56 protein-coding genes and 1 pseudogene (2 of these 57 cut by a window edge) are annotated in these 56634 nt (G+C 69.6%); 46 read left to right on the top strand and 11 right to left on the bottom strand.

What is annotated here, in order from left to right:
* The 4 genes from AAFO60_RS01610 to AAFO60_RS01595 form a co-directional block, all read left to right on the top strand.
* Positions 1 to 374 carry the 3' end of a DHH family phosphoesterase gene (locus tag AAFO60_RS01610; protein ID WP_347954393.1) on the top strand. The gene continues 589 nt to the left of window position 1, outside the view, so 374 of the gene's 963 nt are visible here — the last part of the coding sequence; its start codon lies off the left edge, out of view; the stop codon is at positions 372 to 374.
* Positions 375 to 388: 14 nt separating this feature from the next.
* On the top strand, positions 389 to 1663 hold the full coding sequence (locus tag AAFO60_RS01605; RefSeq protein ID WP_347954392.1) for an MATE family efflux transporter: 1275 nt from the start codon (positions 389 to 391) through the stop codon (positions 1661 to 1663).
* Positions 1664 to 1745: 82 nt separating this feature from the next.
* On the top strand, positions 1746 to 2663 hold the full coding sequence (locus AAFO60_RS01600) for a hypothetical protein (RefSeq protein WP_347954391.1): 918 nt from the start codon (positions 1746 to 1748) through the stop codon (positions 2661 to 2663).
* A gap of 105 nt (positions 2664 to 2768) precedes the next feature.
* Positions 2769 to 3296 (top strand): hypothetical protein, encoded by a 528-nt coding sequence (locus AAFO60_RS01595; RefSeq protein WP_347954390.1) that lies wholly within the window; start codon positions 2769 to 2771, stop codon positions 3294 to 3296.
* A 76-nt stretch (positions 3297 to 3372) separates the two neighbouring features.
* Here AAFO60_RS01595 and AAFO60_RS01590 read toward each other — a convergent pair whose 3' ends face one another.
* Positions 3373 to 3705, bottom strand: coding sequence for a GNAT family N-acetyltransferase (locus AAFO60_RS01590; protein WP_347954389.1), 333 nt, complete (start codon positions 3703 to 3705; stop codon positions 3373 to 3375).
* An 87-nt stretch (positions 3706 to 3792) separates the two neighbouring features.
* On the opposite strand from AAFO60_RS01590, the gene AAFO60_RS01585 reads away from it, so the two are divergent.
* The 5 genes from AAFO60_RS01585 to truB all read left to right on the top strand — a co-directional run bounded on the left by AAFO60_RS01585 (position 3793) and on the right by truB (position 7395).
* On the top strand, positions 3793 to 4392 hold the full coding sequence (locus tag AAFO60_RS01585; RefSeq protein WP_347954388.1) for a TetR/AcrR family transcriptional regulator: 600 nt from the start codon (positions 3793 to 3795) through the stop codon (positions 4390 to 4392).
* A 1-nt stretch (position 4393) separates the two neighbouring features.
* Positions 4394 to 4756, top strand: coding sequence for a DoxX family protein (locus AAFO60_RS01580; protein WP_347954387.1), 363 nt, complete (start codon positions 4394 to 4396; stop codon positions 4754 to 4756).
* Between the two features lie 68 nt (positions 4757 to 4824).
* Positions 4825 to 5823 (top strand): metallophosphoesterase family protein, encoded by a 999-nt coding sequence (locus AAFO60_RS01575; RefSeq protein ID WP_347954386.1) that lies wholly within the window; start codon positions 4825 to 4827, stop codon positions 5821 to 5823.
* Positions 5820 to 6494 (top strand): 4'-phosphopantetheinyl transferase family protein, encoded by a 675-nt coding sequence (locus tag AAFO60_RS01570; RefSeq protein ID WP_347954385.1) that lies wholly within the window; start codon positions 5820 to 5822, stop codon positions 6492 to 6494. The genes AAFO60_RS01575 and AAFO60_RS01570 overlap by 4 nt, the downstream gene beginning before the upstream one ends.
* A 1-nt stretch (position 6495) precedes the next feature.
* A complete protein-coding gene (truB, locus tag AAFO60_RS01565) occupies positions 6496 to 7395 on the top strand; it encodes a tRNA pseudouridine(55) synthase TruB (protein WP_347954384.1) in 900 nt (299 codons plus the stop codon).
* Positions 7396 to 7457: 62 nt separating this feature from the next.
* Here the strand turns inward: truB and AAFO60_RS01560 are convergent, their stop codons facing one another.
* Entirely contained in the window at positions 7458 to 8138 is a 681-nt protein-coding gene (locus AAFO60_RS01560) for a metal-dependent transcriptional regulator (protein WP_347954383.1), read from the bottom strand.
* 125 nt (positions 8139 to 8263) lie between these two features.
* Here AAFO60_RS01560 and AAFO60_RS01555 point away from each other — a divergent pair, with 125 nt between their 5' ends.
* From AAFO60_RS01555 to AAFO60_RS01535, 5 genes and pseudogenes are all read left to right on the top strand, one after another.
* Positions 8264 to 9226 (top strand): bifunctional riboflavin kinase/FAD synthetase, encoded by a 963-nt coding sequence (locus AAFO60_RS01555; protein WP_347954382.1) that lies wholly within the window; start codon positions 8264 to 8266, stop codon positions 9224 to 9226.
* Positions 9227 to 9400: 174 nt separating this feature from the next.
* On the top strand, positions 9401 to 9670 hold the full coding sequence (rpsO, locus tag AAFO60_RS01550; RefSeq protein ID WP_347954381.1) for a 30S ribosomal protein S15: 270 nt from the start codon (positions 9401 to 9403) through the stop codon (positions 9668 to 9670).
* Positions 9671 to 10111: 441 nt separating this feature from the next.
* Positions 10112 to 12361 carry a polyribonucleotide nucleotidyltransferase gene (locus tag AAFO60_RS01545; RefSeq protein WP_347954380.1) on the top strand — a complete coding sequence of 750 codons (2250 nt, stop codon included), beginning with the start codon at positions 10112 to 10114 and terminating at the stop codon, positions 12359 to 12361.
* Between the two features lie 224 nt (positions 12362 to 12585).
* The gene (locus tag AAFO60_RS01540; protein ID WP_347954379.1) at positions 12586 to 13854 is read left to right on the top strand and encodes a sensor histidine kinase; all 1269 of its coding nucleotides are present in this window, start codon (positions 12586 to 12588) and stop codon (positions 13852 to 13854) included.
* A 28-nt stretch (positions 13855 to 13882) separates the two neighbouring features.
* A pseudogene (locus tag AAFO60_RS01535) lies at positions 13883 to 14509 on the top strand (response regulator); the annotation flags it as partial.
* Between the two features lie 26 nt (positions 14510 to 14535).
* Here AAFO60_RS01535 and AAFO60_RS01530 read toward each other — a convergent pair.
* The gene (locus AAFO60_RS01530) at positions 14536 to 16581 is read right to left on the bottom strand and encodes a neutral/alkaline non-lysosomal ceramidase N-terminal domain-containing protein (RefSeq protein ID WP_347954378.1); all 2046 of its coding nucleotides are present in this window, start codon (positions 16579 to 16581) and stop codon (positions 14536 to 14538) included.
* Between the two features lie 135 nt (positions 16582 to 16716).
* Between AAFO60_RS01530 and AAFO60_RS01525 the strand changes: the two genes are divergently transcribed.
* From AAFO60_RS01525 to AAFO60_RS01465, 13 genes are all read left to right on the top strand, one after another.
* The gene (locus tag AAFO60_RS01525) at positions 16717 to 18198 is read left to right on the top strand and encodes an amidase (protein ID WP_347954377.1); all 1482 of its coding nucleotides are present in this window, start codon (positions 16717 to 16719) and stop codon (positions 18196 to 18198) included.
* A 109-nt stretch (positions 18199 to 18307) separates the two neighbouring features.
* The gene (dapB, locus tag AAFO60_RS01520; protein WP_347954648.1) at positions 18308 to 19060 is read left to right on the top strand and encodes a 4-hydroxy-tetrahydrodipicolinate reductase; all 753 of its coding nucleotides are present in this window, start codon (positions 18308 to 18310) and stop codon (positions 19058 to 19060) included.
* A 6-nt stretch (positions 19061 to 19066) separates the two neighbouring features.
* Positions 19067 to 19552, top strand: a complete 486-nt coding sequence (locus tag AAFO60_RS01515; protein WP_347954376.1) for a hypothetical protein — start codon at positions 19067 to 19069, stop codon at positions 19550 to 19552.
* A gap of 7 nt (positions 19553 to 19559) precedes the next feature.
* A complete protein-coding gene (locus AAFO60_RS01510) occupies positions 19560 to 20015 on the top strand; it encodes a flavodoxin family protein (RefSeq protein WP_347954375.1) in 456 nt (151 codons plus the stop codon).
* Positions 20016 to 20200: 185 nt separating this feature from the next.
* Positions 20201 to 21025: a LuxR C-terminal-related transcriptional regulator gene (locus AAFO60_RS01505; protein WP_347954374.1), complete on the top strand. Its 825-nt coding sequence runs from the start codon at positions 20201 to 20203 to the stop codon at positions 21023 to 21025.
* Between the two features lie 229 nt (positions 21026 to 21254).
* Positions 21255 to 22607, top strand: a complete 1353-nt coding sequence (locus tag AAFO60_RS01500; protein WP_347954647.1) for an MFS transporter — start codon at positions 21255 to 21257, stop codon at positions 22605 to 22607.
* 106 nt (positions 22608 to 22713) lie between these two features.
* Positions 22714 to 23520 (top strand): thymidylate synthase, encoded by an 807-nt coding sequence (locus AAFO60_RS01495; RefSeq protein ID WP_347954373.1) that lies wholly within the window; start codon positions 22714 to 22716, stop codon positions 23518 to 23520.
* Positions 23521 to 23548: 28 nt separating this feature from the next.
* A complete protein-coding gene (locus AAFO60_RS01490; RefSeq protein WP_347954372.1) occupies positions 23549 to 24034 on the top strand; it encodes a dihydrofolate reductase in 486 nt (161 codons plus the stop codon).
* Between the two features lie 127 nt (positions 24035 to 24161).
* Positions 24162 to 24923: a class I SAM-dependent methyltransferase gene (locus AAFO60_RS01485; RefSeq protein WP_347954371.1), complete on the top strand. Its 762-nt coding sequence runs from the start codon at positions 24162 to 24164 to the stop codon at positions 24921 to 24923.
* Between the two features lie 10 nt (positions 24924 to 24933).
* A complete protein-coding gene (locus AAFO60_RS01480; RefSeq protein WP_347954370.1) occupies positions 24934 to 26169 on the top strand; it encodes a winged helix-turn-helix domain-containing protein in 1236 nt (411 codons plus the stop codon).
* Positions 26166 to 27365, top strand: coding sequence for a CaiB/BaiF CoA transferase family protein (locus tag AAFO60_RS01475; protein ID WP_424327225.1), 1200 nt, complete (start codon positions 26166 to 26168; stop codon positions 27363 to 27365). The genes AAFO60_RS01480 and AAFO60_RS01475 overlap by 4 nt, the downstream gene beginning before the upstream one ends.
* Positions 27362 to 28291 carry a hydroxymethylglutaryl-CoA lyase gene (locus tag AAFO60_RS01470; RefSeq protein ID WP_347954369.1) on the top strand — a complete coding sequence of 310 codons (930 nt, stop codon included), beginning with the start codon at positions 27362 to 27364 and terminating at the stop codon, positions 28289 to 28291. The genes AAFO60_RS01475 and AAFO60_RS01470 overlap by 4 nt, the downstream gene beginning before the upstream one ends.
* Before the next feature lie 142 nt (positions 28292 to 28433).
* Positions 28434 to 29198, top strand: a complete 765-nt coding sequence (locus AAFO60_RS01465) for an HAD-IIB family hydrolase (protein ID WP_347954368.1) — start codon at positions 28434 to 28436, stop codon at positions 29196 to 29198.
* Positions 29199 to 29242: 44 nt separating this feature from the next.
* Here the strand turns inward: AAFO60_RS01465 and AAFO60_RS01460 are convergent, their stop codons facing one another.
* Entirely contained in the window at positions 29243 to 30916 is a 1674-nt protein-coding gene (locus AAFO60_RS01460) for a serine hydrolase domain-containing protein (RefSeq protein WP_347954367.1), read from the bottom strand.
* A 168-nt stretch (positions 30917 to 31084) separates the two neighbouring features.
* Here AAFO60_RS01460 and thyX point away from each other — a divergent pair, with 168 nt between their 5' ends.
* The 6 genes from thyX (at position 31085) to AAFO60_RS01430 (ending at position 39757) form a co-directional block, all read left to right on the top strand.
* A complete protein-coding gene (gene thyX / locus AAFO60_RS01455; protein ID WP_347954366.1) occupies positions 31085 to 31834 on the top strand; it encodes an FAD-dependent thymidylate synthase in 750 nt (249 codons plus the stop codon).
* A 38-nt stretch (positions 31835 to 31872) separates the two neighbouring features.
* Entirely contained in the window at positions 31873 to 32778 is a 906-nt protein-coding gene (gene dapA / locus AAFO60_RS01450) for a 4-hydroxy-tetrahydrodipicolinate synthase (protein WP_347954365.1), read from the top strand.
* The gene (locus AAFO60_RS01445) at positions 32778 to 34820 is read left to right on the top strand and encodes a ribonuclease J (protein ID WP_347954364.1); all 2043 of its coding nucleotides are present in this window, start codon (positions 32778 to 32780) and stop codon (positions 34818 to 34820) included. The genes dapA and AAFO60_RS01445 overlap by 1 nt, the downstream gene beginning before the upstream one ends.
* Positions 34817 to 35446 (top strand): TIGR03085 family metal-binding protein, encoded by a 630-nt coding sequence (locus AAFO60_RS01440; RefSeq protein WP_347954363.1) that lies wholly within the window; start codon positions 34817 to 34819, stop codon positions 35444 to 35446. The genes AAFO60_RS01445 and AAFO60_RS01440 overlap by 4 nt, the downstream gene beginning before the upstream one ends.
* Positions 35447 to 35823: 377 nt before the next feature.
* Entirely contained in the window at positions 35824 to 38571 is a 2748-nt protein-coding gene (locus tag AAFO60_RS01435; RefSeq protein ID WP_424327223.1) for a DNA translocase FtsK, read from the top strand.
* A gap of 193 nt (positions 38572 to 38764) precedes the next feature.
* Positions 38765 to 39757 (top strand): TerC family protein, encoded by a 993-nt coding sequence (locus tag AAFO60_RS01430; protein ID WP_347954362.1) that lies wholly within the window; start codon positions 38765 to 38767, stop codon positions 39755 to 39757.
* A gap of 13 nt (positions 39758 to 39770) precedes the next feature.
* Here the strand turns inward: AAFO60_RS01430 and AAFO60_RS01425 are convergent, their stop codons facing one another.
* The gene (locus tag AAFO60_RS01425; protein WP_347954361.1) at positions 39771 to 40049 is read right to left on the bottom strand and encodes a YciI family protein; all 279 of its coding nucleotides are present in this window, start codon (positions 40047 to 40049) and stop codon (positions 39771 to 39773) included.
* A gap of 57 nt (positions 40050 to 40106) precedes the next feature.
* On the bottom strand, positions 40107 to 40640 hold the full coding sequence (locus tag AAFO60_RS01420; protein ID WP_347954360.1) for an amino-acid N-acetyltransferase: 534 nt from the start codon (positions 40638 to 40640) through the stop codon (positions 40107 to 40109).
* Positions 40641 to 40714: 74 nt separating this feature from the next.
* On the opposite strand from AAFO60_RS01420, the gene pgsA reads away from it, so the two are divergent.
* From pgsA to AAFO60_RS01385, 7 genes are all read left to right on the top strand, one after another.
* A complete protein-coding gene (pgsA, locus tag AAFO60_RS01415; protein ID WP_347954359.1) occupies positions 40715 to 41308 on the top strand; it encodes a CDP-diacylglycerol--glycerol-3-phosphate 3-phosphatidyltransferase in 594 nt (197 codons plus the stop codon).
* A gap of 128 nt (positions 41309 to 41436) precedes the next feature.
* Positions 41437 to 41808, top strand: coding sequence for a helix-turn-helix domain-containing protein (locus AAFO60_RS01410; protein ID WP_347954358.1), 372 nt, complete (start codon positions 41437 to 41439; stop codon positions 41806 to 41808).
* A gap of 49 nt (positions 41809 to 41857) precedes the next feature.
* Positions 41858 to 42670 (top strand): PspA/IM30 family protein, encoded by an 813-nt coding sequence (locus tag AAFO60_RS01405; protein WP_347954357.1) that lies wholly within the window; start codon positions 41858 to 41860, stop codon positions 42668 to 42670.
* Positions 42671 to 42681: 11 nt separating this feature from the next.
* A complete protein-coding gene (locus tag AAFO60_RS01400; RefSeq protein ID WP_347954644.1) occupies positions 42682 to 43884 on the top strand; it encodes a glycosyltransferase in 1203 nt (400 codons plus the stop codon).
* Positions 43875 to 44069, top strand: a complete 195-nt coding sequence (locus AAFO60_RS01395; protein WP_347954356.1) for a DUF3046 domain-containing protein — start codon at positions 43875 to 43877, stop codon at positions 44067 to 44069. Before AAFO60_RS01400 ends, AAFO60_RS01395 begins: the two co-directional genes overlap by 10 nt.
* Positions 44070 to 44317: 248 nt before the next feature.
* On the top strand, positions 44318 to 45361 hold the full coding sequence (recA, locus tag AAFO60_RS01390; RefSeq protein ID WP_347954355.1) for a recombinase RecA: 1044 nt from the start codon (positions 44318 to 44320) through the stop codon (positions 45359 to 45361).
* 14 nt (positions 45362 to 45375) lie between these two features.
* Positions 45376 to 45927 (top strand): regulatory protein RecX, encoded by a 552-nt coding sequence (locus AAFO60_RS01385; protein WP_347954354.1) that lies wholly within the window; start codon positions 45376 to 45378, stop codon positions 45925 to 45927.
* Positions 45928 to 45968: 41 nt separating this feature from the next.
* Here AAFO60_RS01385 and AAFO60_RS01380 read toward each other — a convergent pair whose 3' ends face one another.
* From AAFO60_RS01380 to AAFO60_RS01365, 4 genes are read right to left on the bottom strand one after another with little or no spacing between them, the layout of a single operon-like run.
* On the bottom strand, positions 45969 to 46868 hold the full coding sequence (locus tag AAFO60_RS01380; protein WP_347954353.1) for an amino acid ABC transporter permease: 900 nt from the start codon (positions 46866 to 46868) through the stop codon (positions 45969 to 45971).
* Positions 46865 to 47548, bottom strand: a complete 684-nt coding sequence (locus AAFO60_RS01375) for an amino acid ABC transporter permease (protein WP_347954352.1) — start codon at positions 47546 to 47548, stop codon at positions 46865 to 46867. Before AAFO60_RS01375 ends, AAFO60_RS01380 begins: the two co-directional genes overlap by 4 nt.
* The gene (locus AAFO60_RS01370; protein WP_347954643.1) at positions 47549 to 48514 is read right to left on the bottom strand and encodes a glutamate ABC transporter substrate-binding protein; all 966 of its coding nucleotides are present in this window, start codon (positions 48512 to 48514) and stop codon (positions 47549 to 47551) included.
* A 53-nt stretch (positions 48515 to 48567) separates the two neighbouring features.
* Positions 48568 to 49296, bottom strand: a complete 729-nt coding sequence (locus AAFO60_RS01365) for an amino acid ABC transporter ATP-binding protein (protein ID WP_347954642.1) — start codon at positions 49294 to 49296, stop codon at positions 48568 to 48570.
* Positions 49297 to 49434: 138 nt separating this feature from the next.
* Here AAFO60_RS01365 and miaB point away from each other — a divergent pair, with 138 nt between their 5' ends.
* Positions 49435 to 50937 carry a tRNA (N6-isopentenyl adenosine(37)-C2)-methylthiotransferase MiaB gene (miaB, locus tag AAFO60_RS01360; protein WP_347954351.1) on the top strand — a complete coding sequence of 501 codons (1503 nt, stop codon included), beginning with the start codon at positions 49435 to 49437 and terminating at the stop codon, positions 50935 to 50937.
* A gap of 93 nt (positions 50938 to 51030) precedes the next feature.
* Positions 51031 to 51672, top strand: coding sequence for an Rv2732c family membrane protein (locus AAFO60_RS01355; protein ID WP_347954350.1), 642 nt, complete (start codon positions 51031 to 51033; stop codon positions 51670 to 51672).
* 126 nt (positions 51673 to 51798) lie between these two features.
* Here the strand turns inward: AAFO60_RS01355 and AAFO60_RS01350 are convergent, their stop codons facing one another.
* Entirely contained in the window at positions 51799 to 53157 is a 1359-nt protein-coding gene (locus tag AAFO60_RS01350) for a DUF349 domain-containing protein (RefSeq protein WP_347954349.1), read from the bottom strand.
* Between the two features lie 164 nt (positions 53158 to 53321).
* Here AAFO60_RS01350 and AAFO60_RS01345 point away from each other — a divergent pair, with 164 nt between their 5' ends.
* The 4 genes from AAFO60_RS01345 to hflX form a co-directional block, all read left to right on the top strand.
* On the top strand, positions 53322 to 54095 hold the full coding sequence (locus tag AAFO60_RS01345) for a hypothetical protein (RefSeq protein WP_347954348.1): 774 nt from the start codon (positions 53322 to 53324) through the stop codon (positions 54093 to 54095).
* Complete coding sequence (gene miaA / locus AAFO60_RS01340; RefSeq protein ID WP_347954641.1) at positions 54092 to 54997, top strand: tRNA (adenosine(37)-N6)-dimethylallyltransferase MiaA; 906 nt, start codon at positions 54092 to 54094, stop codon at positions 54995 to 54997. Before AAFO60_RS01345 ends, miaA begins: the two co-directional genes overlap by 4 nt.
* 42 nt (positions 54998 to 55039) lie before the next feature.
* Entirely contained in the window at positions 55040 to 55933 is an 894-nt protein-coding gene (dapF, locus tag AAFO60_RS01335; protein ID WP_347954640.1) for a diaminopimelate epimerase, read from the top strand.
* Between the two features lie 73 nt (positions 55934 to 56006).
* Positions 56007 to 56634 carry the 5' end (the start) of a GTPase HflX gene (gene hflX, locus AAFO60_RS01330; protein ID WP_347954347.1) on the top strand. The gene runs 800 nt beyond the window's last position, so the window shows 628 of its 1428 coding nt (coding positions 1-628); it begins with the start codon at positions 56007 to 56009; the stop codon falls past the right edge of the window.

The raw sequence follows: 56634 nt of genomic DNA, 5'->3' as shown, positions 1-56634 counted from the left end.
ACTCCCACCCGTACTCGTGGCTGCAGATGGTCTCGGCCGTGCTCGCCGACTCGGTCCTGGACACCGAAGCGCTCGGCGGGCGCGGACTCGTTTACGGGATCGTCACCCACGAGCAGATGTCCGGCATGAACTGGGACGAGTCCGAGAGCGTGATCGACATCGTGCGCACCGCGCGCGAAGCCGAGCTGGCGGCGGTCTTCAAGGAGGTCGGCCCGGGCTCGTGGACGGTGTCGTTGCGCAGTAAGACCGACGTCGACGTGGTCCCGATCGCGCGTGCGCTCGGCGGCGGCGGACACGTCCGCGCGGCGGGCTACAGCGATGCGGGCGAAGCGGACGAGGTCGTCGGTCGGCTGCTCGCGGCTCTGCCGGACTGAGGTCGAGCACAGCAGTGTTTAAGCTGGCGGGTTCGGCGCTCGTCGTACTGGTGGCGCCGCCCTTGTATCTGATGCTCGACCTCGCGGTGGTCGGGCGGCTGGGGCCCACCGAACTCGCCGCTCTCACCGTCGCGACCCTGGTGCTGGCGGTGGTGAGCACGCAGCTGACCTTCCTCTCGTACGGCACGACCGCCCGGTCGGCGCGCGCCTTCGGCGCCGGAGACCGTCCCCGCGCGGTCGCCGAGGGAGTGCAGGCGTCGTGGATCGCGTTGGGGGTGGGGGCAGTGATCGTCGCCGCCGTCTTCGGCGCCGCGCCGTGGATCACCGGCGCCCTGGTTCCCGATGCGCAGGTCGCCGCAGACGCCGCCGGATGGTTGCGGATCGCGGTGTTCGGCGTGCCCGCCATCCTGCTGTCGATGGCGGGCAACGGATGGCTGCGCGGCGTTCAGGACACCCGTCGGCCGGTGTACTTCGTGATCGCGGGCCTGGTGCCGGCCGCGCTGCTGTGCGTGGGTCTCGTACACGGGGTCGGCGGCCTGCCGCGGCTGGGACTGCACGGCAGCGCGTGGGCCAATCTCGCCGGCCAGAGCCTGACCGGAGGATTGTTCGCCGCTCGGCTGGTCCGCGAGAACCGGGGCCGCCTCGGACCTGACTGGCCGGTGATCCGCGCCCAACTGACGATGGCGCGCGATCTGGTGTTGCGCAGCCTGTCGTTCCAGGTGTGCTTCGTGTCGGCCGCGGCCGTCGCCGCCCGGTTCGGCGTCGCGCAGGTGGCAGCGCACCAGGTGGTCCTGCAGTTGTGGGAGTTCACCTCGTTGCTGCTGGACTCCCTGGCGATCGCTGCCCAGCAACTGGTCGGTGCGGCGCTGGGCGCCCGGGCCTTCGGCCTCGCCAAGGACGCCGCCAGACGTGCGACCGTCGTGTCGCTGGCGGTGGCGGTGCTGCTGGCGGCGGTGCTCGCCGTCGGCGTCGGCGTGATCCCGCGCATCTTCACCGACGATCCGACGATCCTCGAGGCGATGCGTACGCCGTGGTGGTTCTTCGTCGCCATGCTCCCCATCGCGGGGGTCGTCTTCGCGCTCGACGGCGTGCTGCTCGGCAGCGGCGACGCCGCCTTCCTGCGCACCGCGACGCTGGCCGGCGCACTGGGGGCGTTCCTGCCGCTGATCTGGTTGTCCTGGGCGTTCGACTGGGGTCTGGCCGGCATCTGGACCGGACTCCTGGCGTTCATGTGCGCCCGGCTGGGCGCGGTCGTGTGGCGTGTCCGCAGCGGGGCGTGGGTGAGGTAGCCGGTCGGACGACGCAGTCTCGATTCGGCCGTCGTTCGGCGTGTCGGGGAACCGGACCGCCGCGGTGTGCGTCCCAACGGGCATGGGGAAAGCGCGTGCGGGGGATGCGACGGAAGCTGACTGCCGGGCCGCGGTCGCGGCTCATCTGGCCGATCACGACGGCGTCATCACGAGTGCGGAGGCGCTGCGACTGGGGCTGAGTCGACGGCAGATCAAGGGCAGGCTAGATCGGGGCGACTGGGCGTCGATCGTGACGGGTGTTCATCGGTCGGCTGCCCATCCGCTGACCGAGTCGGTGCTCGTTCGCGCGGCGGTCGCGGCTCATCGCGGTGTCGCTGACCGAACGACCGCGGCGTGGTGGCACGGACTGCTCGACGACCTCCCGTTTCCGATGACGATCAGCGCGCTCGACCGCACTCGTCCGGACCGATGGCCGTTGGGGCCGGTCGATCTGATCCGACGTCGCCACCTGCCCGACGACGTGACGCAGGTGCGGGGCCTGCCGATCACGCGGTTGCCGGCGACGGCCCTGTTCACGTCGATCACCGTCGACCACGGAAGCCGCTTCCTGGACCGAGTGCTGCAGACCGGCGCGGTGACGGTCGACGAACTGGCTGCTGTCGTCGAACGCAACAGCGGCTGCAAGGGCATGGGCGCCGCACGCCGGCTGCTGGCCGTCGCCTCCGACGACTCGGAGTCGGAGGCGGAGCGGATCTTCGCGCGGCTGTTGCGGGAGGCGGGCATCACCGGCTGGGTTCAGCAGTACCGGTTCGGTCCGTGGCGCCTGGACTTCGCGTGGCCGGAACGCGAGTTCGCCGTCGAGATCGACGGTTGGGCGTTTCATCATCAGCATGATCGCTTCCGGTCGGACCGAGCCAAGCTCAACGCGCTCGATGACGCGCTCTGGCGCAAGAAGGTCTGCACCTGGCACGAGATCACCGACGAGGCGGCGACCTGCATCGCCGAGGTGCTCGGCGTGCTCAACGCCGCCCCTCAGTAACCGCCCGATTCCGTGACACCCGGTACCCCGGAGGTATCGGATGCCACGAGATCGCGGGCCAGTTGTCAATCAGCGGCGAGCGCCGACTGGTGATGGAGCATCGGCATGGCTGGGTGCGGAGCCGATGAGACCGATTCGATCAAGGCCGAACCGGCGGTGGCGTCTGCGACCGCTCCCACCGGGGCGGCTGTAGGTGATCAGCCGATTCAGAAGAAGGTTGGCGAGCGGGCCGGGTTGGGGTGCTCGCGGAGAGGGGCCGACGAACCGTGTTCGGTCAACTTCACTGTGACTGGATTGGAGTTGATCAACTGTGCCCGCAATAGTGACCTCAAGGCGAACCAGAAGGTGGTACGGATCTCCATTGATGCGGATGTGCGTGCGCCCCTTCCGGGCACGAGTCACCCTGGATTGTTCTTGATCAGCGACAACTGGCGAAGCAAGACTGCCGACGGGTACGTCAGCAAGGTGAAACCTGTTTGGTGCGGTGAAGACGTCGAGCATGGCCCGCTCAACGATGTTCTGCAGGTTGGCGACACGGGACGCGGTAGCGACAACTTCGCGGTTCCTCAAGACGCGACCGTTCTCATTCTTCGCGATTCGGGGTTCGCGGGTTGGGAATGGATGTTGCCGTAGCAGGGACGACCCGCCCGATTCCGTGACACCCGGTACCCGGGCGGTACCGGATGTCACGGGATCGCGGGCCGGTCGGTCAGTCCGCGGCGAGGGCCGACTGATACTGCGGGAACCGCTCCAGGAACGTCTGGACATAGGTGCAGACCGGGACGATCTTGGTTCCCTCGGCCATCAGTTCATCGAGAACCGAGGAGACCAGCAGTCGGGCGAAACCGGCCCGCCCGTACTTCTCGGTGACGACGGTGTGCAGCAGAACCAGGGTCCCGTCGGCGCGGCGCTCGTAGCCCTCGACACCGACGAGCTCGTCGCCGGACCAGAGCTCGTAGCGATCCCGATCGGGGAAGTGGCGCAGCTTCGGCGTCGGTGAGAGGGCGACCGTCGGCGGCGGAACAGGCACTGGCGTGGTCATGCCTTCGAACCTACTACCGCGCAGGGGCTTCGGCTCGTTCGTCGAGGAGCGTTGCCGATCCGATCGACCGGGACTAGGGTTATGAACATGTTCAGTGAACAGGTTCAATCGGGTCGGACCGAGCAACGCGAGCGGACCCGCGAGCGAGTCATCGCGTCTGCGCAGCGGCTCTTCCGCGCCGACGGCTTCCGTGCGACCACGGTGCGGGCGATCGCCGCCGACGCGGACGTCAGCGTGGGCACGGTCATGGGAGTGGGAGACAAGGAGGCGCTGCTGCTCGCCTGCTTCGACCGGTGGATCGGCGACATCCAGCGAGGCTCGGGTGCCGGCGAGGCGCTCGTGACCGAGTCGGCGGCACAGCGGATCCAGGGGTTGGTGGCGCCGTTCCTCCACCTGTTCGAGAGCGACCTCGGGCTCGCCCGCGAGTACGGTGCGGTGCTCGCCCGGGGAAGCCATGAGACGGAGGTCTTCGCCGGACTGGCGATCGTGCTGACCGACTCGTTCGAGACCGTGTTCCGTGACGCCGGCCTGGCCGGACGATCGTCGGCGGCGGCCCGAACCACCTATCTGTCGTACCTCGGGCTGCTGCTCGCGAGCGCCGCGACGGGTGCGGACATGAGCGTCGTCAGCACGCAACTGGGAGAAGTGGCCGAGGTCCTGCTCGGCGACTCGAGAAGGGAGTCCTGACATGTCTGCTCTGCCTGCTCCGGCGTGGCCGACGATCGTGCTCGCCGCAGTCCTGCTCGGCGACGCGATCATCTCGGTGCGCCCGGTCCGGTTCGTCCGCGAGTGCGTCGAGGGCGTCGGCTTCCCCATCTCCGAGTGGGGTTGGGTGCTGGTCTACGTCAAACTGCTCGCGGTCGGTGGCCTCCTCGTCGGCCTCTGGCAGCCCGGAATCGGGGCGGCGGCCACCGTCGGCGTCATCGCGTACTTCCTGGCTGCGGCGGCAGCGCACGTGCGGGCACGGGCCCTCGGCGTCACCTTCTGGGTCAACTGCCTGGGAATGCTGGTCGCTTCGGCCGCCGTCCTGGTCTATTCATTCGTGCTGTAGCCGCCCGCCCGCGCGGCCGCGGCGATCGGCGTGTCACCGCCTTTCGGTGCCGTGGCACGATGGTCGGCATGGCAACGCTCTGGGCGATCAGCGATCTTCACGTCTCGCATCGAGGCAACGAGCCGATCCTCGACCAGATCAAGCCCTCGGATCCGGGGGACTGGCTGATCGTCGCCGGCGACGTCGCCGAACGCACCGACGACATCATCGACACCCTCCGGCGCCTGAAGAACCGCTTCCACACGGTGATCTGGGTGCCCGGCAACCACGAGCTCTACACCACGTCCAAGGACCCGCTCCAGGTGTTCGGCGTCGCCCGCTACGACTACCTCGTGCAGGCCTGTCGTGACCTCGGGGTGGTGACGCCCGAAGACCGGTACCCGCTGTTCGACCCGGGTGACGGAACGCCCCCGGTGCGGGTGGTGCCGATGTTCCTGCTCTACGACTACACCTTCCGTCCAGAGGGGACGAGCACGGCCCTGCAGGCCCTCGCGGTGGCGCGTGAGGCGAACGTCGTCGCGACCGACGAATTCCTGCTCTCACCCGAGCCCTACGGCACCCGCGACGCCTGGGGACGAGCGCGGATCGAGGCGACGCGCGCCCGGCTGGAGGCCATCGATCCGGCCGAGAAGACGATCCTCATCAACCACTGGCCGCTGCGCCGAGAACCCTGCGACGCCCTGATGTACCCGGAATTCGCCCTGTGGTGCGGATCGGAGCTGACCGACGACTGGCACACGCGCTTCAACGCTGCCTGCTGCGTGTACGGGCACCTGCACATCCCGCGCACCACCTGGTACGACGACATCCGCTTCGAAGAGGTCTCGGTGGGCTACCCGCGCGAGTGGAGCCGTCGAGGTCTGCCGAAGCCGCTGCTGCGCAAGATCGCCCCCGACGACGGGTTGAGGCCCGACGACCTGCACGAGTTCGGCGCCCGCTTCGACCTGCCGCCGGACTACGCCGAACGCGCCGCCGAGTTCCGGGCGCGGGTGGAGCGGACCCGGGCCCGTCGAGCCGAAGCCAGACAGAAGCGAGCCGACGCGGCCGGAAAGGACGATGACCGTTGATCGAGGACCTGATGCCCGCCGGTGTCGGCACCGCCGAGTCGTTCGGCGACCCGGACGGAATCACCGTCCTGCCCGCCGAGGAGAGCCTGATCGCGAAGGCGGTCGAGAAGCGTCGGCGCGAGTTCACCACCGCGCGACACTGCGCCCGACAGGCCCTGGGGCAATTGGGGATCGACCCGGTGCCGATCCTGCGCGGCGAGCGCGGCATGCCGCTGTGGCCGCGGCAGGTGGTCGGCAGCATGACGCACTGCGACGGCTACCGCGCCGCCGTCGTCGGCTACTCGATGCAGGTCCGCTCCCTCGGCATCGACGCCGAACCGCACGAGGCGCTGCCCGAGGGCGTGCTCGACCACACCAGCGTGGCCGCCGAACGCGAGGTCCTCGCCACCCGCGACACCGACCTGCACTGGGATCGTCTGCTGTTCTGCGCCAAAGAAGCGACCTACAAGGCGTGGTTCCCGATCACCCAGCGATGGCTGGGCTTCGAGGACGCGCACATCGTCTTCACGCGAGACGACACGATTGGCACCGCGGGTGAGCCTGCCGGTACCTTCACTTCGACCATCCTGATCGACGGCGCGGCGATCGACGGCGGACCGCCGCTGCTCACGCTGCCCGGCCGCTGGCAGATCTCCCGCGGACTGATCCTGACCACGATTGCACTCACCTGACATGGCAGACGCGTCCATCGAGAACGCCGGACTCCTCGTCGTCGACAAGGACGCCGGCATGACCAGCCACGACGTGGTCGCCAAGTGCCGCAAGGCCTTCAACACCCGCCGGGTCGGTCATGCGGGCACCCTCGACCCGATGGCGACCGGCGTGTTGGTGCTGGGCGTGGAACGGGCCACGAAACTGCTCGGGCTCCTCTCGCTCACCACCAAGGCCTACACGGCCACCATCCGGCTCGGACAGTCGACGACCACCGACGACGCCGAGGGCGAGGTCGTCTCGACCACCGACGCCGCCGGCGTGACCGACGACGAGATCGCGGCCGTCGTAGCCTCGCTCACCGGCGAGATCCAGCAGATCCCGGCCAAGGTCAGTGCGATCAAGGTCGACGGCCGCCGCGCCCACGCGCTGGTGCGGACCGGCGAGGAGTTCGAGCTCAAGCCGCGGTCGGTGACCGTGCACCGCTTCGAGGTGACCGGCACCCGCCGGGCGGACGGCTTCGTCGACCTCGACGTGGAGGTCGACTGCTCGTCGGGCACCTACATCCGTTCGCTGGCCCGCGATCTCGGCGGCGCACTCGGGGTGGGGGGGCATCTGACGGTCCTGCGCCGCACCGCGGTCGGACCGTTCACGCTCGAGCATTCGCGCCGCATCGACGACGTCTCGGCGGCGCCGGGCCTGAGCCTCGGCATCGACGACGCCGCCAAGCTCTGCTTCCCGCACCGATCGATCAGCGACGACGAAGCCGAGTCGATCAGTCAGGGCCGATGGCTGACGCCGATCGGCATGAAGGAGATCTACACCGTCGTCGACCCGTCCGGTCAGGCGATCGCGCTGATTCAGGAGAAGGGCCGCCGCGCGAGTTCGGTGATGGTGGTCCGGCCGGCGACCCTGCGCTGAGTGCTCGCGTCCCGGGGGCAGGCGTCCCCGGGACGGACATACCGGACCGAGCGGTCCCGAAGTCAGCCGTCCAGGAAGATCGCCCGGGCCGCGATGTCACCCAGGTGAATCGGCTCGGAGTCGTCGACGCACACCGTGATGGTGCCCGCGAAGGCGCGCTTCTGCATCACCCGGATTCGGCAGTCCAGGTTGACGCCGATCTCCTCGAAGTAGCGCAGCATCTCCGGGTCGGCGTCGGAGATCCGGGTGATCACGCCGACCTCGTCCACGTCGAGGTCGGCGAGCTGCCGCGAGCCAGACTCGGGCACGGTGCCGTCGGGCCGCGGGATCGGATCGCCGTGCGGATCACGTTTCGGATGACCGAGTTTGGCGTCGATGTGGGCGAGCAGCTGTTCGGACACCGCGTGCTCGAGGACCTCGGCCTCGTCGTGGACCTCGTCCCAGCGGTAGCCGAGTTCGCAGACCAGGAAGGTCTCCAGCAGCCGGTGGCGGCGAACCATGCCGACTGCGGCCACCCGGCCGGCTTCGGTGAGCGTCACCCCGCCGTAGGGCTCGTGGTCGACCAGACCCTGGTCGGACAGTTTGCGGATGCCCTCGGAGACCGTCGACGGCGAGACGCCGAGCTTCTCTGCCAGGACTTTCGTGGATACCTTCGCGTCCGACCACTCCTGGGAGGTCCAGATAACTTTCAGATAATCCTGGGTGACCGAGGTCAGTTCGTTCACCGGGCGAGCATCGGGCATGACCACGACCTTACCCATTGGGGCACGGTTCGCTGAACGCCGCGCGCTCGCCGCGCGTGCGACGACGGGCGACGGCGGCCGCGGGTCGAATGCGCGTTGGCGGCCGCAGGTCGTACGCTTGTCGTGTGTTGCGTTGGCGAGGTTTGGACGATGTCCCCGCGGGCTGGGGGCGATGCGTGGTCACCATCGGCGTGTTCGACGGAGTGCATCGCGGGCACGCGCAGTTGATCGCGGCCGCCACCAAGGCGGCCGCCGAGCGCGGCGTCCCCGCGGTCCTGATGACCTTCGATCCGCACCCGATGGAGGTGGTGCGCCCCGGCACCCACCCGCCGCAGCTGTCGTCGTTGCGTCGGCGCGCCGATCTCGCCGAGGAACTCGGCATCGACGTCTTCTGCGTGCTGCCCTTCAACCCGACGATGGCGGCGCAGTCGCCGGAGGAGTTCGCGCACTCGGTGCTGGTGGAACAGTTGCACGCCGCCGAAGTGGTGGTCGGCGACAACTTCACCTTCGGGCACAAGGCCGCGGGCGACGTCCCCAAGCTCAAAGACCTCGGCGAGCGGTTCGGCTTCGAGGTCACCGGCGTGTCGCTGTTCGGTGAGCACACCGTCACCTACTCGTCCACCTACATCCGATCGTGCATCGCCTCGGGCGATGTGGAGCTGGCGGCCGAGGCCCTCGGTCGCCCGCACCGCGTCGAAGGCGTGGTGGTGCACGGGGAGCGACGCGGCCGCGACCTCGGTTTCCCGACCGCGAACGTGGCCCCGCCCGAGCACGCCGCAGTGCCCGGCGACGGCGTGTACGCGGCGTGGTTCACCGTGCTCGACAGCGCCACCGAACCTCGCGGCATCGTGCTCGGCGAACGGTATCCGGCCGCCGTCTCGGTCGGCACCAACCCGACCTTCTCCGGTCGCATCCGCACGGTGGAGGCCTATGTGCTCGACGTCGACGCCGACTTCTACGGTCAGCACGTCGCCGTCGACTTCGTCTCGCGCCTGCGCGGGATGGAGCCCTTCGACAGCGTGGAGTCGTTGATCGCCGCCATGACCAACGACGTCGAGCGCACCCGCACGCTGCTCGCCGCACAGTAGCGACGACGTTCCCCGGCCGATTCTCACCGTCGCCCGATTTTCACCGTCGCCCGATTTTCACCGTCGCCGCGCCCCTGGTAGCCTTGACCGCTGGTGTCAGCTGCGGTCCGTGGTGGCGCACCCCCTGCAGGTGCAGGGTCTGGAGCACGGAACTGAAAATCGAGGAGAACTCTCATGGCACTTTCCGCCGACGAGAAGAAGGCCGTGCTGGCCGAGTACGGCCTGCACGAGACCGACACCGGTTCGCCGGAGGCGCAGATCGCGCTGCTGACCAAGCGCATCACCGACCTGACCGAGCACCTGAAGTTCCACAAGCACGATCACCACAGCCGTCGTGGTCTGCTGCTGCTCGTCGGCCGTCGCCGTCGTCTGCTCAAGTACATCGCCAGCGTTGACATCAACCGTTACCGCTCGCTGATCGAGCGTCTGGGCCTGCGTCGCTGACGCAGCATCTCCAGATTTGCCGCTGCGGCCGCCGTTCCCGATTCCGGGGACGGCGGCCGCAGCGGTGTCCGGGCCGTGATTTCGGGGCCGGGACGTCGGGGCGCGCCCGAGGTTCGGCCGACGGCCACGTCACCAGCAGCGAGAATGTTACGCTGGTGGGCGGACGATCGATGCCAGATGTCGGATCGATGAGATCGTCGGATCGGTCCTCGGTAGTGGCCGCCGGAACGTGTACAGAAGAACCAACGTGTACTGAAGAAGTTCCGGCCGCTTCGATCGAAGGCCGTCTGCTCACAGCGCGGGTGCGCTGTTCTCATCTGCCGTGAATCTCGCGCCAATCGCCCGTCGGCTCGCTGCGTCTTGCGCGAGTCGACTGCGCCATACCCGGTCGCAGCCCGCACCTTCGGGTGGCACTGCGGCCGCAACGAAAGGGAATACCTCTTGACTGATGTCAACGCCGACTTCGATGATTCGGTCACCGAAGTCTCCGCCGTCATCGACAACGGATCGTTCGGTACGCGGACGATCACCTTCGAGACCGGCCGCCTCGCTCTGCAGGCCGCAGGCTCGGTCGTCGCCTACCTCGACGAGGGCACCATGCTGCTGTCGACGACCACCGCGTCCAAGTCGCCGAAGGAGCACTTCGACTTCTTCCCGCTGACCGTCGACGTCGAGGAGCGCATGTACGCCGCGGGCCGCATCCCCGGCTCGTTCTTCCGCCGCGAGGGTCGCCCGTCGACCGACGCGATCCTGACCTGCCGCCTGATCGACCGTCCGCTGCGTCCGTCGTTCGTCGACGGTCTGCGCAACGAGATCCAGATCGTCGAGACGGTCCTGTCGCTGGATCCGAAGGACCTCTACGACGTCCTCGCGATCAACGCCGCCTCGGCGTCCACGCAGATCTCCGGCCTGCCCTTCTCGGGCCCGGTCGGCGGCGTGCGCGTGGCGCTCATTCCCACCGAGGAGAACAAGGCCGGCCAGTGGGTCGCCTTCCCGACCGTCGAGCAGCTCGAGGGCGCCGTCTTCAACATGGTCGTCGCCGGTCGCGTGACCGACGACGGCGAGGTCGCGATCATGATGGTCGAGGCCGAGGCCACCGACAACGTGCTCGCCCTGATCGCCGACGGTGCGCAGGCCCCGAACGAGGCGGTCGTCGCCGAGGGCCTGGAGGCGGCCAAGCCGTTCATCGCCACCCTGTGCGAGGCGCAGAAGCAGCTCGCCGCGGCCGCGGCCAAGGAGACCCGCGAGTTCCCGCTGTTCCCGCCGTACGCCGACGACGCCTTCGAGGCCGTCGCCGAGTTCGCGACCGACCGTCTCGGCGAGGCCATGTCGATCGCCGACAAGCAGGAGCGCGACAACGCCACCGACGCACTCAAGGGCGATGTGCTCGAGGCGCTCGGTGAGCGTTTCGTCGGCCGCGAGGGCGAACTGGGCGCGGCCTACCGCTCGCTCACCAAGAAGGTCGTGCGCCAGCGCATCCTGACCGATCACTTCCGGATCGACGGCCGCGGCATCACCGACATCCGCGCGCTCTCGGCCGAGGTGGGCCTGATCCCGCGCGCCCACGGCAGCGCCCTGTTCGAGCGCGGCGAGACCCAGATCATGGGCGTCACCACCCTCGACATGGTCAAGATGGCTCAGCAGATCGACTCGCTCGGCCCCGAGACCAGCAAGCGCTACATGCATCACTACAACTTCCCGCCGTACTCGACCGGTGAGACCGGCCGCGTCGGCTCGCCGAAGCGCCGTGAGATCGGCCACGGCGCGCTCGCCGAGCGCGCACTGGTGCCGGTGCTGCCGAGCGTCGAGGAGTTCCCCTACGCGATCCGTCAGGTGTCCGAGGCCCTCGGCTCCAACGGCTCGACCTCGATGGGTTCGGTGTGCGCGTCGACCATCTCGCTGTACAACGCGGGCGTGCCGCTGAAGGCGCCGGTCGCGGGCATCGCGATGGGTCTGGTGTCTGACGAGGTCACCATCGACGGCAAGACCGAGACCCGCTACGTCGCGCTGACCGACATCCTCGGCGCCGAGGACGCGTTCGGCGACATGGACTTCAAGGTCGCGGGCACCAAGGACTTCGTGACCGCCCTGCAGCTCGACACCAAGCTCGACGGCATCCCGTCGAAGGTGCTGGCCGGAGCCCTGAGCCAGGCCAAGCAGGCGCGTCTGACCATCCTCGACGTGCTGGCCGAGGCCATCGACGAGCCCGACGAGATGAGCCCCTACGCGCCGCGGATCACCACCGTCAAGATCCCGATGGACAAGATCGGCGAGCTGATCGGTCCCAAGGGCAAGACGATCAACGGCATCACCGAGGAGACCGGCGCCAACATCTCGATCGAGGACGACGGCACCGTGTTCATCGGCGCCGCCGACGGCCCGTCGGCGCAGGCGGCGATCGATCGGGTCAACGCCATCGCCAACCCGCAGCTGCCCAAGGTCGGCGAGCGCTTCCTGGGCACCGTCGTGAAGACGGCCGCCTTCGGCGCGTTCGTCTCGCTGCTGCCGGGCCGCGACGGCCTGGTCCACATCAGCAAGCTGGGCAACGGCAAGCGGATCGGCAAGGTCGAGGACGTCGTCAAGGTGGGCGACAAGCTCCAGGTCGAGATCGCCGACATCGACGAGCGCGGCAAGATCAGCCTCGTCCCCGTCCGCGATGAGGCGAAGGAAGAGGCCACGGCCGACGCCTGAGTCGAATCCGACCAGTGACGCGCACCCGCACCCCGCGATCAGCGGGGTGCGGGTGCCGTCGTCTGGGCCGGGTGCCGTCGTCTGGGCCGGGTGCCGTCGTCTGGGCCGGGCGGCGCCGTGGGCAGCGGCGCAGGGGCAGCGCCGCGGGGGTAGTGCGGGCGCTACCCTGAAGTCTCGGGCTCGGGCCAGTGTGCGCGGCCGGGCGCAACCGTAGCGTTTCCGTCATGACGATCAACGAGGTACCCCGCTCCGTGTCACCCGACTCATCACCGGTCCGTACGAGATCGCCGTGGGAGGCGGTGGCGCAGTCGCCGGTGCGCTTCCTGCTGTCCGCCGACCCCTGGCGCTCGCTGGCCTACACATTCATCAGCCTGGTGCTGGGCTGGCTCCTGTTCTTCACGTACGCGTTCATCATCCTGCTCCCGTTCGCGGCATTCTGGTCCCAGCCGCTGGCCCGCCTGGAACGGCAGCGCGTGCGGCTGCTGCGGTTGGCGCCCATCGACGATCCGCACCGACCACTCGGCGGCGCACCGTCGAGCGGTCTGCGCCTGCGCGATCCGGCGACGCGGCGCGAGGTCGGATACTCGCTGATCCTGGCGCTGCTGGCGGTGCCGGCCACGATCGCGGTGACCGTCGCAGTCGTCCTGCTCGTCGTCTGCGCCCTGGCGCCTCTGCTCACCGGCCTCGGAGCGCGGCTGACCATCGGCTCGTGGCGCGTCGACTCGGCCGCCACCGCATGGCCGATGGTGCCCGTCGCGCTTCCGCTGCTGATCGTCACCCTGTACCTGTGCGCCGTGCTCGCGGCCGTCGTCGCCTCGACGGCCCAGGCGCTCCTGGGCCCGCGCGAGTCCGATCTCGCAGCGCAGGTCGCGGCACTGCAGTCCTCGCGCGGAGTCCTCGTCGACTCGTTCGAGGCCCAGCGTCACCAGATCGAGCGGGACCTGCACGACGGGCCGCAGCAGGAGCTGGTGGGCGCGGCCATGCAACTCGGCGAGCTCGCCCAGTTCACCGCCGACCCGGCCGTTCGCGCCGACGCCGAAGCCGCGCAGCAGCGGGTCGAACGGGCGCTGGCGAGCCTGCGCGACACCGTCCGGGGCGTTCATCCCCGCGTGCTCGAGGACCACGGGATCGAAGCCGCCTGCGCCGAGCTCGGCGGACCGATCGCGGTGCGCGTGATCGCCGGAACCGGGTGGGTGCGGGGCCGGCGCCTGCCGAGCGAGGTGGAGCGCGGGCTCTACTACACCGCCAGTGAAGCCGTCACGAACGCGGTCAAGCACGCCGGTGCCTCAACCGTGTCCATCGCGCTGTCGGCGGTCGCCGACACCGTCACGATGACCGTCACCGACGACGGCCGCGGCGGCGCCGACGTGTCCGCCGGACGCGGCCTGGCCGGTCTCGTCGAGCGGGCCGACGCACTCGGGGCGAGCCTGACCGTCGTCAGCCCGCAGGGCGGTCCGACCACCGTGCGCTGGTCCGGCGTCGTCGCAGGCTGACGGGTCGGGCAGACTCGGGGGAGTGGGCGTGCGCATCGTATTGGCGGAGGACTCGGTTCTGCTGGCCGAGGGGCTGGTTCGGATTCTGGAACGGGCCGGGCACGAGGTGGTGGCCGCGGTGTCCGACGCGGTCGCACTGCGCGGCGTCGACCTGACCGGGATCGACCTGGTGATCACCGATGTGCGGATGCCGCCCGGCGACGGCGACGACGGACTGCGCGCGGCCCTGGATCTGCGGGGCCGGCGGCCCGGGCTGCCGGTGCTCGTCCTGTCCCAGTACGTCGCCGCGGCCTATGCGCGCCGGCTGCTGACCGCCGAGCAGGGCGGCTCGGTCGGCTACCTGCTCAAAGAGCGAGTGGGTCGGGTCGCGGACTTCCTGCGGGCGGTGGAGACCGTCGTCGCCGGCGGCGTGGTCGTCGACCCGGAGGTGATCTCCACGATGTTCTCCACCGCCGTCGTCGATCGGCTCACTCCGCGCTAGTCGGAGGTGCTGGCGCTGATGGCCCGCGGCGCCAGCAACTCCGAGATCGCGGCGTCCCTGGTGGTCTCCGATGCCGCGGTCGCCAAGCGCATCGCCAACATCTTCCTCAAGCTCGACCTGCCGCCGGAGACCGAGAACCGCCGGGTGCGCGCGATCCTGCTGTACCTGGCGCAGACGTGGGGGCCGTCTGCGGCCGGCCGTCAGCCGACCTTGATGCGGCCCGTCGTGCCGCTGATCGGGCGCAGCTTCCCGTTCGGCGCCTTGGCGTCGCCGTAGTAGCGGATGCGGTAGTCGCCCGCGGCGTCGCGGGGGATGCGCCAGGTGACGGTGATCTTCGACGCCGAGGCGCTGCCGCCGGGGCGTTCCCATTTCAGCTCGGTGGCGGCGTGATCGTCGTCGAAGGCCACCGTCCAGCCGGTGCCGGTGAACTTCTCGACGGCGAAGTAGCCCGCCGTCTGTGCGCCCCGGCGGATCCTGTTGGTCGGGTAGGCGCCGCAGAACGACACGCGCAGGGTGGTGCCGGCCCGCACCGAGGCGGGCACGGTCGAGACGACGTCGCCGAACCGGCGGCCGGGCATCGGCGTGTCGGCGGGCTGGGCGGGCAGCAGATCCGGTTGCAGCCCGGAGGTGTCGGCCGGACGGCGGCCGGCGGGCAACCGGGAGCCGCGGACCATCGCGCGCGCCATCCGGTCGAGTTCCTGCATGTAGGCGCACAGCGTCCAGCGTCCGAACAGCGTCTCGCCGCCCTCGTACTGCTGCGAGAGGTACTCCTCGGGCGTCACCGTGTACTGGCTGTACCCGTTCGAGTACCCCTGCAGCAGCACGTTCTCCAGCGGCACCCCGAGCGCGTCGGCGACGGTGCGCCGGATCCGCAGACCGGCGACGATCGTCGACTCGGTCGGCAGCGCGGCCAGGACGAGGTCGCCGATGCGGATCAGCTGAACCGGGAGCGTCTGCTCGATCCACGGGCTCGGCGGCAGGATGCCGAGCGGAAACAGGATCGCCTTGGGAGCCTGGTTGTCGACGATCCACGGATCCGGGGTGGCCGTGGCGCCGGCGCCGAGCAGCATCGCGAACTCATTGCGGACCCCCTCGTTGAGGAATCCCAGCTGACTGCGGGTGTTGTCCTCCTGGCTGGTGGCCGCGGCGGCGGCGCCCATCATGGCCGGGGAGGTGCGGGCGGCCTTGCCGTGGGGGGTGTAGTGACCGCTGATCGAGACGTTCGCCATGTCGACGTAGCGAGTCGCGGAGTCGATCCGCACCGCGCTCATCGGCCGGGCCGCCGCGAGCGCCGCCTGCCCGGCCCGATCCTGCCGCTGCCCGATGAGCAGGCGGTTGGTCCGGTTGTCGGACGTCGGACCGCCGGGATGCATCTTGCGCAGCCACAGGTTGGGCGTCATGTCGCCGGCATTGGTCTGCGCATGGGCGGCGACGATCCCCGGGTCGCGCTGCTCGCCGAGATAGGACGCGTACCCCTTGTTGTCCGGGCCGATCAGGAAGTTCGCGTCGGTCAGCGAGGTGCCGTGGGTGGCGAACCAGGTGATCTCGCCGATCGTCCGACCGCCCTGCCGCAACCGGATCGCCGTCACCTGCGGGTCGATGGCGTTCGGGAAGTGCCTGCGCTCGTCGGCGGGGTTGAGCTCGAACGCGGCCATCGAACGGTTGGCGCTCGCATCGTGGAGTTCGGCGTGCCCGAGCTCCAAGGTGCCGGGCGCCAGTGAGGCGTGGGCGGCGGCGACGGCGTCGAGCAGGCCGTCGAGCTCGGCTCGGAAGGAGTTGTGCCGGTGCCCCTGCGCGGCGAGGACATAGGCGTAGTCCCAGGCGGTGCCGCCGCACGAGTTGTGATTGTGGGTGGCGTTGATGTTGACGTTGTGCGCGGTGTAGGTGTCGCCGTACCGCTTCGCCAGCTCGGTCAGCAGCGTCCGGTGGTGGGAGGTGAACACGCAGGCGATGTCGGCGGTGATGAACAGGACGCGCTTGCCGGTCGCGGCGTCGGCGATGACGTACGCGCGCGCCCACGTGCGCTGCAGGAGCCCCTCGGCGACCTGCTCCATGTCGGAGTAGCCCATCATGCCCTGGCCGGCGATCGCGCCGGTCATGTCGCCCTTTCCCGCGCCCACCAGATAGCCGGTGCCACGAGGTTCCGCGGCGGCGGTTCCCGCGGTGCCGAGAACCCCGAGCGCACCGACCCCGACGGCGGAGGCGGCGGTGGCCTGCAGGAGGCTTCGGCGAGAGATTGACGTCACTGGAACTCCCAAAACTGAAACGTGTTCTACCGATCGGTAGATTAGCTCAGCCCTCGGCCACCCGACCCGGGGAAGGCTAGGGTGTGGCACAACCGGCCGTGCCGGAACATCGTCATCGCGCAGAGAAGGTCGGACATGAACATCGACGAGTACATGAGCTACGACGCGACCGGGCTGGCCCAGCTGGTCGCAGACAAGCAGGTCACGCCCGCCGAGCTGCTCGACCTGGCGCGTCGTCGCCTCGCGGAGGTCAACCCGAAGCTCAACGCAGTGGTGATCGAGACCGCCGACGCCGCCGACCGGCAGGTCGCAGGCGAGTTGACCGGCCCCTTCGCCGGTGTCCCGTTTTTGCTCAAGGATCTGGCACAGGAGTACCGCGGCTACCCGACCACCAGCGGTTGTCGTGCGCTGCGGAACCTGCCCGAGCCGCGCAACGCGTTGGTGACCGATCGCTTCCTGGCGGCGGGTCTGGTGGTCGTCGGCAAGACCAATACGCCCGAGCTCGGGGCGAAGGGGGTCACCGAACCCGACCTGTGGGGGCCGGCCCGCAATCCGTGGGACACCTCACGCACGCCGGGCGGCTCGTCGGGCGGCTCGGCGTCGGCGGTGGCCGCGGGCGTGGTCCCGGCGGCCGGCGCCAACGACGGGGGAGGGTCGATTCGGATCCCGGCGGCGACCACCGGACTGGTCGGACTCAAACCGAGTCGCGGGCTGGCGCCGTACGGTCCGCAGACCGGGGAGCCGATGTTCGGGATGGCCGTGCAGGGCGTGGTCGCGCGCACCGTGCGCGACAGCGCCGGGTTGATGGACGCGATCGTCGGCCCGAACCCGCTCGCCGACTACCAGGCCGCGATGCCCGCGCAGCGTTTCGTCGAGGCCGTCGGCAGCCGTCCCGGCAAGTTGCGGATCGCCTTCTCTGCGCACTCGGCCATCTCCGGCGCCCCGACCGCCGAGGCCGCCGCGGCGATGACGGAGGCGGCCGCCGTGCTCACCGAACTGGGTCACGAGGTCACCGAGATCGCGCCGCCCTACGACGACAAGGCCCTCGCGCAGACCTTCCTGACGCTGTGGTTCGCCCAACTGGCCGGACAGGTCGACGAGATCTGCGAGCGCACCGGCGCCGGCAACGACGACTTCGAGGCGGACACGCTGGCGATGGTCGAGCTGGGCCGCTCCGGCGGGACGGTGAAGGCGCTGCGCGCGCTGGGGGAGATCAACGGATACACGCAGGCCATGGGACGGTTCTACGAGTCGTACGACTACTTCATGACGCCCACCATCGCGCAGGCGCCGATCGAGGTCGGTGCGCTCACGACCGCGGCTCCGGTGAAGGTCGGGGCCCGCGTGGCCCACCGCCTGCACGGCGGTCGCCTGCTGCTGGCCAGCGGGGTCGTCGACCAGATGATCGAGGAGAACCTCGGCTGGGTGCCGTACACCCAGATGGCGAACCTGACCGGGCGGCCGGCCATCAGCGTTCCGATCCACTGGACCGCCGACGGACTGCCGCTGGGCGTCCAGTTCAACGGCCCGCTCGGCTCCGACGGCGCCCTGCTGCAGTTGGCCGCCCAGCTCGAGGAGGCCAGGCCCTGGATCGGACGCTTCCCGGCCCGACCGTGACCGGCGTCCCTGCGGTGCGGTCCGTCGCGCACTCCCGGTGAGGCAAGCCCTAGACTCGACGACGATGATGTCGAACGGCGAAGGTGGACAGATGAGCGGGGCCGAACAGATGAGCGGGGCGATCCGGGTCGGTGTGCTCGGCAGCAGGGGCAAGGTCGGCACGGCGATCGTCGAAGGCGTTCGGGAGTCGGCGCACACCGACTACACCGTCGGCGTCGACGCAGGCGATCCGCTGACCGACTTCGTCGAGTCGAACACCCGGGTGGTCGTCGACTTCACTCACCCCGATGTGGTGATGGACAACCTGAAGTTCTTGATCGAGAACGGGATCCACGCGGTGGTCGGGACCACCGGCTTCACGCAGGAGCGCCTCGACACGGTGCGCGGCTGGGTCGAGGCCAACCCGTCGGTCGGCGTGCTGATCGCGCCGAACTTCGCGATCGGCGCCGTCCTGTCGATGCATTTCGCGCAGCAGGCGGCGCGCTTCTTCGACTCGGCCGAGGTCGTCGAACTGCACCATCCGTTCAAGGCCGACGCGCCGTCGGGCACGGCCGGTCGGACCGCGCAGTTGATCGCCGCCGCCCGCGCCGAGGCCGGCCTGGGCGCCTGCCCCGATGCGACGTCCACCGGGCTGGAGGGGGCGCGCGGCGCCGACGTCGACGGCGTTCGCGTGCACTCGGTGCGGTTGGCCGGCCTCGTCGCGCACCAGGAGGTCCTGTTCGGGACGCAGGGGGAGACGCTGACGATCCGTCACGATTCGATCGACCGGAACTCGTTCGTCCCCGGCGTCCTGCTCGGCGTCCGCGAGATCGTCGGCCGACCCGGGCTGACGGTGGGTCTTGAGACCTTCATGGATCTGTAGGACATCGTGGCTGCAAAGAAGAGCGACGCTCGGCCCACCATCTGGGTGATCGGCTTCCTCGTCGTCGCCCTGTGCGTGTACTTCTTCCTGCTGAGTCGGACGGCGGTCGGCCTGATCGGCCACGGCACGCCGGTGTCGATCGGGCTGGGCATCGGAGTCTTCGTGCTGCCGCTGCTCGGGGTCTGGATGGTGATCGCCACGCTGAAGTCGGGGATCGAGCACCAGCGCATGGTCGCTGCGGCCTCGGCGCTCGGGCGCGACCTCGACGTCTCCGAACTGCCGCGCCGGGCCTCGGGGCGAATCGAGAAGGACGCTGCGCTGGAGCTGTTCGAGCAGGTGAAGACCGAGTGGGAGGCCGATCCGTCGGACTGGGTCAACACCTACCGGATCGCACGCGCCTACGACTACGCCGGCGACCGCTCCCGCGCCCGCGAGATGATGAAGCGCGCGGCCGACCAGTATCGGGCCGCGAAGGCGGCCGAACCGGCATGATGGCGGCATGGCCCGCCTGCTGATCGTTCACCACACGCCCTCGCCGCACTGCCAGGAGATGTTCGAGGCGGTGCTCGCCGGTGCCACCGACCCGGAGATCGAAGGTGTGGAGGTGATCAGGCGGGCCGCGTTGTCGGTGTCGGCGGCCGAGATGCTCGACGCCGACGGCTACCTGCTCGGCAGTCCCGCGAACCTCGGGTACATGAGCGGAGCCCTCAAACACGCCTTCGACACCTGCTACTATCCGATCCTCGACTCCACCGGGGGACGTCCATACGGGCTGTTCATGCACGGCAACGTCGGGACCGAGGGGGCGGAGAAGAGCGTGCACTCCATCGCCGGGGGACTGGGCTGGGTGAAGGCGGCGGCCGACGTCGTGATCTCCGGCAAGCCGACGAAGGACGAACTCGAAGCGTGCTGGGAACTGGGTGCGACGGTGGCCGCCGGACTCATGCCGGATTGAGACCGCGAGCGGGCGTCGGCGGCCGGTCGATTCGTGTTCAGAACCTCGGATCAAGCTGTGGCATAGGTGACAATCGCGTCGCTCGGTATGATTGCTCATAATGCCCGGGGACCGGAAGGCCTCCCGCGGGCGTCTTCCGCGTGAACGGCGCGGACTGGTCTGCGGGACGAACGGGTGGTAGCCGGATGAGCGAGCGGGCACTGACGGTGCCGGTCACCGAGGCGCTCCGGCGCGTCCAGCACTCGAGCGGCGTCCCGCTGGCGTTCAGCGGAATCGTGGAGGGTTCGGCGCGGCTGCACCTGCAGCACTTCGTCGGTGACTCGACCGGGGCGCTGAACGGTCTGGCGGTCGAGGTCGGGCACGGGCTCGGCGGCAAGGTGCTGCACTACAACCGGCCGATGGCCGTGAACGACTATCTCGACACGCCGCAGATCACCCACCGGTACAACGAGGCGATCGCCACCGAAGGGTTGCGCGCGGTCGCCGCGGCCCCGATCATCGTCGAATCGCGCATGGTCGCGGTGCTCTACGGCGCCCTGCGCTGTGACACTCAGATCGACGGCAGACTGCTCGACGTGCTCACCGGGCAGGCGCGGACGGTCGAACAGCAGATCGCGGTGTCCCGGGCGCTGATCGAAGCCGATGCGCGCCTGTCGCCGGATGCCGACGCGCTGCGCGACCGCATGACGGTCGCCTACACCGAACTGAGACTGCTGGCCCGCAAGGTCGGCGACGAGGCGTTGGCCGATGAGATCGCCCGGATCACCGGCCTGCTCCTGGAGGAGGAGGCCGATGGCGCGGGCGTCCCGATCGTGCAGTTGACCGGTCGCGAGCAGGACGTGCTCTCGCTGGCGGCGCTCGGTTACGGCAACGCGCGCATCGCCGAGGAGCTCGGGGTCGCGGCCGACACCGTCAAGGGGTACATGAAGTCGGCGATGGGCAAGCTCGATGCGCGCAACCGCCTCGAGGCCGTCGTCCTGGCCAGGCGGGCCGGCGTCCTGCCCGGCTGATCGCCCCCTCCCGGCATCACCCCCTTTGGGGGGTGTCGGGCGATTCGGGCCCATCGTACTGTGAGCGAGCTTACGAAATGGCCGTCGAGTGAGACGCGCGACAGTGCGTGATCGCCGGTGCATTCTCGTCAGCCGACACATTGATCCCGCCCGAGACGAGGACCCGACCGTGACCACGGCCCCACCACGTATCCCGCCGGTAGACCCAGCCGCCTCCAAGACCACCAGCATGAAGCGGGTGGCCGCGGCCAGCTCGATCGGCACGACCATCGAGTTCTACGACTTCTTCATCTACGGAACGGCGGCCGCGCTGGCGTTCCCGACGGTGTTCTTCCCGGAAGCCGATGCGACCACCGCGACCATCGCCTCCTTCGCGACCTTCGCCGTCGCCTTCTTCGCCCGCCCGGTCGGTGCCATCGTCTTCGGGCACTTCGGCGACCTCATCGGCCGCAAGCGCACCCTGGTCTGGACGCTGCTGATCATGGGCGCGGCGACCGTCGCGATCGGCCTGCTGCCGGGGTACGAGTCCGGCGCCTTCGGCCTGTTCGAGAACGGCATCGGGATCGCCGCGCCGATACTGCTGGTGGTCCTGCGGTTCCTGCAGGGCTTCGCCGTCGGCGGCGAATGGGCGGGCGCGACGCTGCTGACCGCCGAATACGCGCCCGAGGGCAAACGCGGCCTGTACGCGATGTTCCCGCAGCTGGGCCCGGCGTTCGCCTTCTTCCTGTCGAGCCTGACCTTCCTGGTCGCAAGCCTGACCGTCGGCACCGCCAGCGACGCCTTCCTGAACTACGGGTGGCGGGTGCCGTTCATCCTGTCGATGGTGCTCGTGCTCGTCGGTCTGTGGGTCCGCCTGGCGGTCGCCGAGACGCCTGTCTTCGCCGAGGCGCAGGCCAAGCGTGCAGCCGCACCGGCGGCTGCGCCCACCAAGCTGCCCTTCCTGGACGCGGTGCGCTTCCAGTGGAAGGAGATCCTGATCGCCGGCGGTGCGCTCGCCAGCCTGTTCTCGCTGTTCTACATGGGCACGGCGTTCCTCACGAGCTACGCCACCAAACCCGACCAGATGGGCTTGAACCGCAACTTCGTCCTCGTCTCGGGCATGATCGCCGCCGTCTTCTTCGGCCTGTCGACCGCCGCGTCGGCGTACTACTCCGACCGGATCGGCCGTCGCCGGGTGATCATGGTCTCGGTCATCCTCGCCGTCCCGTGGGTGCTGCTGCTGTTCCCGATCCTCGAGGCCGGCGGCGAGTTCGCCTTCCTCGTCGGACTCATCGGCACCCTGCTGATCTTCGGCATCGCGTACGGTCCGGCCGGCGCGCTGCTCCCCGAACTGTTTCAGGCCCGCTACCGCTACACCGGCGCCGGCATGGGATACAACCTCGCCGGCATCCTCGGCGGTGCGATCCCGCCGCTGATCGCCGCGCCGTTGATCGCCGGACCCGGCTCCATCTGGGTCGGTGTCATGCTGGCCGTGCTCTCATCGATCAGCGTCTTCTGCACGTATCTGATCGTGGAGACGAAGGACAAGTCGATGGCGCACGCAGCCGAGGACGACGCCGTCGTCGCCGTCGAGGCGCCGTGACCGGCCACCGACGCTGAGCGAGTCCAGGCAGGGGCGCCCCGACGACGGTTCGGGGCGCTCCTGCCGTCGTGGCGAAGGTGCATCGTGCGTCGCCTAGAATCGACTCGTGACTACGCCGATCTCGACCCCCTACGAGGACCTGCTGCGCCTGGTGCTGGAGACCGGCACCCCCAAAGCAGACCGGACCGGCACCGGAACACGCAGCGTCTTCGGCCACCAGATGCGATTCGACCTCTCGCAGGGCTTCCCGCTGATCACCACCAAGAAGGTTCACCTCAAAGCCATCGTCTACGAACTGCTGTGGTTCCTGCGGGGCGACTCGAACGTCAGATGGCTCCAGGAACGCGGCGTGAGCATCTGGGACGAGTGGGCCTCGCCCGAGGGTGAGCTCGGACCGGTCTACGGGGTCCAGTGGCGCAACTGGCCGACGCCGTCCGGGGAGCACATCGACCAGATCGCCGCCGCGCTCGAGACGCTCAAGACCAACCCGGATTCGCGCCGCAACATCGTCTCGGCGTGGAACGTCGGCGAGATCGCGCAGATGGCGCTGCCGCCGTGCCACGCCTTCTTCCAGTTCTACGTCGCCGACGGCCGACTCAGCTGCCAGCTCTATCAGCGCAGTGCCGACCTGTTCCTCGGCGTGCCCTTCAACATTGCCTCGTACGCCCTGCTGACGCACATGATGGCGCAGCAGGCGGGCCTGGAGGTCGGCGACTTCGTGTGGACCGGCGGCGACTGCCACATCTACGACAACCATGTCGAGCAGGTGCGCGAGCAGCTCTCGCGGGAGCCCTTCGCCTACCCGACGCTCCGGCTGCGCAAGGCCGCGTCGATCTTCGACTACGACTACGACGACGTCGAGGTGGTCGACTATCGGTCGCACCCGGCGATCAAGGCGCCGGTCGCGGTCTGATCCCCATCGTCGATCTCAGGAGGCAGCGATGACGATCGCACTCGTTTGGGCCCAAGACCGTGTCGGCGCGATCGGCAAGGCCGGCGCCATCCCGTGGCGGGTGCCCGAGGACATGTTGCGGTTCAAGGAGCTGACCGGCGGCGGCACGGTCATCATGGGCCGCAAGACGTGGGAGTCGCTGCCGGAGTCGGTGCGGCCGCTGCCCGGACGGCGCAACATCGTCATCACCCGGGCGGCGAGCTACCGGGCCGACGGAGCCGAGGTCGTTCACGGCATCGAGGAGGCGCTCGCCGCTGCGGGGCAGGTGGCCGCGGTGATCGGCGGCGGCGAGATCTATGCGGCGGCGATGTCGCGCGCCACCGCGCTGCGCGTCACTGAGATCGACGTGCTGGTCGATTCCGCTGATGCCTTCGCCCCCGAGGTCGACCCGGATCAGTGGTCGAGCGTGCGGGCCGGGGAGTGGCAGTACTCGTCGACCGGGACGCTGTACCGCTTCGTCGACTACACGCGCTGAGCGAGCGAGAGGTCACGCGGGCGGACCGAACGCAAGCGGCGCGAAGTCCGAGAGTCGTGGGAACGGCGTAGCGAGCACGTCGACCGTGTCTCGGCCTGGGCTCAGGCTCGCGTGATTCAGTAGGGGCATGACCTGGTTCGACGTCGGCGGCGCCGACTATGCGGCCTTCCGCCCCTCGTATCCGACCGAGCTCGTCGACGCGCTGGTCGCTGCGGCACCCGACACACGGCTCGCCGTCGACGTCGGATGCGGCACCGGGCAGCTGACGTCGCTGTTGGCCGCCCGCTTCGACCGGGTCATCGGCCTGGATCCGTCGGACGATCAACTGCGCCATGCGGTCGCCGCGCCCGCCGTCGACTATCGAGTGGCCACCGCGGAGCACCTCGACGTCCCCGACGGCGTGGCCGCGCTGATCACGGTGGCGCAGGCGGCGCACTGGTTCGATCTGCCCGCCTTCTATGACGAGGTGCGCCGGGTGGCCGTCGACGGTGCAGCGTTGGCCTTGATCACCTACGGCGTCGTCGTTCTGGACGCCGACCTCCGTGAGCGCTTCGACCGGTTCTACGTCGAGGAGATCGGGCCGTACTGGCCGCCTGAACGACGGCACGTCGACAACGGTTACGCCGACCTCGCCTTCCCGTTCGAGCGACTGCCGGTGCCCGACGTCGTCATCGAACGGACCTGGTCGCTGGCCGAGTTCGTCGGCTACCTCGCCACGTGGTCGGCGACTCGGCGGGCGACCGAAGCCGACGCCGACGATCTCCTGGACCGGCTGGCCGACGACCTGGCGCCGCGGTGGGGTCGGGGTACTCGCGCGGTGCGCTGGCCGGTGACGGTCCTGCTGGGACGGGTGGGTGCGGGATCACCGGCCGGTCCGACCGGACGTTAGGCTCGCTCGGGTGACGACCTTGTCGGTGGCGCAAGCGCGCCGAATCGCTTTGGCGGCGCAGGGGTTCGCCGATCGGGAACCGGCGTCGACGCCCACGCGCAGCCATCTGCGGCGGGTGCTGGCACGCACGAAGCTGCTTCAGATGGACTCGGTGAACATCCTCGCTCGGGCCCACTATCTGCCGGCGTTCAGCCGATTGGGAGCCTACGACGACGGCCTGCTCGACCGGGCCGCCTGGCGGCCGTCGGCTCGTGCGCCGCGACTGCTCGCCGAGTACTGGGCGCACGAGGCCGCACTGATCCCGGTCGACGACTGGCCGCTGTTCGGGTGGCGGATGCGCGACTATCGCGACGGACGCTACCGGCACACGCGAGAGGTGCTGCGGCGCAATCGGTCCCAGGCCGACGACGTGCTCGCCGTGATCGCCGAGAACGGGCCGCTGCTGCCGCGTGAGATCGAGGACGCGCTCGGCATCGTGCGGGAGCCGAACGATGCCGGCTCCTGGTGGACGCGCGGGGACGTGAAGCATCTGTGCGAGGCGATGTTCGCCGCGGGCACGCTGTCGGCGGTGCGCAGCGAGCACTTCCACCGGCACTACGACCTCGCCGAGCGGGTCGTCGGCGCGGAGCGGGTCGGGCTCGAGATCGGTCGGACCGACGCCCAGCGCGAACTCGTCGCGCGCGCGGCCGCCGCGCACGGGGTGGCGACCGTCGCCGACCTCGCCGACTACTACCGGCTCAAGAGCGCGGACGTTCGAGCCGTACTGCCCGATCTCGTCGACGCCGGTGAAGTCGGCGAGGTGACCGTCGACGGCTGGGCCGAGCCCGCCTATCTGCACCGGACCGCTCGGGTGCCCCGGGTCGTGGATCGGTCGACCCTTCTGTCGCCCTTCGATCCGCTGGTCTTCTACCGGCCGCGCACCGAGCGACTCTTCGATTTCCATTATCGGATCGAGATCTATCTGCCGGCCCATAAGCGGGTCCACGGATACTACGTGCTGCCGTACCTGATGGGCGAGGATCTCGTCGCCCGCGTGGACCTGAAGGCGGACCGGTCCGCCGGCGTGCTGCGGGTCCTGGCCGCCCACGGGGAACCCGGCATCGATCCGCGGGCCGTCGGCCGCTGCCTCGCCGCCGACCTCCGTGCGCTGGCGCGGTGGCGGGGACTGCACGACATCGACGTCGCCGACCGCGGTGATCTGAGCGCCGACGTCAGGCGTGCCCTGGTAATAGGCTGGGACAGGTGAACTCTCGACGACTTCCGCTCGACGGCGTCCGCGTCCTGGAATTGGGCAACTACATCGCGGCGCCGACCGCCGGGCGCCTGCTGGCCGACTTCGGTGCCGAGGTCATCAAGATCGAACGCGAGACGGGCGACGAACTGCGCAATTGGCGTCTCTACGACGGCCAGACGTCGATGCTGTTTCGCACCGTCAACCGCAACAAGAAGTCGGTGGTGCTGGATCTGCGCACCGATGAGGGGCGTCGCGATGTGAAAGAGCTTGCGGCGCACTGCGATGTGGTGTTGGAGAACTTCCGGCCCGGCACCCTCGAGAAGTGGGGGCTGGGCCCCGAGCAGCTCAGCGAGGCCAATCCCCGGCTGATCTTCGTCCGGATCTCCGCCTTCGGTCAGACCGGCCCGTACGCCGAACGCCCCGGCTTCGCGGCCGTCGCCGAGGCCTACGGCGGATTCCGCGAACTGGTCGGCGATCCCGACCGACCACCGGTGCGGGTGGGTGTCTCGATCGGCGACTCGATCGCCGGACTCTACGGCGCCTTCGGCGCGGTGATGTCCCTGTACGAGGGCCTTCGGCGCAGGGACGAGACCGACGACCCGCTGCCGCTGGCCGACCGGATCATCGACGTCGCGCTCAACGAGGCCATCTTCTCGATGATGGAGTCGCTGGTGCCCGATCTCGGCGCCTACGGCGTCACCCGGACCCGCACCGGCGGACGGATGGAGGGGATCGCCCCGTCGAACGGCTACCTGTGCGCCGACGGCAGCTCGGTGGTGATCTCGGGCAACGCCGACGCGATCTTCCCCAGGTACATGCGCGCGATCGGTCGCGCCGACCTCGCCGACGATCCCGACCTGGCGAGCAACGACGGTCGCTGGCGACGCCGCGACGAGATCGACGCGGCGATCGGCGCCTGGACCGGCGCCCGGTCCCGCGACGAGGTGCTGCGCGTGCTCGACGAGGCAGCGGTGCCCGCGGGCCCGATCTACACCGCCGCCGACATCGTCGCCGACGAGCAGTACCGGGCGCGCAACATGATCCAGCACTTCGACGTCGACGCCGGCGGCGCGAACCCGACCAGTGTCGGCTTTCCCGGCATCGTCCCCGTACTCGGCGACGAGTCGCTGCCGATCCGCACGGTCGGCCCCGACCTGGGCGAGCACACCGACGAGATTCGCGAGCGCTTCCTGGGCGGTTCGCGATGACGACCACCGACTACACGCAGGTGGGCCTGCGCGATGTGACCCTGCGCGACGGCCTGCAGTTGACCGGCAAGGTGCTCGACGTGCAGGTGCGCGTGCGGCTCGCGCGCAGGCTCTTGGCCGCAGGCGTCCCCGAACTGGAGATCGGGTCGATGGCGCGGCCCGACCTGGTGCCGCCGATGGCCGGGACCCTCGACATCGTGGCGCAGTTGACCCCCGACGAACTCGACCGCTGCTGGGTGTGGGTCGCGACCCCGCGGCACGTCGCCAGGGCCGCGGCCGCCGGCGTCCGCAACTTCCAGTACTGCCTGTCGGTGTCCGACGCGCACAACAAGGCCAACATCGGTCGCACCGCCGAGGACAGCATCGCCGCGATGCCCGAGGCGATCTCGTTAGCCGGGGAGGTCGGCGGCCGCATCCAACTGTGTCTGGCCACGGCCTTCACCTGCCCGTTCGACGGCCCCGTCGATCCGGACCGGGTGCGCGGCATCGTCGCGGACCCGCGGACCGAGGGCGCCGACGACGTGGTCCTCGCCGACACGCTGGGGCAGGCGTACCCGGCGCAGGTGCGGGAGTTGTTCGCCACCGTTCCGGCGGGCGACCGTCGCCTCGTGTTCCACGGGCACGACACATGGGGGATGGGGGTGGCGAACTCCCTGGCCGCCGCCGACGGCGGCGCGCGACTGGTCGACGGCGCGCTCGGCGGCCTCGGCGGCTGCCCGTTCGCACCCGGCGCGAGCGGCAACTCGGCCAGCGAAGACCTCCTGTTCGCCACTCGCCCCGACTACCTGACCCCGGCGGTCCTCGCCGACCTCGTCCGGGCCGGCGAGGACCTGCTCGCCGACGTCGCGGAGGACTCCCGCTCGCGCACCGCACAGGGAGCCCGCTCGAAGGCAGAGGCCTTCGGCTGGGTGATCCGGGAGCAGTGACCGAATCGTCCCCGTGAGGACACCTCCCGGACAAATGGTCCGGGAGGACCGCTCACGGGGACGATTCGGACAGCAGTGGGCTCTGGCGGGTGCGTGCTGCGGGCTACAATGCTGGCCGCACACCAAACAGAAGGGTGGACAGTTGTCCGTCACGCACAATGGCAAGACCTATCAGCTCGTCATGTTCGACCTCGACGACACACTCGCGCCGTCGAAGACCGCGATGAGCGATGAGATGGTCGAGTTGTTCCGCGAACTGTTGGCGGGCAGCCTCGGCTGCATCATCTCCGGCGGCCAGTACGGGCAGTTCCAGACGCAGGTGCTCGACCGGCTCGGCGAGTTCGACGATCGCGGCAATCTGCACCTGATGCCGACCAACGGCACCCGCTACATCCGCTGGTCGGGCGACGACTGGCAGACCGTGTACGCCGAAGACCTCTCCGACGAGCAGAAGTCGCAGGCGATGAGCGTCGTCGAACAGGGCGCCCGCGAACTCGGCCTCTGGGAGGAGAAGACCTGGGGGCCGATCCTGGAGGACCGCGGCAGCCAGGTGACGTTCTCGGCGCTCGGGCAGTCCGCCCCGGTCGACGCCAAGGCCGCCTGGGACCCGGACGGCCGCAAGAAGGAGTCGCTGCGCGCCTACGCCGCCGAGCGACTGCCCGATCTCGAGGTCCGCAGCGGCGGCTCCACCTCCGTCGACATCACCGCCAAGGGCATCGACAAGGCGTACGGTGCGCGCCGGTTGATGGAGATCCTCGACCTGTCGATCGACGACATCCTGTTCTTCGGCGATCGGCTCGACGAGGGCGGCAACGACCGCCCGGTCGCCGACCTGGGGATCGACTCCATCCAGGTCCACGGCTGGCAGGACACGTTCGCCAAGCTGGGAGCGGTGGTCCGCGGCTGAGCAGGCGCGACCGACTCGGGCGCGGCGGACTCGCGGCGGACGGATCAGCCGCGTCGGGTCCAGGTGCCCAGCCCCTGGCTGTCGAACGAGGAGAGTCGAACGGTGGCGCCGTCGGCCGCGAAGTGTGCGCTCGCGAGCGAGCCGGCGGGCGCACTCTCGCTACGGGGCGCGTATGCGAAGGTGGCGCCGTCCCACGGCTGCACGTCCATGCGAACGCGACCGTCCGGCCCCAACGCGACCGACAGCCCGCCGCGGTCCGCGGAGACGGTGAGCGGACCGAAGTACGGGTTGTCGTAGTGGCCGACCAGCGCGGCCGTCGACGGCGGGGCCGCGGCGGCGGCCGGGCGCCGGGCGCCGACCAGGTCGCCCTCCGGCGCCGTGTACGGCGCGAAGCTCTTGCGCGCATCGCCCAGCCAGTCGCGGGTGATGTGCCCGTACTGGACCAGGTCGAGGAACTGTGCCGACACCGCTTCGGGCACTCCGATCGGTGCCCCGTTGGTCAACACGACGATGCCGATGCCGAGATCGGGGATCACGGTGAAGGCGGTCGCGGCGCCGACCGAGAAGGCACCGGAATGCGACTGCGCCATCCGGCCGCCGACCTGCGGGCCGGAGTTGAAGCCGAATCCGTAGTGACCGGGCCGACCGTCGACGGACGGTCCCGGACTCGAGACGACCTGCGGGGTCATCGCCTGGGCGAGGGCATCGGCGTCGGCGATCGCGCGGTCGCCGACGCGGCCGTGTGCGAGGAGCATCCGCATCCACTTCGACAGGTCCTCGACATTCGACGACACTCCGCCGGCCGGCGCCTGCGGGTCGGGCCGGCGATCGTAGGCTGCGACGAACTCTCCGTCCTCGAGCGTGTGCAGCACGGCGCGATCGGGCCGTGCGACGTAGTCGGCGTACCGGGTCGACGTCGACGTCATGCCGAGCGGGCCGAAGACGAGATCCTGCATCATGGACTGCCACGACTGGTGGCGCGACGCGGCGACGGCCTCGGCGCCGATCGTCAGACCGTAGTTGGAGTAGTTGTACGAGGCGCGGAAGGCATCGAGCGGCTGGAACCGGAGATGATCGAAGATGTACCGCTGGTCGTAGCCGAGGTCCTCGAGGTCGTCGCCGGCACCGGTGTGCAGGCCGGTGCAGTGGCTGAACGCGTCGCCGATCGTGGCCATCCGGGTCACGGTGGGGTCGGAGAAGGCGAAATCGGGCAGCAGCTCGTGAACCGGAGTCGTCCAGCTCAGTGCGCCCCCGCTGCGCCCGATGGCGGCGGCGACGCCGGTCGCCGACAACGGTTTGGACACCGAGGCGATCTGGAAGACGGTGTCCGGATCGACCCGCTGGTCGGTGTCCACCCGCCGGACGCCGTAGCCGCCGGTGAAGACGGTCCGGTCACCGTGGACGACGCCGATCGCCATCCCCGGCACCTTCGATTCGGCGAGGGCGTCGGTCGCCAGCGACGGCAGCCGGTCGAGTGCGGCGGTGAGCTGGGCGTCGATCGACCCCGGCAGGGCGATCACATCGCGGTTGGGTGCGGCGCCGATCGACACCTCGACCCGGGAGGAGTCGGGGGACCGACCGTCCGAACCGCATCCGGCGGCGACGAGGGCGGCCACGCCCAGAACGGCGGCCAGTCGGCGCCGTCGACGACCGTGACGGGTTCGATCACCGGGACGGGTCGGCTCAGCAGGACAGACGTCGGGAGTCGGCACAGGCATGAGAAACGCTCCGCTCGCCCCCGGGACCGGTCGAATCTGACCGATCGATCGTAACGCCGTCCGAACGGGTACGGGGCGGCGTTCACCGACTTCCCGAGCTGGGGGACAATCGAGTCCGGCCCGATCGAATCGGGACGGCCGGATCGCAACGAACGGAGCGGAGGACGAATGTCGGAATTGGTGCCACTCAAGGTCCAATTGGTCGCGGCGACCCAGTTCACCGCCCCCGAGGTCGACTGGGACACCGACGCCGACGGCGGCGAGGCGCTGATCGAGTTCGCCGGACGCGCCTGCTACGAGAGCTGGCACAAGCCGAACCCGCGGACGGCGACCAACGCCGGCTATCTGCGACACGTGCTCGAGGTCGGCCACACGTCGCTGTTCGAACACGCCACGTGCACCTTCTACATCACCGGGATCTCCCGCTCGTGCACCCACGAGCTGATCCGGCACCGGCACTTCTCGTACTCGCAGCTCTCGCAGCGGTTCGTTCCCGAGCACGATTCGAACGTGGTTGCGCCGCCGGCGATCCGCGGCGACGAGCGGCTCGAGGAGTTGTTCGTCAAGGCCACCGACGCCTCGCGCGAAGCCTACAGCGAACTGCTGACGGCGCTCGAGGCCAAGTTCGACGATGTCCCGAACGCGATCCTGCGGCGCAAACAGGCCCGTCAGGCCGCACGGTCGGTGCTTCCGAACGCCACCGAGACGCGGATCGTGGTGACCGGCAACTACCGGGCGTGGCGGCACTTCATCGGGATGCGCGCGACCGAGCACGCCGACGTGGAGATCCGGCAGTTGGCCGTGGAATGTCTGCGGCAACTGCGCGACGCGGCCCCGACTGCGTTCGGCGACTTCGAAATCGGTGAACTGTCCGACGGAACTCAGGTCGCGACATCGCCCTTCGTATTCGAGGGCTGACAGAGGCGACCGTCGTGTCAGACGGTAGCCTGAGCGGCATGAACTCGGTTGATTCTCAAGGCTCGGAGCACCCCTTCGGGACGGTGTCCGTAGCGATGGTGACCCCCTTCACGTCCGAGGGGCGGATCGACCTCGACAAGGCGGCCGAACTGGCCACACACCTCGTCGATTCCGGATGCGATGCGATCGTCGTCAACGGCACCACCGGCGAGTCGCCGACCACCACCGTCGCGGAGAAGAACGACCTGCTTCGCGTCGTCAGCCAGACGGTCGGGGATCGCGCCAAGATCGTGCACGGCGCGGGCAGCTACGACACCGCCGAATCGGTTCGCCGGGTCCGTGAGGCGTCGGCGTTGGGCGCCGACGGGTTGCTGATCGTCACCCCCTACTACAGCAAGCCGCCGCAGTCGGGCGTGCTGGCGCACTTCCGGACCATCGCCGACGCGGCCGATCTGCCGGTCATGCTCTACGACATTCCACCCCGCTCGGTGATCCCGATCGAGACCGACACCATCCTGCGGCTCGCCGAGCACCCGAACATCAAGGCCGTCAAGGACGCCAAGGGCGACCTGCACGCGGCGGCCAAGATCATGGCCGCGACCGACCTGGAGTACCTGTCGGGCGAGGACGCGCTCAACCTGCCGTGGCTGTCGATCGGCGCCACCGGATTCGTCAGCGTGATCGGTCACCTGGTCCCGGGTCGCCTGCGCGACATGCGCGCGGCAGTGCTGGCCGGCGACCTCGCCACTGCCCGGCGATTGTCGGAGTCGATGGCACCACTGGTCGACGCAATGGGCCGTCTCGGCGGCGTCTGCATGGTCAAGACCGCACTTCGTATCACCGGTCTGGAGGTGGGGGATCCGCGATTGCCGCAGGTCGCGGCCGAACCCGCCCAGATCGAAGCACTCATCGCCGATCTGCGCGCAGCCGAGGTGATCTCCTGATGTCAGACAACAGCGACCAGAACAACAGTGACCCGAACAACGCGGCGGGCGCGACCGAGGGAGCGGGTCGGCCCGCGGTGCAGCGGCGCCGCCGCGCCTCCCGTCAGGCCGGACCGCCGGTGGCGAAGGCCGCTCCGACCAAGCAGGAGACCCCGAAGCAGGAGACCGCCAGGCAGGACGCCCCCAAGCAGGAGGCCCCGAAGCAGGACGCACCCAAGCAGGACGCGCAGTCGCAGGGCGGGTCCAAGAAGAGGGGTTCGCAGCGTCGCGGCGGGCAGAAGAAGCAGGGTGCCGGGCAGCAGGTCTCCAATCGCGTCGCCGCGGCCACCGGGTCGAGCGTGACCGGTGAGGTGATCGATCGCCTGCCCGCGCCGCCGAAGCTGCCCAAGGGCGGACTCCGCGTGGTCGCGCTCGGCGGCATCGGCGAGATCGGTCGCAACATGACGGTCTTCGAGTACGACGGCAAACTGCTCATCGTCGACTGCGGTGTGCTGTTCCCCGAGGACGCGCAGCCGGGCGTCGACCTGATCCTTCCCGACTTCGGATACATCGAGGATCGCGTGGACGACATCGAGGCCGTCGTCCTAACGCACGGTCACGAGGATCACATCGGGGCCGTCCCCTTCCTGCTGAAGCTGCGCGGCGACATCCCGATCGTCGGCTCCCGCTTCACCCTCGCGCTGGTGGCGGCCAAGTGCCGCGAGCACCGGCTGCGGCCCAAGCTGATCCAGGTCGCCGAGGGCGACCGGCAGCACCACGGGATCTTCGACTGCGAGTTCTTTGCGGTCAACCACTCGATCCCGGACGCGGTCGCCGTCGCGATCCGCACGCCGGCCGGTCTGGTGCTGCACACCGGCGACATCAAGCTAGACCAGCTGCCGCTCGACAACCGGCTGACCGACCTCGCGGGCTTCAGCCGTCTCGGCGACGAGGGCGTCGACCTGTTCCTGGTGGACTCCACCAACGCCGAGGTCCCCGGCTTCGTGACGCCCGAGCGCGAGATCGGCGGCGTCCTGGACACGGTGATCGGCAAGGCCCGCCAGCGCGTCATCGTCGCGTCCTTCGCCAGCCACGTGCATCGCATCCAGCAGATCGTCGACGTGGCGCACCGGCACGGTCGGCGCGTCACCTTCGTCGGTCGGTCGATGGTCCGCAACATGCAGATCGCGCAGGATCTCGGCTACCTGACGGTGCCCGACGGCGTCGTGGTCGACATGGACACCGCGGCCACCCTGCCCGACCACCGGCTCGTGCTGATCTCGACCGGCTCGCAGGGCGAACCCCTCTCCGCGCTGTCGCGGATGGCGCGCGGTGAGCACCGGCAGATCAACATCCGTGCCGACGACCTGGTGGTGCTGGCGTCGTCGCTGATCCCGGGCAATGAGAACTCGGTCTTCGCCGTGGTCAACGGCCTGGCCAAGCGCGGCGCCACCGTCGTCACCCAGGCGAGCGCCAAGGTGCACGTGTCCGGCCACGCGTCGGCAGGCGAGCTGCTGTACCTCTACAACGCGGTCCGGCCGTCGAATGCGATGCCGGTGCACGGCGAATGGCGGCACCTGCGCGCCAATGCCGCGCTCGCCGAGGCGACCGGCGTCCCGTCCGACCGCATCGTCCTGGCCGAGGACGGCGTGGTGGTCGACCTGGTCGACGGACGCGCCCAGATCACCGGCCGTGTTCCGGTCGGCTACGTCTATGTCGACGGCCTGTCGGTCGGCGACGTCGGCGAGTCGACGCTCTCGGATCGACTGGTGCTGGGGGAGGGCGGCTTCATCGGCATCTCGGTGGCGATCGACGCGTCGACCGGTGCGCGGGTGAGCAAGCCGACCGTCTCCGGACGTGGCTTCTCCGACGATCCCAGCGCCCTGGCCGACGCCGCGGAGCTGGTCGACAAGGCGCTCACCGAACTCGCGAACGAGGGCGTCACCGACTCGCATCGGATCGCGCAGGGCGTGCGGCGGGTCGTCGGACGCTGGGTGGCCGAGAAGTACCGGCGTCGTCCGATGATCGTGCCGACCGTGATCGCGGTGGGGGAGAACAGGTGAATCCGGCCCGGTCCGAGCGTGCGTCGCTGGTCGAATCCATGCGCGCCGCCGGACCGGACGCCCCCACCCTGTGTGAGGGCTGGAACAACCGCGATCTCGCGATCCACCTGATCCTGCGCGAACGCAGACTCGATGCGACGGCGGGCATGTTCGTGACGTCGCTGGCCGCGCACACCGCTGCGGTGACCGATCGGTACCGCGACAAGCCGTGGGACGAGTTGCTGGTGCTGTTGGCGCAGGGGCCGCCCTGGTATTCGCCCTTCCGCGTCGGCGATCGCTATCTGAATCTGGCCGAGATGTTCGTGCACCACGAGGATGTGCTGCGCGGGGGAGCCGATCCGGCCGGGCCGGTGGTGCCGCGGGTGTTGTCGGCCGAGCTCGAGGCGGCGCTGGAGTTCCCGCTGCGGACCGTCGGCCGACGGATCATGGCCGCCTCGCCGGCGCGGACCACGTTGACGACCGGCGGCCGCGAACTGCTGACGGTCGGGCGCGGAGCGGCGGTCACGGTGTCCGGGACGGTCGGGGAACTGCTGTTGTTCGCCTTCGGTCGCGCGCCGGTCGAGGTGCACTTCGACGGACCGCCCGCCGCGGTCGCCAGTCTGCGGAGCGCACGACGGAGCCTGTGAGTCCGGCAAGGGCGAGGCCGACGAGGGGGTTGAGTCCGCGACCAGTGGTTTCGCAACGACCGAATCGGTCACGATATCAACACGACCGTGACCGCCCGGTGTTGCCAGTGTGACTGTAGTGAACGTTGGGCACTAGGCTGGGGGCCATGGCTTCCAATGCATCAACGCGCAGTCGGGGTGCGTCCGGCTCGAAGGCGAAGTCTTCGAGCCAGACGCAGGCCGGCCGGTCGCGCAGCGGCGCCGCTCGTGGGGGGACACGATCGCGAGGGGCCGGCTCGAGTTCGGGCGCGGGCACCCGCAAGCCGCCCGCTCGCTCCGGCGCGCCTCGGCGACCGGCTCATTCGCAGGATCTCAAGCGCGAACCGCACAGTCCGGCCGTGGCCCGCAGCATCGGACATGCCGCCGCCGCGACCTGGAATCTCGTCGCACGCGGCCTCGGTGGGCTGTGCCGGATCGGCGCCCATCGCGACGACGAGCCCGCGCGGAGCCGCGACGGTGCCGGTCTGGCGCTGACCCTGCTGGCGGCGTTGATCATGTTCGGGGTGTGGTTCCAGGCCTTCGGTCCGTTCGGCGGCTTCATCGACACCCTCGTGCGAGCCGCCGTCGGCGCGGTCGCCTATGTGGTTCCGGTGGCGATGCTGCTGATCGCGGTGCTGGTGATGCGGCTGCCCGCCAATCCGCGACGCAGGGTGCGCGGCATCGTGGGCACGATTCTGCTCGCGATCGCCCTGCTCGGTCTGGTGCATCTCGCGCAGGGGGCGCCCACCGGATACGACGCGCGCGCCGAATCCGCAGGCTACCTCGGATACGTCATCGCCGGACCGCTGACCGATGCGGTGACCGTGTGGCTGACCGTGCCGCTGTTCCTGATGCTGGCCGCCGCGGGGGTGCTGGCCCTGAGCGGCCGCAGCGTCGGCCAGGTCGCCGACGCCGTCTCGGAGTACCTCGGGCTCGGCGTCGCCTACGACGACTGGGACGACGACCGGGACTACGACGACCGGGATTACGACGACCGGGATTACGACGACCGGGACTACGACGACTTCGACTATGCGGCCGACGACCCCGCCGACGATTACGGGGACGGGGGCTACGGGGACGGGGATCGTGCCGACGACCGCCGGGAGCTCGACGTCGACGCCGGTCCGGCCGGCGGATACGGGGATCCGTACCACAACTACCCGCCCGACCGCCGCCGCCGACAGCGGACCGGCGCTCCGCGATCGCGCCGCACCGCGGGCGAGGACCGCGACTCCCACCTGCCCGATCTGGTGACCGAGCCGCTGCCTGCGGCGCGACCGGACGGCCACGACGACTATCGCGACTACGGCGCCGACGATTACGGCGACGGGGCATACAGCGATGGGGCATACGGCGATGGCGAGTACGAGAACGACACCGCGGAACTGCCCGTCGACCCGTCCCGCGACCATCCGACCCTGCCGATCGACGCCTTCGACGATCTCGTGGACGACGAACCGGCGCCGCCCGCCCGAGCCGCTCGTCGCCCGGCGCCGTCGACCGCACCTCGGCGCCCGGCACGGCACGAGACCGCCGCGCCCGAGCACGACGGGGCCGACGAGCCGGATTCGCCGGCCCACCGGGCGCACGACGCCTTCGTCGACCGCGCCGTCGAAGGCGACTACGTGCTGCCTCCCGCCGACCTCCTGGTGCAGGGCGAACCCGCCAAGCGCGGCACGTCGGCCAACGACGAGATGATCGACCGGATCAACACCGTGCTCGAGCAGTTCAAGGTGGACGCCGCGGTCACCGGGTACACCCGCGGTCCGACGGTCACCCGCTACGAGGTCGAACTGGGCCCGGCGGTCAAGGTCGAGAAGATCACCCAGCTGCACCGCAACATCGCGTACGCGGTCGCCACCGACAACGTCCGCATGCTCGCGCCGATCCCTGGGAAGTCGGCGGTCGGCATCGAGGTTCCGAACTCCGACCGCGAGATGGTCCGGCTGTCGGACGTGCTCGCCGCACCGTCCACCCGCCGCGAGGACCATCCGCTGGTCATCGGTCTCGGCAAGGACATCGAGGGCGACTTCGTCAGCGCCAACCTGGCGAAGATGCCGCACCTGCTGGTCGCCGGTTCCACCGGCTCGGGCAAGTCCAGCTTCGTCAACTCGATGCTGGTCTCGCTCCTGAGCCGGGCCACCCCCGACGAGGTGCGTCTGATCCTGATCGACCCGAAGATGGTGGAGCTCACCCCGTACGAGGGGATTCCGCACCTGATCACGCCGATCATCACCGAACCGAAGAAGGCGGCCGCCGCGCTGTCATGGCTGGTCGATGAGATGGAGCAGCGTTACCAGGACATGAAGGCCTCGCGCGTGCGGCACATCAACGACTTCAACGCCAAGGTGCGGTCGGGGGAGATCTCCACGCCGCTGGGCTCGGAGCGGGTGTACAAGCCGTATCCGTACATCGTGGCGATCGTCGACGAGCTCGCCGACCTGATGATGACCGCGCCGCGCGACGTGGAGGACGCCATCGTGCGGATCACGCAGAAGGCGCGCGCCGCAGGCATCCACCTGGTGCTCGCCACCCAGCGGCCCTCGGTCGACGTGGTGACCGGCCTGATCAAGACCAACGTCCCCAGCCGCCTGGCGTTCGCCACCAGTTCGCTCACCGACTCGCGCGTCATCCTCGACCAGCCGGGCGCGGAGAAGCTGATCGGCATGGGCGACGGTCTGTTCCTGCCGATGGGCGCCAACAAGCCGGTGCGCATGCAGGGCGCGTTCATCACCGACGAGGAGATCGCGGCCGTCGTCGAGTTCACGCGCGAGCAGTCCGAGCCCGACTACACCGACGGGGTCACCACGGCCAAGGCCGGCGACAAGAAGGACATCGACGCGGACATCGGCAACGACCTCGACGATCTCCTGCAGGCCATCGAGTTGGTCGTCTCGAGCCAGTTCGGCTCCACGTCGATGCTCCAGCGCAAGCTCCGGGTCGGTTTCGCGAAGGCGGGTCGCCTGATGGATCTGATGGAGACCCGCGACATCGTCGGCCCGAGCGAGGGGTCGAAGGCACGCGAGGTGCTGGTCAAACCCGAGGACCTGGCCGGCGTCATCGCCTCGATCACCGGCGGCGGCGATCCGGAGCCGGGCGACTGACCGGCGTGGGGTAGACTGGCCGAGATCTTGAAGGGGAGTATCCCCGACTCGCAGGCGTCTTCGTCAGTACGGACCGCTGCCGCTCATCCGCAGATCGGATGAAGGCAGCGTTCCCGGGGGCGCCGCCGGCTCCGATGCTGCCGGTGGGAGAGACCTTCGACATCGTCGCTTCGTGCTACGTGTTGGAGAACCCATGAATGTCTCGTCCGTCACCTGGCTGATCACCATCGCGGTGATCCTCGGCCTGTTCGTCTTCGACTTCTTCGCCCACGTGCGAACACCCCACGAGCCGACCCTGCGCGAATCCGGCTTCTGGTCGGCGGTCTACATCACCGTCGCCGCGGTCTTCGGCGGCTTCGTGTGGTGGAAGTGGGGCGGCACCTTCGGCGGCGAGTACTTCGCCGGCTACGTCACCGAGAAGGCGCTGTCGGTCGACAACCTGTTCGTCTTCGTCGTCATCATGACGAAGTTCGCGGTGCCGCGCGTGTACCAGCAGAAGGTGCTGCTGCTGGGGATCGTGATGGCGCTGGTGATGCGCGGGGCGTTCATCGCCGTCGGCGCGGCCGCGATCAACGCCTACAGCTGGGTCTTCTACCTGTTCGGACTGTTCCTGCTGTTCACCGCGGTCAAGCTGCTGCGCGAGAGCGACGAGCCCGCCGCGCACGAGCGCGAACGCGAGGGCCGTCTCGAACGGATCCTGAAGAAGTGGTTCCGTGCGAGCGACACCTACGACGGTGACCGACTGCTGACCAGGGTCGACGGCAAGACGATGATGACACCGCTGCTGATGGTGCTGGTGGTCATCGGATTCACCGACGTGCTCTTCGCCCTCGACTCGATCCCGGCGATCTACGGCCTCACGCAGGAGCCGTACCTGGTGTTCACCGCCAACGCCTTCGCGCTGATGGGGCTGCGGCAGCTGTACTTCCTGCTCGGCGGCCTGCTCGACAAGCTGATCTACCTGTCGTACGGACTGTCGCTGATCCTGGCCTTCATCGGCGCCAAGCTGGTTCTGCACGCCCTGCACGAGAACACCCTGGGCTTCATCAACGGCGGCGAGGCCGTGGCGGTCCCCGAGATCAGCACCCCGCTGTCGTTGGGGGTGATCGGCGGAACGCTGGTGGTGACGACGGTGGCGAGCCTGGCGGTCAGTCGGCGTCGCGCCCGAGCGGACGCGAACCGGTAGCCGACCCGATTGGTCAGAACGGACCGTAGACCTGCACCCATTCCTTGACCGACACTGCGGCGATCGCCGACTCGCGGGCGAACGGATCCCCGGCCAGGAGCGTGCGGGCGGCGTCGTCGTCGGCGGCGGTGATCATCAGCAGCGCCCCGCTGCCGTCGGGGTACGGGCCGACGAACTGCAGCGCACCGACCGCGTGCTGCGCCCCGAGCCATTCGCGGTGCTCGGGACGGAACCGGTCGCGGACCGCGGCGGCGTCGGGAGCGTAGGTGTAGTCGACGGCGAAGAGCGCCATGGTTTGCAGTCCTCTCGGTTGCGGAACGAAGTCGTGGAATGAACGTGCGAGATGAGGTCAGAGGTGGGCGAGCATGCGCGTGTTGCCGAGGGTGTTCGGCTTGACGAAGCTCAGGTCGAGGAACTCGGCGACGCCGGTGTCGTACGAGCGGCACATCTCCTCGAAGACCTCGCGCGAGACCGGCGTGCCGTCGATCTCGACGAACCCGTGGCGGGCGAAGAACTGGGTCTCGAAGGTGAGGACGAAGACGCGATCGAGTTCGAGTTCGCGCGCGACCTCCATGAGGCGGGCCACGATCCGGTGACCGATCCCGTGACCGGAGTGCGCGGTGTCGACGGCGACGGTGCGGACCTCGCCGAGGTCGGACCACATCACGTGCAGCGCGCCGCACCCGACCACCCGACCGCCGACCTCGCCGACCCAGAACTCCTGGACCGATTCGTACAGGGTGACCAGGTTCTTCTCGAGCAGGATCTTGCCCGCGTAGATGTCGATGAGCTCTTTGATCCGGGGAACATCGCTCGTCCGCGCGCGGCGCACGAGCACCGCGGAGGGCTCGTCGGGGCGCGTCGGGAGATGTTCACTGTCCATGACAGGAAGAGTAGTCGCAGGTCCGAATGCGCCCTTCGAGAGTCCGGGAAACCGGTGACGTTAGGCTTGACCACGTGAGTGAACCTGCGCGCCGCGTGATCGGCGATGAGTTGGCCGCCGTCCCGGTGGTGAACATCGCGAACGCCCTGACGGTGTTCCGGATCGTGCTGGTTCCGGTGTTCGTGGTCCTTCTGTTCGTCGACGACGGCGCCACGGCGAGCTGGCGGATCGCCGCGTTCACCGTGTTCGCGGTCGCGGCGTTCACCGATCAGCTCGACGGCCGGCTGGCCCGCGGACTGAATCTGGTGACGGACTTCGGCAAGATGGCCGACCCGATCGCCGACAAGGCGCTGATCGGAGCGGCGCTGCTCGGCCTGTCGATCCTCGGCGAGCTTCCCTGGTGGGTGACCGTGGTCATCCTGGCCCGCGAGATCGGCGTGACCGGCCTGCGCTTCTGGGTGCTGCGGCACGGCGTGATCGCGGCCAGTCACGGGGGCAAGGTGAAGACGCTGCTGCAGTCGGTGGCCATCGGCCTGTTCGTGCTGCCGCTGAGCGGAGTGTGGCACACCACCGCGTGGGTGCTCATGATCGCCGCCGTCGTCGCCACGGTGGTGACCGGTCTGGACTACGTCTGGCGGGCGATCCGGCTCCGCCGCCGCGCGGGCTAGACGCGCGACGCAGTCGTCGCAGGCGTGCGGCGTTCGATGGCGAATTCCGCTACTGTCGACGACACAGGCTTTGACCCAAGCACCGGCCGCAGCGGCGGCAGGTGAGGCAATCGTGAGGAGGACCGCGCGTGGCACTGCTCTTGCGTGAGGCGATCGGCGATGAGCTGCGACGGGTTCGGACAGGTCAGGGACGCACTCTCCGCGAGGTCTCGACCAACGCGAGGGTCTCGCTCGGATACCTGTCCGAAGTGGAGCGCGGACGCAAGGAGGCGTCGAGCGAACTGCTGGCATCGATCTGCGGCGCGCTCGAGGTGCCGATCGGCGATGTCCTGTTCCAGGTGGCGGACGTCATGCGCCCGGCGCGTGCTCAGCTCGCCGGACCCGATACGCTGGTCGCCGACAATCGTGTCGACGGCGCCGACGGTGTCGTCGAAGTCATTGCCCCCCAAGAAGACTCGGTGGACGACGAGGGAGTGCCCGCAGCTCTCGCCGCCGCGTGATCGATCGACAACGACGCCATCCGCGCGTTACGAGGAGTATGGAAGACCGATGGCCAATCCGTTTGTGAAGTTCTGGAACTACCTGATGGCTCTGGGGAACGCCAAGATCGACGAGCACGCCGATCCCAAGGTGCAGATCCAGCAGGCCATCGAGGACGCGCAACGACAGCACCAGGCGCTCTCGCAGCAGGCCGCCGCCGTCATCGGCAATCAGCGTCAGCTCGAGATGCGGCTCAACCGTCAGCTCGAGGAGATCGAGAAGCTGCAGGGCAACACCCGTCAGGCGCTCACTCTCGCCGACCAGGCGGCCACCGCGGGCGACGCGGCGAAGTCGACCGAGTACACCAATGCGGCCGAGGCCTTCGCGGCGCAGCTGGTGACCGCGGAGCAGAACGTCGAAGACCTCAAGGTCCTGCATGACCAGTCGTTGCAGGCCGCCGCGCAGGCCAAGCAGGCCGTCGAGCGCAATGCGATGACGCTGCAGCAGAAGCTCGCCGAGCGGTCCAAGCTGCTCAGCCAGCTCGAGCAGGCCAAGATGCAGGAGCAGGTCAGCGCTTCGCTCAACCAGATGAGCGAGCTGTCGGCGCCCGGCAACACGCCCAACCTGGAGCAGGTGCGCGACAAGATCGAGCGCCGGTACGCCAACGCCCTCGGCTCGGCCGAGCTGGCGAAGGGCTCGGTCGCCGGCCGCATGGCCGAGGTCGAGGCCGCGGGCGTCCAGATGGCCGGTCACGCCCGCCTGGAGCAGATCCGCGCCAGCATGGGCGGGGGAGCGCTGGCACCCGGTGCGGCGTCGGACGCCCAGCCGCAGGTGAACCCGGCCGAGGCCGCACCCGCGCCGCAGGCGCCGGAGCAGAACTGAACCTCCCGCCGCTGACGGTGGCCGTCGTGGCCGGGTCGGACGCCGGGCACGCTTTCCCGGCGCTCGGTCTGGCCGCGCGGTTGTCGGCGGCCGGAATGCGGCCGATCGTCTACACCGGCGAGCGGTGGGCCCCGGCGGCGTCGGCGCGCGGTCTGCAGGTGCGCGCACTTCCCTCCCTGGCCGCGCGAGTCGATGACGATGACGAGGACGCCGGTGCCAAGCTGAGTGTGCGGGCCGCCCGGATGGCGGTGGAGCTGGCGCCCGAGCTCGCGCTCGCCGGCGTCGACCTGGTGGTCAGCGATGTGATCACGGTGGCGGGAGGATGGGCCGCCGAGCTGGTGGGCGTGCCCTGGATCGAGCTGTCGCCGCACCCGCTGTACCAGCAGTCGAGAGCGCTGCCCCCGATCGGTGCCGGGATGGCTGCGGGCACCGGCGTCCGCGGGCGCCTCCGGGACGCGCTGCTGCGTGCCGGTGCCCGACCGGCCGAGGCGAGGGGCCGCAGGCAGCGTCGACGGGCGCGGCGCGCCATCGAACTCGCGGGCCCGTCGGAGCCTGCCGCACGGCTGGTCGCCACGCTGCCCGCGCTGGAGGTCGCTCGCCCCGACTGGCCGGCCGACACGCACCTGGTGGGGCCGCTGCTGTTCGAGCCGACCGACGAGATCTTCGCCCGCCCCGACGGAGACGGGCCGCTGGTGGTGGTCGCGCCGTCGACGGCTGCGACCGGGGCGGGCGACCTGGGGGAGGCGGCGCTCATCGCGCTGGCCCGCGTGCAGGCGCGGCGCCCGGTGCGAGTGGTCTACTCCGCGCTCACCGCGCCCCCGACGACGACCGCGCCGACCGGGTTGGTGGCCGCGACCGCGCGGCAGGACGAGTTGCTGCCGGACGCCGACCTGGTGATCTGCGGCGGCGGACACGGGATGCTCGCCAAGACGCTGCTCGCCGGAGTGCCGGTCGTGACCGTCCCCGGCGGCGGCGACCAGTGGGAGCTGGCCAATCGGGTGCAGCGGATGGGATGCGGCGTCCTGGTCCGCCCGGCCACCGCGGAGGCGCTCGAGACCGCGATCGAGTCTGTCCTGGACGACGCCGAACGAGCGGACCGGGCGCGAGCGGCAGCGGCGAGTGCCGCGCAGGTCGTCGATCCGGTGGCGGTCATCGCACGGACGCACGCGCGGTGCGTCGGTGCGCGAGGAGAGGCGGGTGTCGCGTGCGGCTGACCGAGTTCACCGAACTGACCGAGGCGGAGTTCGGCCGGGAACGGGCCGACGGGCTGCTCGCCGATCTGGTGCTCCTCGAACTGGGCGGGCGCACCGGGCGGCAGGCGATCGCCGAAGGCGTGGATCCGAAGCTGGTCTGGCGGGCCCTGTGCCGCGAGTTCGAGGTGCCCCCGGAGCGATGGTGACCGGCGGTTTCGGCGTGCCGGGTTGCTCTCGAACGTCTGTTCGCTATCCTGAAATGGAACCGGAGTGCGCTCTGGTGCGTCCAATTGAATGACTGCAGAATTTCAGCGACCGGTCCGAATCGCGGCGTGACTCGATGAACGAATCGAGAAATGTCAGACCATGGTCCTAATGTGTGGTCACGACAGCGGACAACGTTCAACCCACACGGACAACGTTCAACCCACAGCAGCACCCGGAGGAGAGACCGATGGCACCCGTGACTGATCGGCAGAAGGCACTGGATCTGGCGCTCGCCCAGATCGACAAGAGTTTTGGCAAGGGCTCGGTCATGCGACTCGGCGAGGACACCCGTCCGCCGATGGAGGTGATCCCGACCGGGTCGGTCGCACTCGACATCGCGCTCGGCATCGGCGGCCTGCCCCGCGGCCGGATCGTCGAGGTCTACGGCCCCGAATCGTCGGGTAAGACGACGGTCGCACTGCACGCGGTCGCCAACGCGCAGGCCGCGGGCGGCATCGCGGCGTTCATCGACGCCGAGCACGCACTCGACCCGGAGTACGCGGCCAAGCTGGGCGTCGACATCGACGCGCTGCTGGTCTCGCAGCCCGACACCGGTGAGCAGGCGCTGGAGATCGCCGACATGCTGATCCGTTCGGGCGCGATCGACATCCTGGTCATCGACTCGGTGGCCGCACTGGTGCCCAAGGCCGAGATCGAGGGCGAGATGGGCGACAGCCACGTCGGTCTGCAGGCCCGGCTGATGAGCCAGGCGCTGCGCAAGATGACCTCGGGACTCAACAACACCAACACCACTGCGATCTTCATCAACCAGCTGCGCGAGAAGATCGGCGTGATGTTCGGCTCGCCGGAGACGACGACCGGCGGCAAGGCGCTCAAGTTCTACGCCTCGGTACGACTGGATGTGCGTCGCATCGAGACCTTGAAGGACGGTACCGACGCCGTCGGCAACCGCACCCGCGTCAAGGTGGTCAAGAACAAGGTCGCGCCGCCCTTCAAGCAGGCCGAGTTCGACATCCTGTACGGACACGGCATCAGCCGTGAGGGCTCGCTGATCGACCTCGGCGTGGCCGAGGGCTTCATCCGCAAGTCGGGCTCGTGGTTCACCTACGAGGGCGACCAGCTCGGGCAGGGCAAGGAGAACGCCCGCAAGTTCCTGCTCGCGAACCCCGACGTCGCCAACGAGATCGAGGGCAAGATCAAGGACAAGCTCGGCATCGGCCGCCAGGCCGCCGACGCCGACGAGGTGGCCCCCGAGCCGGTCGACTTCTGACCGACCCGGACAGCATGACGCCCGACGAGTCATCACCTGACGAGGCCGGGTCCGGCATCGGGGAGGCGACCAAGCCGACTCGGTCCGGGCCTTCGCCCTGGGACGCCGCGCTGCGATTGCTGGGCACCAGAGCACGCAGCCGTGCCGAGATGCGTCAACGCCTCGAGGCTCGCGGCTTCGAGCCCGACGACGTCGACAAGACGATGGCCCGGCTCGACGAGTGGAAGCTCCTCGACGACACCGAGTTCGCCGCCGAATGGGTCCGATCACGGCACGCGGGCTCGGCTCGGGGTCGGCTGGCGCTCAAGCGCGAGTTGCGCACCAAGGGGATCGACGAGGAGGTCGCCGCGCAGGCCCTGGCACAGATCGACCCCGACGGTGAGCGCGAGATCGCGGTGCGGCTCGCCGAGAAGAAGCTCAACGTCTCCGGCGAACTCCTGCGTGACCGAGAGGTGCACGCGAAGGCCTATCGGCGCCTGGCCGGCGCGCTCGGCCGACGAGGCTTCCCTCCCGACCTGATCGGGTCGGTCGTCAAAGAGGTCCTCGACCGGGCCCGGGCCGATTGAAGCCGGCTCGGGCCGCCTGAGGCGGCCTCGCGCGCGGGCGGCTACTCGCCGATCCGGGTGAATCCGGGCACGTTCTCCATGGTCTCGAGTTCGGCGACGTCGGGATCGGGGACATCGGTCTTCCGGCGTCCGCGCCGGAGTCGTCGCTCGAGGTAGTTGGCGAATCCGGTGAGGCAGAAGTTGATCGTGATCATGATCAGCGCGACGATCACCAGCGAGGGCAGGTAGTTGCCCCAGTAGGACGCCGACACGATGCCCGACCGAACGACCTCGATGTAGCCGAAGGCGTACCCCAGGGCGCTGTCCTTGAGCGCGATCACCATCTGGGAGATCAAGGCGGGCAGCATCGCCGTCACCGCCTGCGGCAGCAGGATCATCCGCATCATCTGTGATTTGCGCAAGCCCACCGACAGCGCGGCCTCCGACTGCCCGCGGGGGACGGCCTGGATGCCGGCTCGGAGGATCTCGGCGATCACCGAGCCGTTGTAGAGGGTCAGGCCGAAGACGACGGCGGCGAAGGAGAGCTGGGACGAGGGGACCACCGCGTACTTGGCGAACAGGAAGTACGCGAAGAACATCAGGATCAGCACGGGGATGGCGCGGAACACCTCGACGATGAAGCCGGACACCGCGCGGATCACCCGATGCTCCGACATGCGGCCGATCCCCAGCAGGGCGCCGATGATCAGTGCCAGCACGATCGAGACGAAGGCGGCCTTGAGCGTGCCCCACAGACCGGGGAGCAGCCAGGTGGTCCAGGTTCCGGAGACGGTGAACGGACGCCACATGTCCGCGTCGAGCGGACCGTTGTCGGCCAGGATCACGATGACGTAGGCGGCGATCGCCGCCAGTATTGCGATGAACACCACCGCGGTGATGCGGTTGCGGATGCGGGCCCGGGGCCCCGGTGCGTCGTAGAGGACGGTCGATTCGTCGCTCATCGCTTCACCGCCCATCGCTTGGCGGCCCAGCCGAAGACGGCGCCCTCGGCGAGGGTGATGATCATGAAGCCGATGGCGATGATGGCGAAGATGACGAGGATCTGGTCGCCGTGGGTCTCCAGTTCGGACTTCATCAGCAGCGAGGCCTCCGCCACGCCGATCACCGAGGCGATCGTCGTGTTCTTCGTCAGCGCGATCAGGACCGAGCCGAGGGGAGCGATCACCGTGCGCAGTGCCTGCGGCAGCACGATGAGGCCGAAGACGTGGCTGAACGGCAGACCGAGCGCGCGGGCGGCTTCGGCCTGCCCGATCGGCACCGTGTTGAAGCCGGCCCGCAGGGTCTCGCACACGAAGGTCGCCGTGTACACGACGAAGCCGAGGACGGCGAGGCGGAAGTTGTTGTTCTCGATGAAGTGGGCGTTCTCCGGTGCCAGCGTGAGCCCCAGATTCTGGTAGAGGCCGATGGAGCAGAACAGCACGATGAGCGTCAGCGGAGTGTTGCGCACGACGTTGACGTAGACGGTGGCGAAGCCGCGCATCACCGGCACCGGGGAGACCTTCATCGCCGCCAGTAGCACGCCCCACACCAGCGCACCGATCGCGGAGTAGAAGGTCAGCTTCAAGGTGATCCAGAACGCGGGCCAGATCTGCGGGCCCATGCTGGCCCAGAGTTCAGACATCTACGCACCTCCTTTACAGGTGGTCGACGGAGCGGTCAGGAAGTCCAGGTCGCCGACGGTGGGCAGGAGCCGGTATTTGGATCCGGGGGCGTCGGCGCGCGCGATCCACGCGTCGACCGTCTCATCGCCCAGCGAGGAGCGCAGTGCGCGGCTCCACGGCGACGAATCGGTGCCCGGCGTGGGTTGCAGCATGGCGGTGATCGCCTCGTTCACGTCGGTGACCGCCTGGGGGTAGTTCTTGGCCATGCCGATGCCGTAGCGCTCGGTGGAGAAGGGCTGGCCCTGCTTCTTCAACTTGCCCTTGACGCAGGCGTCCTTCGGATACGTCATCGACACCAGCTTGAACTCCCCGGGATAGCGGTGCGCGTAGCCGGCGAGGATCGTCTCGTCGGTGGTCAGGGCGTCGACCTTCCCTCGCCTCAGCGCCTCCACGCAGGAGGAGTACGAGTCGTACTCCTGCAACTGCACTCCCGACAGCTGCGCCTTCACGTTCTGGGCCGACGTCGAACCGCTCACCGAACACAGCTTCTTGCCGTTGTTCAGATCCATCAGCGAGTTCAGCGAGTCGTCGTTCTTGCGGACGAGCAGCCCCTGGTAGGTGACCAGGTAGGGGCCGGCGAAGGCGGCCTTCTTCGCCCGGGCCTCGTTGATCGAGTAGGTGGCGGCGATCATGTCGACCTCGCCGTTGCCGATGAGCGTCTCGCGTTGCGCCGAGGGCGTCTCGCGCCAGGTGATCTGCGGGTGCGCGACCCCGAGCCGGTCGGCGATGTGGTTGACGACGAACTCGGAGACGGTGGGGTCGAAGCCGGTGACCGAGCCGTCCGGTCCCTGGAGGCCGAGGCCGGGCTGGTCGTACTTGGTGCCCAGCACCACGTGGCCGGACTTGATGGATGCGATCAGATCGCGCGGCTCGGCGTTCCCGCAGCCGGTCACGGCCGCGGCCAGCAGCGCGAGGGCGGCGAGCATCGCGCCCAGCCGGCGCACGGTTCGCGGTGGTGTTCGTCGAAGTCGTGTCACGGTCAGCCTCCGAGGATCTTCGACAGGAAGTCCTTCGCGCGGTCGGACTTCGGTGCGGTGAAGAAGCTCTCCGGATCGGTGTCCTCGACGATCTGCCCGTCGGCCATGAAGATCACCCGGTCGGCGGCCTTGCGGGCGAAGCCCATCTCGTGGGTGACGACGACCATGGTCATCCCCTCCTTGGCGAGCGAGACCATCACGTCGAGTACCTCGCTGACCATCTCGGGGTCCAGCGCCGACGTCGGCTCGTCGAACAGCAGCACCTTGGGACTCATCGCCAGCGAGCGGGCGATCGCCACCCGCTGCTGCTGTCCGCCCGACAACTGCGCCGGGTACTTGTCCTTCTGAGTGCCGACGCCCACGCGGTCGAGGAGTTCGACCGCCCGTTTGACGGCGTCGGCCTTGGACGTCTTGCGGACCTTGATCGGACCGAGCGTGACGTTGTCGAGGATCGTCTTGTGGGAGAACAGGTTGAACGATTGGAAGACCATCCCGACGTCGGCCCGCAATCGCGCCAGGTCGCGGCCTTCGGCGGGGAGCAGTTGCCCTTCGATGCGGATCTCGCCGCTGTCGATGGGTTCGAGTCGATTGATGGTGCGGCACAGCGTCGACTTGCCCGAGCCGGAGGGGCCGAGGACGACCACCACCTGTCCGCGCGGCACTTCGAGATCGATGTCTCGCAGTACGTGGAGGTCGCCGTAATGCTTCTGCACATTCGACATCGAGATCATCGGGGCGGCATTCGTGTCGGCCATGGATATCAACGTAGTGGCAGACAAGTGTGACGCGGGCGGATTTGCCTCGGCACGTAACCTTGAAGTGTGAGTGTTGAGGCCCCCGGCGAAATGATCCCCGACGATGTGTCGAGTATGCCGCGTTCGTATTCGGTGCGGACGTTCGGCTGTCAGATGAACGTGCACGATTCGGAGCGGATCGCGGGGTTGCTCGAAGACGCGGGTTACGTGGCGGCGGCCGACGACGACGCCGCCGACCTCGTCGTCTTCAACACCTGTGCGGTTCGGGAGAACGCGGACAACAAGCTCTACGGCAACCTGTCGCACCTGGCCCCGGTGAAGGCCGGTCGGCCCGGCATGCAGATCGCGGTCGGGGGCTGCCTGGCGCAGAAGGACAAGGACACCGTGCGTACGCGCGCCCCCTGGGTGGACGTGGTCTTCGGGACGCACAACATCGGTTCGCTGCCGGTGCTGCTCGAGCGTGCGCGGCACAACGAGGAGGCGCAGGTCGAGATCCTGGAATCGCTCGAACGGTTCCCGTCGACGCTGCCGGCCCGCCGGGACTCGGCGTACTCGGGCTGGGTGTCGGTGTCGGTCGGCTGCAACAACACCTGCACGTTCTGCATCGTCCCGTCGCTGCGGGGCAAGGAGGTGGACCGGCGCCCCGGCGACGTGCTCGCCGAGGTGGCGGCGCTCGCCGACCAGGGCGTGCTGGAAGTGACGCTGCTGGGTCAGAACGTCAACGCCTACGGCATGTCGTTCGACGATCCCGACACGCCGCGCAACCGCGGCGCCTTCGCCGAGCTGCTGCGCGCCTGCGGCGACATCGAGGGACTGGAGCGGGTGCGCTTCACCTCGCCGCATCCGGCCGAGTTCACCGACGACGTCATCGAGGCGATGGCGCAGACCCCGAACATCTGCCCGCAGCTCCACATGCCGCTGCAGTCCGGTTCGGACCGTGTGCTGCGCGCCATGCGTCGCAGCTACCGCAAGAGCAAGTTCCTCGGCATCCTCGACCGGGTCCGCGAAGCCATGCCGCACGCCGCGATCACCACCGACATCATCGTCGGCTTCCCCGGCGAGACCGAAGAGGACTTCGCCGAGACCCTGGACGTGGTGGAGAAGGCGCGGTTCTCCAGCGCCTTCACCTTCCAATATTCGCCGCGCCCGGGGACGCCGGCGGCGACCATGGCCGACCAGGTGCCGCCGGAGGTCGTCACCGAGCGGTACCAGCGGCTGATCGCCCTGCAGGAACGCATCTGCCTCGAGGGGAACACCGCCCTGATCGGCACCGAGGCGGAGCTGCTGGTGGCCGCCGCGGAGGGCCGCAAGAACGCCGAGACCGGACGGATGTCGGGACGCGCCCGCGATGGCCGACTCGTCCATTTCCGCGCCGACGAGGCCGCGCGGATCCGGCCGGGCGATGTGGTGACGGTGACGATCACCGAGGCCGCACCGCATCACCTGATCGCGGATGGCGGAGTTCTCACCCATCGGCGCACCCGTGCGGGCGACGCCCACGAGGCAGGCATCACCCCGACCACCGGGCCGGTCGGTGTGGGCCTGGGGATGCCCTCGATCGGCGCCCGGCCCGATCCCGCACCGACGAGCACCTGCGGCACCGCCGGATGCTCCTGAGCAGAAGAACACTGACAATGAGCAGAAGAAGGCTGGCGATGAGCACACGAAGGCTGGCAATGACTGGAGAAGGCGGCAGTGAAGAGGGCGGCAATGAGTAAAGAGGACATGGCGACCTTCAACGAGTACGAGAAGGATCTCCGCAAGGCCGAGAAGAAGGTCGCCGGCGAGATCGATCCTGGCGGTCGTGCGGTCGTCGTCGCGATCTGCGTCCTGCTGGCCATGGTGTCGCTGGTCCTGCCGCACGCGGGCAAGGCATCAGGTCTGGACGTGCTGACGATGTCGCAGACGGCACACGACGAGCACATCAAGCTGCCGTCGGAGATCTTCGTGTTCCTGCTGCTGATCTTCGCGATCGGCATGTCGACGCTGGCGCTGATCTCGCGCCGCTGGGTGATCGCGTGGATCGCGCTCTGCGGCACGGCCGTCGCCGCGGTTGCGGGCATGCTGGCGATCTGGACCCGTAACACCGTCGGCGTCAACGAGACCGTCGCTCCCACCGGTGCCGGCCCCGGGCTGTTCCTGGGCTGGGCAGTCTCGATCGTGCTCGTCTTCCACTGGGCGCGCGTGGTGTGGAACCGCAGCGCCTACCAGCTGTCGCTGGAACAGGAACGACGCGCCCAGGCCGCCCATCGGGAGGCCTTCGGGCTGTCCTTGCAGCGGCCGGTCCCGCCCCGCAGCGCGGCCGACGACGGTGGCGACGGTTCCACTGACGATCGGCCGAAGGCGGACTGACCGCCGTCGCGAGAAGAGCGGGAGCCCGGACCATTCGGTCCGGGCTCCCGCTCTTCGTCGTGCCTGGGGCCGGCGCCCTGCCCGCCTCGCCGTCTCGGTCAGCCGTCGTCGGTCAGCGGTCAGCGGTCAGCGGTCGGTGAGCGCCGAGTGCGCCGCGTTGGCCCACTCGCGCCACTGCGCGGCCTGCTGACGGAGGTCGGCGGCGTCGCGCTCCTTGCCGGCCGCGGCGGCCTTGGCGGCCTGCTCGTCGAGCTTGTCGGCGCGCTCGGTGAACTGCGCCGCGCGCGCCTGCGCCTCCGGGTCGGTCCGCGTCCAGTCGGCGTCCTCCTCGTCGCGCAGTCGCTTCTCCAGCGCACGCGCGCGGTTCTCGAGCCGATGCATCTGCTCGCGGGGAACCTTGCCGATCTCGTCCCACTTCTCGCGGAAGGCCCGGAACTCGCGGCGCGCGGCCTCCAGATCGCTCGCCGGGTCGATCCGCCCCTCGTACTCGTCCAGGAGGCCGGTCTTGGCCTTCGCATTGTCGGCGAACTCGGCATCGCGTTCGGAGTTGACGGCGTTGCGCGCCTGGAAGAAGACGTCCTGCGCCGCCTTGAACCGGACCCACAGGGCCTCGTCGGCATCGCGCGGGGCGCGGCCGGCGGCCTTCCACTCGGTGAGCAGTTCGCGGAACTTCGCCGACGTCGCCACCCAGTCGGTGGAGGACGACAGCTCCTGCGCCTGCGCGATCAGCTCCTCCTTGCGCGACTTGGCGCCCGCGCGTTCGCGGTCGAGTTCGGCGAAGTGCGCGCCGCGGCGGCGGTTGAAGGCGTCCCGTGCCTTGGAGTAGCGGCGCCAGAGGGCGTCGTCGGTCTTGCGGTCGATCCCCTTGACGGTCTTCCACTCGTCGAGGATGGCGCGCAGTCGGTCGCCGCCCGCCTTCCACGAGGTGCTCTCGGCGCCGATCCGCTCGGCCTCGGCCGCCAGCTCCTCCTTGCGGCCGATCGCCGAGGTTCGCGCCGATTCGCGCTGGTCCTGCACCTGTTTGGCGACGTCGTCGGCCCCGGCGAGGATCGATTCGAGACGGGTCGACAACTCGTCGACGTCGCCGATCACCTGGGCGTCGGGGAGTTCGGCGAGCAGATGCGCCGCGGTGGCCTGCGTCTTGCGCGGGTCGCCGGACCGGGCGGCCAGCCGCTCCTCGAGGATCTCCACCTCGGTCGCCAGATCGGTGAACTTGCGAGCGAAGTGTGCCAGGCCCTCGTCGACCGTGCCGGCCTGCCACGAACCGATCTGCCTCTCGCCCGCGGCGGTTCGGAGCCAGACGGCGCCGTCGGCGTCGATCCGGCCGAACCTCGTCGGGTCGCCTGCCGGCACCGGGTGCACCGGCACCGCCGGGGTGGGGCCGCCGTCGGCGGGACGGGGACCGGGTCGCGGTCCGGGACGGGGCCCGGGTTTCGGCGCCGAGGCGGCGGGGACCGGAGTGTTCGAGTCGGTCGGCTTGGTCATGGGTGCACCTCTTGATCTTCTTCGCCGCGCGTCACGGCTGCCAGGTCACTGCGTCGGGGGACTACGTCGTTCATTCAAGCAGGCCAGCGGTCGACCGTGGGGGCGGCCTGCAACATTCACCCCGCATTCTGCGTCTGCGGCGGCGCACCGGTAGCGTCGATGCCGTGTTAGCCCAGGTTGCGATGATTCCGAGTGCCCCGCTGCTCGTCCCCGAACTCGCGGGCCCGGCCGCGACCGACACCGCCGCGGTCCGCGACGCCGCGCTGCTGGTCGGCCGACGGCTGGCGGCGTCGGCGCGGATCTGGTTGGCGGTCGGCGCCGCCGATCGGCCGGGACCGCCGATCGAGTCGTCCGGTTACGCCCGTCGCGGCGATTTCGGCGCCTACGGGGTGGCGGTCCCGGTCACGTTGGGCCGGGTTCCGTCGGGCACGGGGGCCGTGTCGGACGACGCGGGCGCCGCACTGCCCTTGTCGATGCTGTTGGCGGGCTGGCTCGCCGGCCGGTCGGCTCCGATCGCCGCCGCCGCGCCGGCGACGATCCCGTGGACGGTGGACCCGGCGGCGGATGCGGCGGCCTGCGCCGACAGCGGGCGTCGGCTCGCGGCGTTCGCCGACTCCCTCCCCGAACCGGTCGGACTGCTCGTGGTCGCCGACGGCGCGACCGCGCTGACCCCGAAGGCGCCCGGCGGCGGGCAGCGCGAGGCCGCCGTCGCCCTGCAGGAGCGGATCGACGAGGCGCTGGCGTCGGCGGACACCGCCGCGCTCGGCGACCTGGACGAGGCCGACTGCCTCGCGCAAGGCGTGGCCGGCCGCGCCGCCTGGCAGGTCATGGCGGCGGCGTGCGCGGACCGCGGCATGGCCGCCGACGTGGTGTACCGGGCAGCGCCCTTCGGCGTCGGATACACCGTCGCGACGTGGACGCCGGGGACGCGGCGATGATCGCGCCGATCGCGGTCATCGGGCCCACCGCCACCGGGAAGTCCGACCTCGCACTCGACCTGGCCGAACACTTCGGGGGCGAGGTCGTCAACATCGACGCCATGCAGCTGTATCGCGGCATGGACATCGGGACCGCGAAGCTGCCGGTCGGGCAGCGGCGCGGCATCGTCCACCGCCAGCTCGATGTCCTCGAGGTCACCGAGACCGCGACCGTCGCCCGCTACCAGAGCGCCGCCGCCGCCGACGTCGAGGCGCTCCTGGCGGCCGGCCGCACCCCGATTATCGTCGGCGGCTCCATGATGTACATCCAGGGGCTGCTCGACGACTGGCAGTTCCCGACCACCGACCCACAGGTCCGCGCCCGATACGAGACGATGCTCGAACAGCTCGGCCCAACGGCGCTGCACCGCCGCCTCGCCGACGTCGACCCGGCCGCCGCGGCCACCATTCTCGACTCGGACGGTCGTCGCATCGTGCGCGCGCTGGAGGTCGTCGAGATCACCGGACGTCCGTTCGCGGCATCGGCGCCGACCATCGGCGAACCCCGCTGGGGGACGCGGATCCTCACTCTCGACCGTGACAAGGACCTGCTCGACGAGCGGATCCGCCTGCGGACCGCGAAGATGTTCGCCGACGGGCTCGTCGACGAGGTGGAGCACCTGTGCGGGAGGGGCCTGCGCGAGGGGCGGACCGCCTCGCGGGCCATCGGATACGCCCAGGTCCTGGCCTTCCTCGACGGTGAGTACGGGATCGACGAGGCGCGCGAACGCACCTTCTTCGGTACCAGGCGCTATGTCCGCAGACAGCGGTCCTGGTTCCGCCGCGATCGTCGCGCCGTCTGGTTGGACGCCGCCGATCCCGGCCTGCGCGACAACGCGCTGAAGGCGTTGACCGACGCCTGAGCGCGGCCGCGTAGCCTGAACGAGGTGAGGAACGCACCGGCGATGACCTTCGTCAAAGGCCACGGCACGCAGAACGATTTCGTGATCCTGCCCGATCCGCTCGCGCAGATCGAGCTGACCGAGGAGCTCACCGCGGCGCTGTGCGACCGCCGGCGCGGTCTCGGCGCCGACGGGGTCCTGCGGGTGGCGACGGCCGGGGTGCTCGTCGCCGAGGGCGTCCTGGACCGTCTGCCTGACGGCGTCTCCTCGGTCGACTGGTTCATGGACTACCGGAACGCCGACGGATCGATCGCCGAGATGTGCGGCAACGGTGTCCGGGTCTTCGCCCACTACTGTCGGATCGCCGGGCTGGTCGACACCGACGAGTTCACCGTCGGCTCGCGCGCCGGGGCGCGCCCGGTGATCGTCCACGCCGCCGACGAGACCGACGCCGAGGTGAGCGTGTCGATGGGCCCGGTGCGGATCGGTGAGCGCAGCGAGGTCGAGGTCGGCGGTCGACACCTGACCGGCGCCGCGGTCGACGTCGGCAACCCGCACCTGGCCTGCGTGGTGCCGGAGCTGACGCCCGCCGACCTCGCGGCGCTCGACCTGACCGCGGGTGCGGCCGTCGATCCCGCGCTGTTCCCGCGCGGGGCCAACGTGGAACTGCTGACGCCGCTGGTCGCGGCCGACCGCGAGGCGGCGTCGGCCGGTGCCGACTTCCACGCACACATGCGGGTCGTCGAGCGCGGTGTCGGCGAGACTCGTTCGTGCGGAACGGGGCTGGTCGCCGCGGCCGCCGCCGCACTGGCGGGTGCCGACCGGGACGGCGGATCGGTCGCGATCACCGTGCCCGGCGGGCAGGTCCTGGTGAGCGTGGCGCGCGGCACGGCGATCCTGCGGGGCCCGTCGCGCCTGGTGGCGCGGGGCGAGCTGCTCGCGGGCTGGGCCGACTGACCTCGGCGTAATGCAGATGCGGTGCCGGTGCCGATGAGGGCACAATGGGGTGCATATGACTGAACTGGACAAGATGACTGAACTGGACAAGGAAGCCCGAATCCCCGCCTTCGGGGCGACGCCGACCGTCGGCGAACTTCAGCTCGACGACCGCGCGTCTCTGCAGCGCGTCGTGGGTCTGTCGACCGAACTCGAAGACGTCACCGAGGTCGAGTACCGCCGACTGCGGCTCGAACAGGTGGTCCTCGTCGGTGTCTGGACCAGCGGAAGCGCCGCGGCCGCCCGCGCGAGCATGGCCGAGTTGGCCGCCCTCGCCGAGACCGCCGGATCGCAGGTCCTCGACGTGCTCATCCAACGACGCAGCAAGCCCGACCCGGCCACCTATCTGGGTTCGGGCAAGGCCGCCGAGCTGCGCGAGGCGGTCGTCGCGAGCGGCGCGGACACCGTGATCTGCGACGGCGAACTGACCCCGGCGCAGCTGACCGCGCTGGAGAAGGTCGTCAAGGTGAAGGTGATCGACCGGACCGCCCTCATCCTCGACATCTTCGCGCAGCACGCCACCTCCCGCGAGGGCAAGGCGCAGGTCTCGCTCGCGCAGATGGAGTACATGCTGCCGCGACTGCGCGGCTGGGGCGAGTCGATGTCCCGGCAGGCCGGTGGTCGTGCGGGCAGCAACGGCGGCGTCGGCCTGCGTGGGCCGG

Origin of the sequence: Gordonia aichiensis (assembly GCF_039946255.1) — a bacterium.
In the GTDB taxonomy this organism is placed as follows: Bacteria; Actinomycetota; Actinomycetes; order Mycobacteriales; family Mycobacteriaceae; genus Gordonia; species Gordonia aichiensis_A.
This window is presented reverse-complemented; position numbering and strand designations above follow the sequence as displayed.

Coding starts and splice junctions, on each gene's coding strand:
- AAFO60_RS01540 (WP_347954379.1), top strand. CDS start 12,586: ATGACGATCAACGAGGTACCCCGCTCCGTGTCACCCGACTCATCACCG.
- AAFO60_RS01420 (WP_347954360.1), bottom strand. CDS start 40,640: ATGGACAGTGAACATCTCCCGACGCGCCCCGACGAGCCCTCCGCGGTG.
- AAFO60_RS01385 (WP_347954354.1), top strand. CDS start 45,376: ATGACGCCCGACGAGTCATCACCTGACGAGGCCGGGTCCGGCATCGGG.
- AAFO60_RS01375 (WP_347954352.1), bottom strand. CDS start 47,548: ATGTCTGAACTCTGGGCCAGCATGGGCCCGCAGATCTGGCCCGCGTTC.
- thyX (WP_347954366.1), top strand. CDS start 31,085: ATGTCGGAATTGGTGCCACTCAAGGTCCAATTGGTCGCGGCGACCCAG.
- AAFO60_RS01500 (WP_347954647.1), top strand. CDS start 21,255: ATGAAGCGGGTGGCCGCGGCCAGCTCGATCGGCACGACCATCGAGTTC.
- AAFO60_RS01485 (WP_347954371.1), top strand. CDS start 24,162: ATGACCTGGTTCGACGTCGGCGGCGCCGACTATGCGGCCTTCCGCCCC.
- AAFO60_RS01425 (WP_347954361.1), bottom strand. CDS start 40,049: ATGGCGCTCTTCGCCGTCGACTACACCTACGCTCCCGACGCCGCCGCG.
- recA (WP_347954355.1), top strand. CDS start 44,318: ATGGCACCCGTGACTGATCGGCAGAAGGCACTGGATCTGGCGCTCGCC.
- AAFO60_RS01590 (WP_347954389.1), bottom strand. CDS start 3,705: ATGACCACGCCAGTGCCTGTTCCGCCGCCGACGGTCGCCCTCTCACCG.
- miaA (WP_347954641.1), top strand. CDS start 54,092: ATGATCGCGCCGATCGCGGTCATCGGGCCCACCGCCACCGGGAAGTCC.
- AAFO60_RS01525 (WP_347954377.1), top strand. CDS start 16,717: ATGAACATCGACGAGTACATGAGCTACGACGCGACCGGGCTGGCCCAG.
- AAFO60_RS01595 (WP_347954390.1), top strand. CDS start 2,769: ATGGCTGGGTGCGGAGCCGATGAGACCGATTCGATCAAGGCCGAACCG.
- truB (WP_347954384.1), top strand. CDS start 6,496: ATGGCAGACGCGTCCATCGAGAACGCCGGACTCCTCGTCGTCGACAAG.
- miaB (WP_347954351.1), top strand. CDS start 49,435: ATGCCGCGTTCGTATTCGGTGCGGACGTTCGGCTGTCAGATGAACGTG.
- AAFO60_RS01370 (WP_347954643.1), bottom strand. CDS start 48,514: ATGCTCGCCGCCCTCGCGCTGCTGGCCGCGGCCGTGACCGGCTGCGGG.
- AAFO60_RS01580 (WP_347954387.1), top strand. CDS start 4,394: ATGTCTGCTCTGCCTGCTCCGGCGTGGCCGACGATCGTGCTCGCCGCA.
- AAFO60_RS01430 (WP_347954362.1), top strand. CDS start 38,765: ATGAATGTCTCGTCCGTCACCTGGCTGATCACCATCGCGGTGATCCTC.
- AAFO60_RS01445 (WP_347954364.1), top strand. CDS start 32,778: ATGTCAGACAACAGCGACCAGAACAACAGTGACCCGAACAACGCGGCG.
- AAFO60_RS01470 (WP_347954369.1), top strand. CDS start 27,362: ATGACGACCACCGACTACACGCAGGTGGGCCTGCGCGATGTGACCCTG.
- AAFO60_RS01600 (WP_347954391.1), top strand. CDS start 1,746: ATGGGGAAAGCGCGTGCGGGGGATGCGACGGAAGCTGACTGCCGGGCC.
- dapB (WP_347954648.1), top strand. CDS start 18,308: ATGAGCGGGGCGATCCGGGTCGGTGTGCTCGGCAGCAGGGGCAAGGTC.
- rpsO (WP_347954381.1), top strand. CDS start 9,401: ATGGCACTTTCCGCCGACGAGAAGAAGGCCGTGCTGGCCGAGTACGGC.
- AAFO60_RS01505 (WP_347954374.1), top strand. CDS start 20,201: ATGAGCGAGCGGGCACTGACGGTGCCGGTCACCGAGGCGCTCCGGCGC.
- AAFO60_RS01510 (WP_347954375.1), top strand. CDS start 19,560: ATGGCCCGCCTGCTGATCGTTCACCACACGCCCTCGCCGCACTGCCAG.
- AAFO60_RS01575 (WP_347954386.1), top strand. CDS start 4,825: ATGGCAACGCTCTGGGCGATCAGCGATCTTCACGTCTCGCATCGAGGC.
- AAFO60_RS01560 (WP_347954383.1), bottom strand. CDS start 8,138: ATGCCCGATGCTCGCCCGGTGAACGAACTGACCTCGGTCACCCAGGAT.
- dapF (WP_347954640.1), top strand. CDS start 55,040: ATGACCTTCGTCAAAGGCCACGGCACGCAGAACGATTTCGTGATCCTG.
- AAFO60_RS01585 (WP_347954388.1), top strand. CDS start 3,793: ATGTTCAGTGAACAGGTTCAATCGGGTCGGACCGAGCAACGCGAGCGG.
- AAFO60_RS01460 (WP_347954367.1), bottom strand. CDS start 30,916: ATGCCTGTGCCGACTCCCGACGTCTGTCCTGCTGAGCCGACCCGTCCC.
- AAFO60_RS01490 (WP_347954372.1), top strand. CDS start 23,549: ATGACGATCGCACTCGTTTGGGCCCAAGACCGTGTCGGCGCGATCGGC.
- AAFO60_RS01380 (WP_347954353.1), bottom strand. CDS start 46,868: ATGAGCGACGAATCGACCGTCCTCTACGACGCACCGGGGCCCCGGGCC.
- AAFO60_RS01365 (WP_347954642.1), bottom strand. CDS start 49,296: ATGATCTCGATGTCGAATGTGCAGAAGCATTACGGCGACCTCCACGTA.
- AAFO60_RS01355 (WP_347954350.1), top strand. CDS start 51,031: ATGAGTAAAGAGGACATGGCGACCTTCAACGAGTACGAGAAGGATCTC.
- dapA (WP_347954365.1), top strand. CDS start 31,873: ATGAACTCGGTTGATTCTCAAGGCTCGGAGCACCCCTTCGGGACGGTG.
- AAFO60_RS01350 (WP_347954349.1), bottom strand. CDS start 53,157: ATGACCAAGCCGACCGACTCGAACACTCCGGTCCCCGCCGCCTCGGCG.
- AAFO60_RS01405 (WP_347954357.1), top strand. CDS start 41,858: ATGGCCAATCCGTTTGTGAAGTTCTGGAACTACCTGATGGCTCTGGGG.